Annotated in this window: 44 protein-coding genes and 1 other RNA gene (1 of these 45 running past the window's edge); 23 read left to right on the forward strand and 22 right to left on the reverse strand. The window is 39.8% G+C overall.

From position 1 onward, the window contains the following. The 10 genes from B8983_RS13875 to dnaX form a co-directional block, all read right to left on the reverse strand. Positions 1 to 602 (reverse strand): IS3 family transposase (locus tag B8983_RS13875; RefSeq protein ID WP_143736135.1); only part of this gene is annotated, 602 nt, incomplete at its 3' end. Then, positions 497 to 1,021 carry a helix-turn-helix domain-containing protein gene (locus B8983_RS07485; protein ID WP_159460848.1) on the reverse strand — a complete coding sequence of 175 codons (525 nt, stop codon included), beginning with the start codon at positions 1,019 to 1,021 and terminating at the stop codon, positions 497 to 499. The genes B8983_RS13875 and B8983_RS07485, both read right to left, overlap by 106 nt. Positions 1,022 to 1,091: 70 nt before the next feature. Further along, on the reverse strand, positions 1,092 to 2,492 hold the full coding sequence (rlmD, locus tag B8983_RS07490) for a 23S rRNA (uracil(1939)-C(5))-methyltransferase RlmD (protein ID WP_234986940.1): 1,401 nt from the start codon (positions 2,490 to 2,492) through the stop codon (positions 1,092 to 1,094). Next, positions 2,489 to 3,313: a 3'-5' exonuclease gene (locus B8983_RS07495; protein ID WP_084283530.1), complete on the reverse strand. Its 825-nt coding sequence runs from the start codon at positions 3,311 to 3,313 to the stop codon at positions 2,489 to 2,491. The genes rlmD and B8983_RS07495 overlap by 4 nt, the downstream gene beginning before the upstream one ends. An 8-nt stretch (positions 3,314 to 3,321) precedes the next feature. Continuing rightward, positions 3,322 to 4,029, reverse strand: a complete 708-nt coding sequence (locus B8983_RS07500; protein ID WP_084283531.1) for a murein hydrolase activator EnvC family protein — start codon at positions 4,027 to 4,029, stop codon at positions 3,322 to 3,324. Next, entirely contained in the window at positions 4,029 to 4,709 is a 681-nt protein-coding gene (locus B8983_RS07505; protein ID WP_084283532.1) for a protein-L-isoaspartate(D-aspartate) O-methyltransferase, read from the reverse strand. The genes B8983_RS07500 and B8983_RS07505 overlap by 1 nt, the downstream gene beginning before the upstream one ends. Beyond that, entirely contained in the window at positions 4,694 to 5,470 is a 777-nt protein-coding gene (gene surE, locus B8983_RS07510) for a 5'/3'-nucleotidase SurE (RefSeq protein WP_084283533.1), read from the reverse strand. The genes B8983_RS07505 and surE overlap by 16 nt, the downstream gene beginning before the upstream one ends. A 129-nt stretch (positions 5,471 to 5,599) precedes the next feature. Beyond that, a complete protein-coding gene (gene recR, locus B8983_RS07515; RefSeq protein ID WP_084283534.1) occupies positions 5,600 to 6,241 on the reverse strand; it encodes a recombination mediator RecR in 642 nt (213 codons plus the stop codon). Continuing rightward, positions 6,241 to 6,564 carry a YbaB/EbfC family nucleoid-associated protein gene (locus tag B8983_RS07520; protein ID WP_084283535.1) on the reverse strand — a complete coding sequence of 108 codons (324 nt, stop codon included), beginning with the start codon at positions 6,562 to 6,564 and terminating at the stop codon, positions 6,241 to 6,243. The genes recR and B8983_RS07520 overlap by 1 nt, the downstream gene beginning before the upstream one ends. Before the next feature lie 32 nt (positions 6,565 to 6,596). Then, entirely contained in the window at positions 6,597 to 8,315 is a 1,719-nt protein-coding gene (gene dnaX, locus B8983_RS07525) for a DNA polymerase III subunit gamma/tau (RefSeq protein ID WP_084283536.1), read from the reverse strand. Positions 8,316 to 8,354: 39 nt separating this feature from the next. Here dnaX and ffs point away from each other — a divergent pair. Beyond that, an RNA gene (gene ffs / locus B8983_RS07530) (signal recognition particle sRNA small type) lies at positions 8,355 to 8,452 on the forward strand. Positions 8,453 to 8,495: 43 nt separating this feature from the next. On the opposite strand, the gene B8983_RS07535 is transcribed toward ffs, so the two are convergent. Then, a complete protein-coding gene (locus tag B8983_RS07535; RefSeq protein WP_159460849.1) occupies positions 8,496 to 12,002 on the reverse strand; it encodes a UvrD-helicase domain-containing protein in 3,507 nt (1,168 codons plus the stop codon). Next, positions 11,995 to 14,892, reverse strand: coding sequence for a PD-(D/E)XK nuclease family protein (locus tag B8983_RS07540; protein ID WP_084283538.1), 2,898 nt, complete (start codon positions 14,890 to 14,892; stop codon positions 11,995 to 11,997). The genes B8983_RS07535 and B8983_RS07540 overlap by 8 nt, the downstream gene beginning before the upstream one ends. Before the next feature lie 146 nt (positions 14,893 to 15,038). Between B8983_RS07540 and trxA the strand changes: the two genes are divergently transcribed. From trxA to B8983_RS07565, 5 genes are all read left to right on the forward strand, one after another. Next, positions 15,039 to 15,365, forward strand: coding sequence for a thioredoxin TrxA (gene trxA / locus B8983_RS07545; RefSeq protein WP_084283539.1), 327 nt, complete (start codon positions 15,039 to 15,041; stop codon positions 15,363 to 15,365). 354 nt (positions 15,366 to 15,719) lie between these two features. After that, positions 15,720 to 16,982: a transcription termination factor Rho gene (gene rho / locus B8983_RS07550; RefSeq protein WP_084283540.1), complete on the forward strand. Its 1,263-nt coding sequence runs from the start codon at positions 15,720 to 15,722 to the stop codon at positions 16,980 to 16,982. A gap of 160 nt (positions 16,983 to 17,142) precedes the next feature. Next, positions 17,143 to 17,415, forward strand: a complete 273-nt coding sequence (locus tag B8983_RS07555) for a type B 50S ribosomal protein L31 (RefSeq protein WP_084283541.1) — start codon at positions 17,143 to 17,145, stop codon at positions 17,413 to 17,415. 62 nt (positions 17,416 to 17,477) lie between these two features. Further along, the gene (locus B8983_RS07560; protein WP_084283542.1) at positions 17,478 to 19,205 is read left to right on the forward strand and encodes an ArnT family glycosyltransferase; all 1,728 of its coding nucleotides are present in this window, start codon (positions 17,478 to 17,480) and stop codon (positions 19,203 to 19,205) included. Between the two features lie 7 nt (positions 19,206 to 19,212). Beyond that, on the forward strand, positions 19,213 to 20,592 hold the full coding sequence (locus tag B8983_RS07565; protein ID WP_084283543.1) for an MATE family efflux transporter: 1,380 nt from the start codon (positions 19,213 to 19,215) through the stop codon (positions 20,590 to 20,592). 51 nt (positions 20,593 to 20,643) lie between these two features. On the opposite strand, the gene B8983_RS07570 is transcribed toward B8983_RS07565, so the two are convergent. The 3 genes from B8983_RS07570 to B8983_RS07580 all read right to left on the reverse strand — a co-directional run bounded on the left by B8983_RS07570 (position 20,644) and on the right by B8983_RS07580 (position 22,679). Then, entirely contained in the window at positions 20,644 to 21,636 is a 993-nt protein-coding gene (locus tag B8983_RS07570) for a Bug family tripartite tricarboxylate transporter substrate binding protein (protein ID WP_159460850.1), read from the reverse strand. Between the two features lie 15 nt (positions 21,637 to 21,651). Continuing rightward, positions 21,652 to 22,212 (reverse strand): VOC family protein, encoded by a 561-nt coding sequence (locus tag B8983_RS07575; protein ID WP_084283545.1) that lies wholly within the window; start codon positions 22,210 to 22,212, stop codon positions 21,652 to 21,654. A 113-nt stretch (positions 22,213 to 22,325) separates the two neighbouring features. Further along, positions 22,326 to 22,679, reverse strand: a complete 354-nt coding sequence (locus B8983_RS07580; RefSeq protein WP_159460851.1) for a type 2 periplasmic-binding domain-containing protein — start codon at positions 22,677 to 22,679, stop codon at positions 22,326 to 22,328. Positions 22,680 to 22,827: 148 nt separating this feature from the next. Here B8983_RS07580 and B8983_RS07585 point away from each other — a divergent pair, with 148 nt between their 5' ends. The 3 genes from B8983_RS07585 to B8983_RS07595 are packed head-to-tail and all read left to right on the forward strand — an operon-like array spanning position 22,828 to position 26,058. Next, positions 22,828 to 24,069 carry an LVIVD repeat-containing protein gene (locus tag B8983_RS07585; protein ID WP_200806879.1) on the forward strand — a complete coding sequence of 414 codons (1,242 nt, stop codon included), beginning with the start codon at positions 22,828 to 22,830 and terminating at the stop codon, positions 24,067 to 24,069. 2 nt (positions 24,070 to 24,071) lie between these two features. After that, the gene (locus B8983_RS07590; RefSeq protein WP_084283547.1) at positions 24,072 to 25,109 is read left to right on the forward strand and encodes a CobW family GTP-binding protein; all 1,038 of its coding nucleotides are present in this window, start codon (positions 24,072 to 24,074) and stop codon (positions 25,107 to 25,109) included. A 40-nt stretch (positions 25,110 to 25,149) separates the two neighbouring features. Next, positions 25,150 to 26,058, forward strand: coding sequence for a dienelactone hydrolase family protein (locus B8983_RS07595; protein ID WP_084283548.1), 909 nt, complete (start codon positions 25,150 to 25,152; stop codon positions 26,056 to 26,058). On the opposite strand, the gene B8983_RS07600 is transcribed toward B8983_RS07595, so the two are convergent. Both B8983_RS07600 and B8983_RS07605 read right to left on the reverse strand, forming a co-directional pair. Continuing rightward, the gene (locus tag B8983_RS07600) at positions 26,055 to 27,158 is read right to left on the reverse strand and encodes a YeeE/YedE family protein (RefSeq protein ID WP_234986941.1); all 1,104 of its coding nucleotides are present in this window, start codon (positions 27,156 to 27,158) and stop codon (positions 26,055 to 26,057) included. The two genes, B8983_RS07595 and B8983_RS07600, sit on opposite strands and share 4 nt — an antisense overlap. A gap of 52 nt (positions 27,159 to 27,210) precedes the next feature. Continuing rightward, a complete protein-coding gene (locus tag B8983_RS07605) occupies positions 27,211 to 28,149 on the reverse strand; it encodes a tripartite tricarboxylate transporter substrate binding protein (RefSeq protein WP_234986942.1) in 939 nt (312 codons plus the stop codon). Positions 28,150 to 28,449: 300 nt separating this feature from the next. On the opposite strand from B8983_RS07605, the gene B8983_RS07610 reads away from it, so the two are divergent. The 11 genes from B8983_RS07610 to B8983_RS07660 all read left to right on the forward strand — a co-directional run bounded on the left by B8983_RS07610 (position 28,450) and on the right by B8983_RS07660 (position 48,611). Next, positions 28,450 to 29,157, forward strand: coding sequence for an AzlC family ABC transporter permease (locus B8983_RS07610; protein ID WP_084283550.1), 708 nt, complete (start codon positions 28,450 to 28,452; stop codon positions 29,155 to 29,157). Beyond that, entirely contained in the window at positions 29,150 to 29,488 is a 339-nt protein-coding gene (locus tag B8983_RS07615) for an AzlD domain-containing protein (RefSeq protein WP_084283551.1), read from the forward strand. Before B8983_RS07610 ends, B8983_RS07615 begins: the two co-directional genes overlap by 8 nt. 273 nt (positions 29,489 to 29,761) lie before the next feature. Further along, complete coding sequence (locus tag B8983_RS07620; protein WP_159460852.1) at positions 29,762 to 33,169, forward strand: cellulose biosynthesis protein BcsC; 3,408 nt, start codon at positions 29,762 to 29,764, stop codon at positions 33,167 to 33,169. A gap of 142 nt (positions 33,170 to 33,311) precedes the next feature. Continuing rightward, positions 33,312 to 35,411 (forward strand): UDP-forming cellulose synthase catalytic subunit, encoded by a 2,100-nt coding sequence (gene bcsA / locus B8983_RS07625; RefSeq protein ID WP_143736130.1) that lies wholly within the window; start codon positions 33,312 to 33,314, stop codon positions 35,409 to 35,411. Positions 35,412 to 35,423: 12 nt separating this feature from the next. Further along, positions 35,424 to 37,718, forward strand: a complete 2,295-nt coding sequence (locus B8983_RS07630) for a cellulose biosynthesis cyclic di-GMP-binding regulatory protein BcsB (RefSeq protein WP_084283554.1) — start codon at positions 35,424 to 35,426, stop codon at positions 37,716 to 37,718. A gap of 38 nt (positions 37,719 to 37,756) precedes the next feature. Next, positions 37,757 to 39,016, forward strand: coding sequence for a cellulose synthase complex periplasmic endoglucanase BcsZ (gene bcsZ / locus B8983_RS07635; protein WP_084283555.1), 1,260 nt, complete (start codon positions 37,757 to 37,759; stop codon positions 39,014 to 39,016). Positions 39,017 to 39,150: 134 nt separating this feature from the next. After that, a complete protein-coding gene (locus B8983_RS07640) occupies positions 39,151 to 42,492 on the forward strand; it encodes a cellulose biosynthesis protein BcsC (RefSeq protein WP_084283556.1) in 3,342 nt (1,113 codons plus the stop codon). 85 nt (positions 42,493 to 42,577) lie between these two features. Next, a complete protein-coding gene (locus B8983_RS07645; protein WP_084283557.1) occupies positions 42,578 to 43,357 on the forward strand; it encodes a hypothetical protein in 780 nt (259 codons plus the stop codon). Beyond that, positions 43,354 to 44,115, forward strand: a complete 762-nt coding sequence (gene bcsQ / locus B8983_RS07650; protein ID WP_159460853.1) for a cellulose biosynthesis protein BcsQ — start codon at positions 43,354 to 43,356, stop codon at positions 44,113 to 44,115. The genes B8983_RS07645 and bcsQ overlap by 4 nt, the downstream gene beginning before the upstream one ends. Continuing rightward, entirely contained in the window at positions 44,116 to 46,266 is a 2,151-nt protein-coding gene (gene bcsA, locus B8983_RS07655; protein WP_084283559.1) for a UDP-forming cellulose synthase catalytic subunit, read from the forward strand. It begins immediately after the preceding gene. After that, positions 46,266 to 48,611, forward strand: coding sequence for a cellulose biosynthesis cyclic di-GMP-binding regulatory protein BcsB (locus B8983_RS07660; RefSeq protein ID WP_084283560.1), 2,346 nt, complete (start codon positions 46,266 to 46,268; stop codon positions 48,609 to 48,611). Before bcsA (B8983_RS07655) ends, B8983_RS07660 begins: the two co-directional genes overlap by 1 nt. 108 nt (positions 48,612 to 48,719) lie before the next feature. On the opposite strand, the gene B8983_RS07665 is transcribed toward B8983_RS07660, so the two are convergent. After that, positions 48,720 to 50,141 (reverse strand): mannose-1-phosphate guanylyltransferase/mannose-6-phosphate isomerase, encoded by a 1,422-nt coding sequence (locus B8983_RS07665; RefSeq protein WP_084283561.1) that lies wholly within the window; start codon positions 50,139 to 50,141, stop codon positions 48,720 to 48,722. Between the two features lie 152 nt (positions 50,142 to 50,293). Between B8983_RS07665 and B8983_RS07670 the strand changes: the two genes are divergently transcribed. From B8983_RS07670 to B8983_RS07680, 3 genes are read left to right on the forward strand one after another with little or no spacing between them, the layout of a single operon-like run. Next, entirely contained in the window at positions 50,294 to 51,757 is a 1,464-nt protein-coding gene (locus B8983_RS07670) for an LVIVD repeat-containing protein (RefSeq protein ID WP_084283562.1), read from the forward strand. Positions 51,758 to 51,808: 51 nt separating this feature from the next. After that, complete coding sequence (locus tag B8983_RS07675; protein ID WP_143736131.1) at positions 51,809 to 52,153, forward strand: hypothetical protein; 345 nt, start codon at positions 51,809 to 51,811, stop codon at positions 52,151 to 52,153. Further along, positions 52,134 to 53,576, forward strand: coding sequence for a hypothetical protein (locus B8983_RS07680; protein WP_084283564.1), 1,443 nt, complete (start codon positions 52,134 to 52,136; stop codon positions 53,574 to 53,576). The genes B8983_RS07675 and B8983_RS07680 overlap by 20 nt, the downstream gene beginning before the upstream one ends. Before the next feature lie 62 nt (positions 53,577 to 53,638). Here the strand turns inward: B8983_RS07680 and B8983_RS07685 are convergent, their stop codons facing one another. The 4 genes from B8983_RS07685 to B8983_RS07700 all read right to left on the reverse strand — a co-directional run. Continuing rightward, entirely contained in the window at positions 53,639 to 54,619 is a 981-nt protein-coding gene (locus tag B8983_RS07685; protein WP_084283565.1) for a Bug family tripartite tricarboxylate transporter substrate binding protein, read from the reverse strand. Positions 54,620 to 54,632: 13 nt separating this feature from the next. Then, positions 54,633 to 56,384 carry a CocE/NonD family hydrolase gene (locus B8983_RS07690; RefSeq protein WP_234986943.1) on the reverse strand — a complete coding sequence of 584 codons (1,752 nt, stop codon included), beginning with the start codon at positions 56,382 to 56,384 and terminating at the stop codon, positions 54,633 to 54,635. 181 nt (positions 56,385 to 56,565) lie between these two features. Further along, positions 56,566 to 57,621, reverse strand: coding sequence for an Ldh family oxidoreductase (locus B8983_RS07695; protein ID WP_084283566.1), 1,056 nt, complete (start codon positions 57,619 to 57,621; stop codon positions 56,566 to 56,568). Between the two features lie 41 nt (positions 57,622 to 57,662). After that, positions 57,663 to 57,671 carry the final stretch of an amidohydrolase family protein gene (locus tag B8983_RS07700; protein ID WP_084283567.1) on the reverse strand. The gene runs 885 nt beyond the window's last position, so only the last 9 of its 894 coding nucleotides appear in the window; its start codon lies off the right edge, out of view — the gene reads right to left on this strand; its stop codon occupies positions 57,663 to 57,665.

Raw genomic sequence — 57,671 nt, forward strand, 5'->3', positions numbered from 1 at the left:
ATGTTCATTACCATACTTATATGGGGTTGTTGTGCGATCTCATAGGAGATAATTTCTTGGTTATAAAGGTCGAGGATAGGTGAGAGGTAAACCTTTTCGCCTTTAATATTGAACTCGGTGACGTCCGTCACCCACTTCTGGTGAGGTCTCTTGGCTTCAAAGTCGCGATTGAGCAGGTTTGGCGCTGCTTTACCGACTACTCCCTTGTAGGATTGATAACGCTTCGGTCGAACCAGAGATTTAAGCCCCATCTGTACCATTAATTTTTGTACCGTCTTAGGGTTTAAGTGGCAGTTCTGGTGACCTAGCTCGTCCTTCACACGTCGGTATCCATAGCGCCCCTTATGTTGATCGAAGATGGTCCTGATCTTCTGCTTCGCATCCTGGTAGACCTCGGGATTACTACTGGCTTTAAGCCAGTAGTAATAAACACTCCTAGGTAAATGCGCTACTTCTAATAAGATGGTTAATGGGTAGTCTTGCCTTAGCTCAGTAATTACTTGGACTTGGTCTTGTTTGCCAATACCTTTTGCTGAGCTAAGGCTTCTAGCTTTTTTAGATAGGCGTTCTCCACTTCCACGTAATGAACTCTTTGCAGTAATTCTTCATGGGAGAGTTCATTGATTGGCTTCTTGAGAAGAGTTTGGATATCCTTGGAGGTTCGTTTCACAGGTCGTCGTCCTTTCGGCTTAGGCTCAAGAGTAGTTTCACCACCTTGATTGTAAAGCCGTAGCCAAACTCCTATCAAGCTAGGTGACGGTATATTAAAGTAAGCAGAAGTTTGTTGGTTAGACCAAGAGTTTTCCAAATGCTTTTTAAGAACATTCAACTTCAATTCAACACTGTAATTGGTATGACGCTTGGCTAGACCTTCAGTTCCATGCTGTTCATATAGCTTGACCCAGTTGCCTATATGACGATGATGAACGCCATGTATATGACCTAAAGCCTTATAACCAACTTTTCCCTCTAAATATTGTTGAACAATCTTTAATTTAAACTCAGATGAATACTTTGTCATAAAACTAAACCCCCAGAAGTTAGACATTTCGTCCAACTTTTGGGGGTCAGTTCATTCAAGGCAGTTTTTTTTACGCTCGCTCAAATACAGCGATTGATTCAACGTGTGAGGTATGAGGAAACATATTCATAATTCCAGCCTGCAATAATTGATATCCGGTCTGATGCACCAATACCTCAGCATCTCGTGCCAGCGTGGCTGGATTGCAAGAAACATAAACAATTCTTTTTGGCAAAAATTGATGATCATTTGCATCGAGTGACTTACCCAACTCGGCCAAAGCATTCACTAAAGTAAAAGCGCCATCTCTTGGCGGGTCAATCAACCATTTACTGGCGAGCCCCCAAGACTTTATGGTGTTTGTGGTTACATCAAATAAGTTAGCCTCTAACCAATCTGTATTATGGTCAACCTGGTTTATCAGGGCATTATTTTTAGCTCTTTCAAATAACTGATGACTGCCCTCGATACCCAAAACTTGATGCGCTTTTTTAGCAATCGCTAGGGTGAAATTACCAATCCCACAAAATAGATCTAAGATGCGATCCTTTGGATCAATCACCAAGAGCTCAATGGCCTTTTTTACCATCACCTGATTCATCGCATGATTCACCTGCGTAAAATCGGTGGGATGATAGTGTAATTTCAAGCCAAATTCAGGAATGGTGTAAAACAATTCACCTTCAATTGGATAAAAAGGTTTGGTAGTTTCGACCCCTTGCGCTTGGGTCCAAATCCACAAACCATGCTGATCAGAGAACTTTTTGAGAAGTTCTTCATCAGTTTCCGTGAAAGGCAATAAGTGCCTAATCACCATCACGGATTTACGCGAAATTGATGCATCACCTCGGGATAATTCAATTTGTGGGATTCGGTCACGAATGGACAACTCCATCACTAACTCACGAAGCGGGACAAGTAAATCCGACCATTCGCTTGGTAGGATTTCGCAGGAGGTCATATCAGACACATAGCGATTCTGTGGCTCGTGAAACCCGACAAGTACCGTCCCCTTTTTGATTGAGCGATTCACAACGCTCAGCCGAGTACGATGTCGATAGCCCCAATCAGAACTTACAATCGGACGCATGATTAATTGGGGAGTAACCCGACCGATAAGTCGCAAGTTATCCTCAAGAGCTCTTTGTTTAATTGCAATTTGAGTCCTAGAGTCAATATGCTGCATGGTGCAACCACCACAATTTCCGTACCATTCGCACCGTGGTTTGATTCTAGAAAAAGACTCTGATTGAATGCTGTTAATCTTCCCTTTTTGAAATCGGCTTTTATCCTGAGTAATCGCGTAAGTAACCTTCTCTCCGATCATCGCCCCATTAATAAAAACAACTTTTCCGGGAGCGTGTGGATCATCCTCAGGCAGTCGACCAATCCCATTCGCCTCTAAATCAATCGCATAAATTTCAACGGATTTTTTTTGTCCAAGCAATGGACTAATAGATTTTTTTCTCAAGATACATCATTCATAAAACCAGATAAGTACTCATGCCAATGGCTACCATCTGGTTTATTAGCCTCTTGCAATAAATTTTTCTTCACAAACTCAACTTCTAATTCGTACTCCTCTTTCGAGAAGGCTCCTCTTAAAAGCTGAAATCGACAATACATTAAATAGGTATTTGCAACATCGGTTTCACAATACCTTCGAATATCTAACAGTTTTCCGTCTAAGTAAGCGGGCCAAACCTGTGAGCCATCCATCCCCATCTTGCCAGGGAATCCACAAAGTTTTGCTAAAGAGTCGAGTGGCGCGTTTGCTTTTGATTGATAAAAAGCGAGTAAATCCATCAAATCTAAATGTCGTAAATGGTATCTGGCAATATAGTTATTATATTTAAACTCACGAGCATCATAGTCCTGACTCTCGCCCATTTCCCAAAACCTTGAGGCTGTCACCTGATGAACCAACGCTCTATAGTTCAAAACAGGTAAGTCAAAACCCGAACCATTCCATGAAACTAATTGAGGGGTATGACGATCAATTAATTGATAAAACTCTTGAATAATATCTCCCTCAGTACTATCAATCTTACCAATCGTCCCAACTTTAAATTGCGGAGTGCCATCCTTCCTCGTACGACGAATAACGCAAGAAATAGCGACAATTTTTTGTAGATAAAGCGGGAAAAAGTCATTTTGCCCCTTCTCTAAACGCGCCTGTTTTGCTAATTCAACGACCTGTTCATCTGATATTTGTGAATCATAATCACCCAGTCGACGAAGCCCCGTAGCATCTGGAATCGTTTCGATATCAAAAACAAGAACTGTCTTCATTGCTTTGATTAGTTCTCAGAAAAATAACTACTTGGATCAATCGGCTTGCTGTTTTTTCTTAATTCAAAATGCAGCTTCACTTTATCTGACTCTGAGTTGCCCATTTCTGCGATTTTTTGACCACGCTTGACCGTATCACCCTCTTTCACAAGAAGCGTTTTATTGTTGGCGTAAACGGTTACAAAGCTATTGCTATGGTTCAGAATAATTAAATTACCGTAAGTCCTCAGATTGCTTCCTGAATAAATCACCTTACCATCTGCTGCTGCAAGAATGGGATCGCCGAGCTTACCTGAAAACTCAATGCCTTTATTCGTCACTTCATTAAAGTTCGTGATGATAGGTGCGTTACTCGGCTTTAATAATTTAAAACCACTTTCCAAAGTACTAGCCACTTTTGAAGGCTCTACTTTAGGTTCTGGTTTAGCAATTTCTTTCGGATTGTTTTTCTGAACCATCGGTCTAGGCGTTGGGACCGGATTCACTTTAGCCGTATTTGGATTTGAATTGATTGAATTCGAACGACTAGGAAGCTCTTTGGTACTACTCAAACTACCGTTTCGTTCAGAAATTGGGGCCGGTTTACTGGCAGAGCATCCAACGAGATAAATTGATAAAAATAAAACGACCACCAAGGAGAATGATTCCAACCTTAGGTTGGAAGATATTTTTTGATTGTTGCATGGATAATTTAATAAGGTTTCATCACTTATCATCAGATAGTTCCTGACTGTAAAGGCACAAAAAATACTTCATCCATGGTGGTTCTTTGATAACGCATTGAACTTAATCGCTCAATTAATAGTAATTGCTGCTGAGTATCACTTTTGGCTACAGGAGCAATTAATTTGCCGCCTATGGCTAGCTGCTCAAGAAGAGGATCCGGAATCCCTAAACCAGCAGCTGCAAGAATGATGCCATCAAACGGTGCTGCCTGTGGAATGCCTTTAATGCCATCATCAAAAATCAACCTTAAATTAGAAATTCTAAAAGGTCGTAAATTCGCTCTGGCAATGTCATGCAAGGAACGAATTCTTTCTACCGAATACACTTCTTCAGATAACAAACTGAGAACAGCAGCCTGATAGCCACAACCCGTTCCAACCTCTAAAACTCGTCCCATTTTCTTTTGTTTTTGCATTAAGGCTTGAATCATTTTTGCAACAACTGAAGGCTTTGAAATAGTTTGTTCCCTACCAATCGGTAAAGAGGAGTCCTCGTAAGCTTGCGATTCAAGCGCTGGTTCAACAAAAGCATGCCTTGGAACAGTTGCCATTGCTTGCAACACTTCATGATGGGTAATACCCGACATGGCTAGTCGCTGTGCCATGGATCTTCTTGCTGCATCTAAATCTGTCCAATCTTGTTTCACCACAATTTCTATCCCTGATTCCATGAAGATTGCATCATTTTCAAACGTCTCTCTTCATCCGATAAATTCAATTGAAGCGGTGTAATTGAAACATAACCTTGATTGATAGCATGAAAATCGGTGCCGTCGGATGAATCCTTAGCTTCACCAGCAGCCCCAATCCAATAAATCTTATCGCCACGAGGACTATTTTGCTCAATGACTGGCTGTGAAGGATGACGATTACCTAATTTGGTGACTCTCCAGCCCTTAAATTGTTCATAAGATAGATTAGGGAGATTTACATTCAATAAAGGAGCATGTTGAGTGTGCTCGTTTTTTAAACCGGATGCAATCGCATGTGCAACGATATCGCGAGCTACCTGAGCTGCATCCTCAATTTTTGACCAACCCCGGTCTATTTGAGAAAAGGCAATCCCCGGGACACCAAACATTACTCCTTCAATGGCGGCAGCAACTGTTCCAGAATACAAAACATCTTCGCCCATATTTTCGCCCTGATTGATACCTGAAATAACGAAATCTGGCTTTTCAGGTAAAAACCCCGTTAAAGCAATATGAACGCAATCCGTGGGGGTTCCATTAACGAAGATAAATCCATCACGCTCGCCACCAGCGACCCGATGAACGGACAATGGTCTGGACAGAGTAAGGGAGTTAGAAGCGCCACTGTGATTCTGCTCAGGAGCGATCACTGTTACTTTACCGAGTGAGCGCATAGCTTTCACTAAAGCAAGTAAACCGGGAGCTAGATAGCCGTCATCATTCGAAACTAGTAAGTGCATATGACTATTATCAACTAAAGTTAAGGTTTTATAAATAAAATGAATTATTTTCTTGGGGGTATTTTTTACTGAAATTACAGCTTAATAATCTTTTGATACTTTAAATACAATCTTTGGAGCAAAGTTCCTTTAGCTACCCAAAGGTCGTCTATCCATCATCGCTCTAGCTAAAGTGCCTGCATCAACATACTCAAGTTCACCGCCGACCGGAATTCCCCTGGCTATACGAGAAATAGAGATTCCTTTTGACTTTAAAACCTCACCTAAAAAATGAGCTGTTGCCTCACCTTCACTAGTAAAGTTGGTTGCAAGAATCACTTCTGAAACCGCTTCTCGGCCATCTGTTGGCGTTAAAAATATTCGATTCATTAAGACATCAAAGCCAAGCTCTTTAGGTCCTTGTCCCTCCATTGGCGACAAACGCCCCATCAGAACATAGTAAAGACCTTTAAAAGATAATGTTTGCTCTACCATCAATTGATCGGAGGGGGTTTCTACAATGCACAGAATTTTTGAATCTCTACGATCATCAGAGCAAGTCTTACATAGATCAATTTCAGAAAAAGAATTACACATCCTACAATGGCCAATGTGATTCACTGCAAACTGGAGTGTTTCACCTAGTACCTGAGCACCCGCTCTGTCATGTTGCAATAAATAATAGGCCATTCTTTGTGCAGATTTTGGCCCAATCCCAGGAAGGATTTTTAGGGCAGAAATTAATCGCCCTAAAGCATCTTGCTGAACTTCCTCCTGAAATTTCTTATTCATCAAAATGGTAGTTTGAAACCTGGAGGCATCGGCATGCCAGCAGTTGCGCCAGACATCCTAGTTTCAGCAGCTAGTTCTACATGCTTGTGAGCATCTGTCAAAGCGGTTACTAAGAGGTCTTCTAGCATTTCACGATCATCCATTGCGCTTGGATCAATTTCTACCCGCTTTACTAGATGTTTGCCTGACAAGGTAACTTTCACAAGTCCGCCAGCGGCTTGCCCAACGATTTCTAGATTGCTCAATTCTTCTTGAGCTTTTTTCATTTTTTCTTGCATTTGCTGGGCTTGTTTCATCAATCCAGCAATTTGACCTTTCATCATCGTTTCTTTCCTCAATAAGTTATTTTGAAATCTTAGTTATTTTCTCTCAAAGGTCGGATGGAACCTTCAATGACTTTTACACCAATAATATTTTGCAATTCCTGAATGTAGGGATCTTTTACAACAGAGGCTTCTACCACCAATTGCTCATTAGCTTGCATTTTAGCTTCTAACTTTGCCACTGTGTGCTCTGATTCGCCAACATCGACCTTAATTCTTACCGTTCGATTCAAATGTTGTTCCAAGGCTTCGGTCAACTTCTCAACTGAAAACGGCGTAGCGAGTTGAGGTAACTCGCTAGTTAAATGTAGATTAATGAAGCCACCCTGTTCTACCCATGACTTTAAAGCTGTCTGAAGCGCAAATTGTCCAACTAAACCTTTTAATGGCAATTTTTTCACTAAGTTTTGCCACTCGGCTGGATTCATATTGCCAGAGCTTGATGTTGGAGTAGTTTCCTCAGTTACTTTAGTTTGCGTTAAAGTTTTTTTTTCAGGCTCTGCAATCACAGGCTTGGCAGCACTTGACTGAGCCATTAATGTACTTTTCGCCGTCAATACTCTTGGTGGCACTGATGGTGATGGCGCTGAATTGTTGGATCCTTCATCAATTTTAAAAGCCAACATCCTTAATAAGGCCATTAAAAAGCCAACCTCTTCCTCGGGTGCCATTTGTAGATCTGCTCGACTAGTAATAGCAATTTGATAAAGAAGCTGTACTTCTTCTTTACTAAAACTGCTTGCCATTTTCTCCACTGCCTCTGCCTCCGGCCACTCTTGTAAGATAGAGTTTGGGATTAATTGTGCCATTGCGACTTTTTGTAACAGAGAGGCTAAATCCTGTAAAGCAATCGAAAATGACATGCTCATGGTTGCCATTTCCCTAGAAATATCAACTAATTCCTGTCCGTGATGAGAAGCTAGTGCATCTAATATACGAATTAAATATGCATCATCGAGTGAACCCAGCATATTACGCACTAATTCTTCAGTAATTTCTCCGGAGGTGTAAGCAATTGCCTGATCAGTTAAAGAAAGAGCGTCCCGCATAGAACCTCTTGCTGACTTTGCAATAATGCGCAGTGCCTTAGCATCTGCATTAATTTGTTCTTTACCTAAAATATCTTGTAAATGCTCCACAATAACTGGAGAAGGCATTTGCTTTAAATTAAATTGCAGGCAGCGCGAAAGGACTGTCACTGGAATCTTTTGTGGATCCGTGGTCGCTAAAATAAATTTAAGGTGCGGTGGCGGTTCCTCTAATGTTTTTAGCATTGAGTTAAAAGCATGATTGGTCAGCATGTGCACTTCATCAATCATGAAGACCTTAAAGCGACCACTAGTGGGCCCATAAATGGACCGTTCCAATAATGCCGCCATATCATCAACACCCCGGTTACTTGCGGCATCCATCTCAATGTAGTCAACAAATCGACCAGCATCAATTTCTTGACAGACATAGCATGTTCCACAGGGCTTTGAGGTGGGTGCAAGCACTGGATGTTCTTGTGATCCAACACAGTTCAATGATTTTGCAAGAATTCGTGAAATCGTAGTTTTACCTACGCCCCTTGTTCCTGTAAACAACCAAGCATGATGTAAGCGATTTTGATCCAAGGCATGAGTTAGGGCTTTGACCACATGATCTTGGCCAACTAAGGTGCTAAAGTCACGCGGACGCCATTTTCTGGCGAGTGCTAAACCTGCTGGAGCAGCAGAAGATGGGGTTTCGAATAAATTAAAATCAGACATATCTCTATTCTAACAAGCAACAAGGTATAATTTAATTAAGACGGGCCTCCCCGCATATTGGCATGGCAATCTGGTCAGGTCGGGAACGAAGCAGCCAAACCCATTCACCAGTAGTGCCGGGGGTATGGCTCGTCCCTTTCCACTTCCGTAATACATCATAAAATCACATTTCGGCAGCCTTTATAGTTCGATAAAGAAAATATTCCCTTTTTGATCAATTAAATAAGCTTCCACGTTCTTATCAGGTCGACGTTTACTAATTTGGTCTGCGTAACGTTTTAATTGTGTTTCATATTGATTCATAGAATCCGTACCAGGATCAGGAATATTTAATTTGTAATCAAGAATTACTAATTTTTCATTCAATTCAACAAGTCGGTCAACCTTTAATAAGCTGCCAGTTTCATCAATTAAAGCCAATTCATTCCATGCATTGATATATAGGTTTGGGTCAAAAAAGTTCAACAAATGAGGCTGACTTAACATCGTCTGAGCTATTTCAAACGCATCAAGCATTACCTTTGAATCAATTTGCAACCAATTCTGTAGGGTTTTTATATCTGGTAAGGTTGCAAGTGTTCTTCGTTGGTGAGCTTCATTTAGATGTCTTTCTAAGATCAAATGAATTGCTGTACCAAGTTCTTGCGCATAAGAAACACTTGATTTTTTGCGTTCATCCATCAATTGCGACTGCATTTCAGGAGTAACTCCTGTCAAGATGGTTGGCAATACTGGAAAAGCTACTAAAGTATCCGTCGTTTCAACAACCTCAGCATCATTTACCTTAGGAACATCATGTTCAAGGCAAACTTTACTTTGGTCTAGTGCGTCATCCAGAGACAACTCGCGCATACCCGTTGACATCAAATAACTATACCAAGACCCATCATGCACCAAACTTGGATTAGATACGGTACTTTCTTTTCCTAAACCAGTCACAACTACACATTGCTTTGCACGCGTTAAAGCAACATATAGAAGATTCCAATTTTCTTTCTCCGCAATGCCCTCTTCAATCTTCATCAGATTGGTAACAAAATCAGCAGAAGGTTTCGATTTATAAATACAGACACCCTTTGGTGTGTTTTCACCAAGAGGCCAATCAAATAATATGCCACTACTTTCTGCACTTTTATTCTTCGTGTTCGCATTTGTCAGAAACACAAAGGGAGCTTCTAGACCTTTAGCAGAATGAATCGTCATCACTCTCACAAATCGAGCATCTTCCACTGAGCTACCAGCTTTTGCCTCATCTTGTTCGGATACATCCTCTTGCATTTCTCCTTCATCGGGACTTTCTTGTAAATCGCCCTTTGATAGTATTTCAAGTTCCTCAATAAAGCGACTTAATGAGGGATACCTTCCTGCATTGGTGTCTAGAGCAAGTAATAAAAAAGCTTCTAGATTGGCTAACACTTTGGCTCGAATGAGCTCATGTGAGGTACTTGCATATACCTGCAAAATATGGCCTTCGTGATAAATACGATCTAGTAAATCGTGGACCGGCAAAAATTTTGCTAAATCCTTCCATGCATTTAAGACCTGAAAGGCATTTTTGAGTCGCTCATTCTCAATCAACTGAAGGCCCGTCCACCAGTTTTTTTGGTGATGTTTTGCATACAGGGCTAAGGCTTCTAGATCTTGCTCGGTACAAGAAAAGATAGGGGATCTTAAAACATGCGCCAAAGTAAGATTATTAGCAGGAATCAGTAAGGTTTTGAGCAATGCCAAAATATCGAGGGCCTCTAATGATTGCAGTAAGCCACCAGTTCTTGGGGTGTCACAGAGGATGCCTAATTGATTAAATACTTTTTCAATCACTTGTAAATGCTTCTTGACTCGAACCAAAATCAAAAAATCACCTAGATGAGGCCGTCTATATTTTGGTTCACTTTCAGAACCAGTAGCAACCCATTCTGTTTTACACCAGTGAAGAATTAACCGACCAATTTGCTGAATTTCCTCTTCACTTTGAATAGAGTCCACTTTCATATTGCGGTCTACCATAGGAACTTTTAATGAATTTCGCTCCAGATCATCAGTTGGCAATTGGGCTCGAGCAATCAATGGCAGTCGAAAAACTTTAGGAGTGATGTATCCCTCGTTAGGGTTTTTCCATAATGTCTCATGTTTTTTATAAGGATAATCCGTGATCTCCTCTTTGACCTTATTGAATAAAGCATTGACCACATCGACCACCTCTTGTGGATTTCGTCTGGTAGTAGAGTGATCAAAAGGCTTGGCTCTAAAGTTCTCATTTAGATATTGCGTTGCTAATTCAAACAACCTTGCATCCGCCCTTCTAAAGCGATAAATCGATTGCTTAGGGTCACCTACTAAAAATACGAAAGGTTTTTGGGACGCCCCTTGATAACCATCTAACCATGCTTTTAAAATTTGCCACTGGAGCGGATTCGTATCCTGAAATTCATCAATCAAAATATGTTTATATTTTGCGTCTAAACGCTCTTGCAAATAGATGGCCGTTTTCTCATCTGACATTAAGCGAAATGCGTTATATTCAAAATCGCTAAAATCAAGTAGCCGATTATTTTGCTTGTACCGCAAATAATGTTCTGAGGCCGATTTAGCGAGATCTACCCACCTCAAATTACACTCTATTAATTCAACATCAGTGGACCAACTCATATAAGCCTCTATCTGCTCAACCCACTTTTTATAAATATCTTTAATTTCTGATTCTAAATGCGATTGATTATTCTTATTTAAGTAACTTTTAACAGTGCCACTAACCTTAGTAAAAGCATCTTTAACCTTAGTTTCCTTGTCTTTGGTAAAAAACAAAGATTTAAAAAGGGGTATCAATTCTTTACTAGGAGTATTCGATTGTTTTTTTAAAATAATTTCTTTAATAGAGTTTGCATTTTTTACATCGCTAACGCCACCATTGTTTAAAAAATCTGCAGCCAATTGCAGACCTCCCCAATTAAAGATGGTTTCATCATATAGATGCTCTAAAGGATTCGGTAGACTGGCTAAGGGAAACTGCTCCTTTAGAACATCTTCAATACTTAATTGTTGCTCTAAACAATGATTTTCAAATAAATCCCAAGTCGCCTTTTGTTGCATCAAACTGGATTTACCAACAATCAATTCATTTAGTGCACTGGAAGAAAATATCTTTAATAAATCCAAATATTTCAATTTAAGGTCAGCAAACTCCCCCTCACCTCGTCCTAATTTTTCCCACCAAGATTCCATGGCCTCTTGCATCATACGAGCTTGATCATCGCGAATCACACCCTGGATATTTAACTCCGACGTCAATGGCGCTGCTTGAGAAATTTTGCTAAACCAACCATGAAAAGTATCAATAGAAATTTCTTGAGGATTCGACAAAACTTTTTCAAACAATCCTCGAGCGAGAGGAATGAATGAATCAATCTCAGCTTCTGTAACTCCCCGCATGAGTAATTCTTCGCGAATTTGACAGTCATCAAACTTTGTAAAATCAATGAGAATTTTTTCCAAGCGATCGCGCATTTCCTGCGCTGCTTTACGGGTAAAGGTAATAGCTAGGATTTCATGGGGTGCAATACCACTTAATAACAATCTAAAAATTCTAGAAATTAATAGCCACGTCTTACCACTACCAGCACAAGCTTCTATGACAGCAGATTGCTCAGGATTACAAGCTATAGAAATCAAATTGTTTTTATCACTCATTGATCCACATCCCTTTCCGACAAATTCCTCTAACATCACAATATTGACAAACATGATTAGGGCCACTTGCCCTCATGGGGGAACCCTCCCAGACTGACTGCAGATCATCTCGCATTTGCTGTTCTAGCTTATTTTTGAGTTCAGGTGTTGCATCAATTGCAAGAATAATATCCTTATCAGTTTTATCAGGCTTCAAACTCACCCATTCAATGGTCTGCACTGGTCGATCAATGGAAGCATTTCGATGTTCTAAAGCATTCGCATATATAAAAAGTTGCGGATCGTCATTTAATTGACGCTCTTTTTCTTTCAATTTTTTTAAACTCTGAACTTTATAATCAAGCACCATCGTGGCATCATCACTGATATCAATCCGATCGATTTTTCCACGCATCTTGATGGTGTAAAACTCATTTACTTTAAAGTCATACTCAAACCACTCTTCTGATTGAAAAAATGTCCAACCACTGTTTTCATGGGCAAGTTGCCAATCGATAAATGTTGGAATTTGATTGTTCCATGCTTGCTCATTCGCTAGTAGTTGTCCATTCGATTGGGTAATCGCCAGCCATTCATTAGCAGAAATTTCTGTTAGTTTTTGAATCATCCAGTCACGACGATATTCTTTATTCAATTTCAACTGATGATCTTGTTCGCTAGCAAGTTTTAATGCGCGATAAAAAATTTCTAAAATCTTGTGCAGTAATTGACCAATAGCACCATAAATAGAGTCCTCACGATAAGCATTAGGTGAGTTCAGTTTGAGCGATCTCGTCACATAAAAACGGTATGGGCATTCTCGTAATGTTTTATAAGAGCTTGGGCTTAATTGAGTTGGCAATAATGGGTGCTTAGCGCCTAAATTTGTAACTGATGTGGTCAAATAAGAGCTAACCACTTTATCAGTTATAGGGTTAACTGGCTTTTCATAAAAATCCACAACGTCAATCATGAGCCTAGTTAACCAAGATGATCGTCGATTTTTTTCACCAGCTTTCTGATATTCTTGCCATAAAAAATCGACGTACTGATGAGACTGTAATAATTGCGATAAATCTCTCGCTTGTTGTTGATAATCATCCTCGATCGATAACAGTCCTAATTCGCGCATTAGGCTTTGCGAAAAAATTAACCCTTCATTTCTTTTACTCGGAAAGTGCTCATCGTCACAACCAACAACAATGACCGCATCATATTTTTGCAGACGAATCGCTGAAAGTGGAATAATCGAAATATTCATTGGATAAGGGGAACTTTTTTCAATAAAGGATGATTCCTCAATACTTAAATCCAATAAACTAAACCAGCTATTTGCCTGTAAATTGACATCATTCATTCTTTGCAAATCAACTAACAACTGCAAAAAAGTAAGACCAGCTTCATCCTTCTGCAAATTTTCAGCCATTGCAAATTGCTCTAGTTGATTTTGCAACAACCCAGAAAAATAATCGCCTTTTTGAGATTTTCCATGCCATTCAAGCGTTTTTAATTGTGTAAACTGGACCACCTTGAGGGCGAGATCGTTTAACACTTCCCAATTTAATGTTGTATCAGAGGGTGCCTCTCTCCAAGTGGTCTTATCAAAAACATTGAAAATAGCATCCCATCCGCTACCAATCATCAAATCTAATAGTTGTTGGTCAATAAAATTCATGAACTCATCGGGATCAACAGGAGTTGAACCTTCATCAACTCCCTGGATCAATTTCGGCCAATCAATTAAGGGATTCTTTAAAAACCCCATGATTTGATGTAAATTTGGCCCAGTAGGGGATCGAACGATTTCTATCCAACTATTGACTGCTGCAGCAACCCCCGTGGTAGACAACTTCCATCCAGTAGCGTCTTGAATGGAGATGCCAGGGTAACGACTTAAAAGGGCTCTAACTCGCCTAACCACTAAACGATCTTGAGCAATGATGGCAATATTTTTTCTTGATTCTTGAATATGATGTGCCACTCTTTGCACTGTCGTCCAAGCGAGTTTTTCAAAACTGGGTGGTGAAATAAGTTGCCAATGTGACTTTTCCGCCGACTGCCGATTATTCGTTATTAAATCATTTAGAGATTTGTTCTCTTGAAATTGCTCCCCTACAGGAAAACACTCTGGCCACAAAGCGGCTCTTGACCAATCTGGAGTTAAACGATAAACCACACCATGGATCGCATATTGTTTTAAAAATTCTTCTTGTGCTGTTAATTCAACACCGTTGGCTTGCGTATATTCAAGCCAAATGAGAGGAGGTAAATTAGCCATAGTCTCCAATTCCTGAATCCTAAATTTCCAAGATAACTGCCTTCGGATAGGAGGATCTTGAATTGACGTAATATACTTCCAAAAAGTGAGGAGTATATGGGCTTCAGGCAAAACAAATTGCTCAGAGTTCGGGTAAGCACGCTGTAAAGCTTCTTGAAAAACCATCTCCACATTATCTAAATTTAAGGCTTGACCTCGTTCAGACAACTCTGTTAGGGAGAGGTATGCGCCAGAAAGATAATCACATCCCCGCACAATGGACTGACTCAAAGCCCATTTACTGCCATCACCATGAAGTCCAAGCCGATTAGTAATTTCGTAATGAACTTCTAATTGTTTAAAAACAATTTCCCAACGTTGAAAATCAGAAAACGGGTTGGGATAATTTTTTAAATCATTCGTTAAATTTAACCACTGATCTAGTCCAAATAAAGCCGGTAAAAAGGCTATTTCAGGCGGACATACCGGTGGCCTTTTCGCTTCTAAAGTTTGTCGAAGTTCAAAAATAGGGCCTGAGGTACTTAATATCACCAAAGGGGTTTGCAATTGTCTTTGTGAAATATCCCAAATCGTATTCACAACTTGTTCAAGCGCATTTTGGTTAGGTTCAAATGAAATTTTTTCGATCGGCATTGAAATTAAAGTTTGAGGGAATGCTTCATTAAATCACCATTTAGGATCAAAAAGTGAGCCTTAGAATTTTTTTTAGAACAGATGTAGAATGACATATTAGAAAGATTAATATAATTTTTACTTACTCAGTTAATTAAGGACGCAATATGAGCGAAGGAATTAAATACGTTACAGACAGTTCTTTTGAAGAAGATGTAATGAACTCAACCAAACCTGTACTTTTAGATTTTTGGGCTGAATGGTGTGGCCCCTGCAAGATGATTGCCCCCATTTTAGAAGAAGTTGCCAAAGATTATGGCGATAAAATCCAAATCGCAAAGATTAATGTGGATGAAAATCAAGCAGTCCCTGCAAAATTTGGTATCCGTGGTATTCCAACACTCATCCTATTTAAGAACGGTGAAGTGACCGCGCAAAAAGTTGGTGCCTTAGCTAAATCACAGTTAACTGCATTTATCGACTCTCATCTGTAAAAAAACTGCCCATATTCGTTTTTATGGGCACTTAGTGGTTTGATCTAATCAATTGAGGTGTTGTAAATTCATCAAGAATATAGAACACCTCACAATTAGTGTTAGAATCAGATTTAAAGTTGTTTCGTCACTTTTCCAAGTTAATTGCTCATATCAATTGCATAACTTGAATGTTTAACCAAAGATTGTTTCTTTTCTTTGATTTTTCTTTTTAAAACAAAACTGTCCCCATTTTTCTTTTCTGTAGATTCGAATCTTAATTCCTTCTTACCCTAATCAACCTATCCTAGCCACCCTCTCCCTCAACTCTGACCACTCGCTTCAGACTCCCTACATTTAACTGTTTATATATTTATGCAACTAACCGAATTAAAAATACTGCACGTTTCTCAACTATTAGAAATGGCTGCATCCTTAGAAATTGAAAATACACAAAGAATGCGCAAACAAGAATTAATGTTTGCGATCCTTAAAAATAGGGCGAAAAATGGTGAAACCGTTTTTGGCGATGGTGTTTTAGAGGTTTTGCCTGATGGATTTGGCTTTTTAAGATCCCCAGAATCTTCCTACTTAGCTTCACCCGACGATATTTACATTTCACCTGCTCAGATTCGTCGCTTTAATTTACATACAGGTGATGCTGTAGAAGGTGAAGTAAGAACACCAAAAGAAGGTGAACGTTACTTTGCACTGGTTAAAGTAGATAAAGTAAATGGTATTGCCCCAGAAGCGTTAAAAAATCGAATCATGTTCGAAAACTTAACGCCGTTGCATCCTGATCGCCCAATGTTACTGGAACGCGATATCAAGGCAGAGGAAAATCTAACTGGTCGAATTATTGATATGATTTCACCGATCGGCTTTGGTCAGCGTGGCCTGATTGTGGCTTCTCCTAAATCTGGTAAAACAGTGATGATGCAGCATGTTGCACATGCCATCGCGGCGAATCACCCTGATGCTATTCTAATTGTCCTGTTGGTGGATGAGCGTCCTGAAGAAGTTACAGAAATGCAACGCTCCGTGCGCGGTGAAGTTGTTGCATCTACCTTTGATGAACCAGCAGTTCGTCACGTACAAGTTGCCGAAATGGTGATTGAAAAGGCCAAGCGTTTAGTAGAAATGAAAAAAGATGTGATTATTCTTTTAGATTCGATTACTCGACTAGCTAGAGCTTACAACACTGTCGTTCCCTCCTCTGGTAAGGTTTTATCAGGGGGTGTGGATGCCAATGCACTTCAACGTCCAAAACGTTTCTTCGGTGCTGCTAGAAACATTGAAGAAGGTGGTTCTTTAACAATTATTGCGACTGCCTTGATTGAGACCGGTAGTCGGATGGATGACTTAATTTACGAAGAATTCAAAGGTACTGGTAACCTTGAAGTTCATCTAGAAAGACGATTGGCCGAGAGAAGAGTTTATCCAGCAATCAACTTGAATAAATCTGGCACACGTCGCGAAGAGTTATTGGTTAAGCCTGACATCCTCCAAAAAATCTGGGTACTCAGAAAACTGATTTCAGATATGGATGATGTAGAAGCGATGAACTTTATCGTAGATAAGTTGAAATCCACGAAGAGCAATGCAGAGTTCTTTGATTTAATGCGCCGAGGTGGCTAAATTTAACTAGAATGACGTAATTTAAAGCAGATTCTTTGATTAAAGTATCTGCTTAATTTTAAAATATGTCATAATACTCTTTTTTCTGGAAAGTATTACACCTCTAACATGCTTTTAGATGTGCAATGTGTAATGGCTACCTAAACTATAAGGATCAATCATGAAAGACGGAATTCACCCAAATTACAGAGAAGTTGTTTTTGTCGATGTTTCAAACAACTTCAGTTTTAAAACACGCTCCACGATTAATACACGTGAAACCATTAAATGGGAAGATGGCAACGAATACCCATTAGCTAAAATCGAAACGTCTTCTGAGTCACACCCTTTTTATACGGGCACTCAAAAGATTATGGATACTGCTGGTAGAGTTGAGAAATTCCGTCAGAAGTTTGGTGCTAAAGCAGGTGCGAAGTCAAGCACAAAGAGTTAATCTAAATTCTTATTTAAATTAGGCAGCAAAGGATTACCTTTGCTGCCTTTTTTATTGTTGATATGCAAAATCCAATTAAATTAACCGCCGCTGCAACAACCTCGATCCCACGGTCAGTGATGTTGTTAATCACCCTGATTTACGCGTTCTCAGGTCTATTTGGCCATGATCCATGGAAAAATGATGATGCGGTCGGCTTTGGTGTGATGTGGACTTTAGCGCATGGCTCCATCAATGACTGGATACTTCCCCACCTGCAAGGAAGAGGGGTTTTAGTAGGTCCACCACTCCCTTATTGGTTAGGGGCAACTTCAATAAAAATTCTTGGTGGTCAAATTGGTGAGATTAATGCAGCTCGACTAGTTTCAGCAATCTGCTTTGTTATTAGTTCAATTAGTATTTGGTATGCAACCTACTTGCTTGCAAGAAGAACAGAAGTACAACCCATGCAGTTTGCCTTGGGTGGTCAACCTAGCGCGAAAGAATACGGAAAAACTTTAGCGGATGGCGCACTATTAATCTTTTTGGCTTGTGTAGGTTTGGCACAACGGGTGCATGAAGCATCCCCACTATTAGTCGAGTTACTCGGTGTTACCCTCTTAATTTACGGCATTGTAAGATCCTACGATAAGCCTTGGCAAGGAGGCGTCATTTCTGGCCTAGGGATGGTTGCAATTGGCTTATCGGGCATGTTGTGGACGGCAGTTTTTCTGTGGGTTGCAGCATTCATCGGTTTTTATACTCGGAAGAATATGCGCCTCACTGGGTGGATCGTTGGTTCACTTTTGATCACGACTGTAGGTCTTTCGAGTTGGCCAATCCTTTGGCACCTGATGAGCCTACCTCCTGAACAAATATCCAATGCATGGTTTATTTGGTTAGGTAGAGACCAACTTCAAGCGACTATTTCATTTGGTTCATTGGAGTTTTTATCAGTGAATTTTTGGGCTTACACTTGGCCAGTTTGGCCACTCAGCTTTTGGAGTCTTTATTTATGGAGTACTAGAGGAAAATCTGGGGTGAATGCTGCTCACCTTGTGATCCCCGGCTTGCTATTTGTAGCAGAGATTTTATTGTTTTTGCTATACAAAGATCTTAGCGAGCGTGACTTGATGTTACTTTCACCCCCAATGGCAATACTTGCGGCTTTCGGACTGCCGTTTTTACGACGAGGTCTCATCAGTTTTATTGATTGGTTATCACTGTTAACTTTCACTCTCGCAGGTGGATTTATTTGGGTTGTATGGTTTGCGAAAATGACCGGATATCCAAAATCTACGGCTGATAATATTGCACGTTATTTGCCTGGTTTTGTAGCACGCTTTAATTTTTTAGATTTATTTTTTGCTCTCATTATTACTGGAGTTTGGTTTGCCATTGTTCGTTGGCGAACATCTAGAGCACCTAAAGTAATCTGGCGTTGTTTAATTATTTCTACCAGTGGCACCATCCTATTATGGGTGTTATTAATGAATTTATGGTTACCAACAATTAACTATGCAAAAACCTACCAACCCGTTGCTATAAGGTTTGCAAAGGCACTTCCAGAAGATGCCAAATGTATCGATAGTAGCTTTTTAGGAGATGCGCAACTAGCTTCATTTCACTATTTCACCTCACTCAATTTAAGAGATGATGAAAGCTGTAATTACAAATTAACCCATAACTCTGAAGAAGCCCTGTCGTCAGAAATTCTTAATCTCTACAAGCTTGACCTTGTCTGGGAAGATCGTCGTGACAGCGATCGTGATGAGCGCTTGAGACTATACCGAGTTAGTAAAAACCAATAAAGTTCATATGAATACCCTTACACTCCCCTGGTATGCCCGTTTACGTCGTGACGTACCGCAAATTCTTCAACTAGCGATTCCTATTTTATTAGGTCAACTGGCCATCATCACCTTCGGTGTGATGGATACGGCGATGACAGCTAGGTACTCCACTGATGATTTAGCGGCGTTAGGCATGGCAGCTTCAATTTTCATTAGTATTTATGTTGGACTTACCGGTATTTTATCGGCCCTCAACCCAATCGGTGGACAATTATTTGGTGCAAAAAAATATCAGGCGATTGGTGAAGAAACGCGTCAAACACTATGGCTATCATTAATCTTAGCTGGGGTTGGGATGTTTGTATTAAACCACCCTGACCTCTTTATTGCAATTGGTGAAGTATCTCCGGAAATTGCCGAAAAAGCAAAGTTCTATTTGATGATCTTGTCTTTTTCCACCCCCGCAAATATGATCATGCGAACTTACATAGCACTTCACAATGCTATCTCCATGCCTAAAATGATTACCACTCTCCAAGTGATTGGCTTAATGTTAAAGATCCCTTTAAATTACCTATTTATTTTTGGTGGACTTGGCATACCAGCGATGGGCGGTCCTGGATGTGCCATTGCCACCTCCATTGTTCAGTGGTTTTGGGTCATTACTCTAACACTCATTATTTGGAATGGTTCATCGTATAAGCAGTTTCATATTTTTACAACTTTTAGTAAACCAAATCTTCGAAGAATTTGGGAGATTCTGAAGCTTGGCGCTCCGATTGGATTTAGTTACCTGATTGAGGTAACCTCATTTGCTTTCATGGCTTTATTTATTGCTAGATTTGGCACATCCGTATTAGCAGGACATCAAATTATTGCCAATATGGGTACAGTTATTTATATGGTCCCCTTATCTTTATCGATTGCGACCATGACCGTGGTTGCGCAGCATCTTGGCGCAAAAGATGATGTTAGATCTGAAGAGGTAGGTTGGTCTGCAGTTATTTTTAATGTGTTTGTCAGTGTTGTCATTGGCGCAATGGTTTGGATTTTTCAAGATACTCTTCTCAGCTTTTATGCGCCGAGAGAAGAGGCCAGATTGATTGCGAAACAACTGATCTTTTTTATTGCCCTCTACCAAGTCTGTGATGCCATGCAAGTGACTGCGGCATTTATTTTGAGAGGCTATAAAGTAGCATTTTGGCCAATGGTAATTTACGCTGGATCACTTTGGGGTATTGGTTTACTTGGAGGTTATTTAATGGCCTTTAACAAGCTTCCCCATGTACCTGAGATACTTCAAGGAGCAAAAGGGTTTTGGGCGGGTAATAGCATCAGCTTAGGCATTGCCGCCTTTTTCTTACTCATGCTATTCAAAATCACTGCGCGTAAAAAGCTGCATTGAAGTAGCAATCGAGCACCAAGCTCCTCTCGATGAAGATCGCGAGGAGCTCACTTAGTTAGCTGTTATGCCGCGAGCATCAACGACTTTACTTAAACTATCGATATCTTTTTGAACTCTATTTTTAAACTCGACAGATGTACTTGTTTGAGGTTTTCCCCCAAAGTCGATTAATCTTTGTCGCACATCGGCTTGATTCACTACCGCTAAAATTTCTTTATTCAGACGATTTGTTATATCACTTGATAAATTAGCGGGAGCCGCAACTCCTAACCAAGACTCAAATTGCACTCCAGGTAAGGAGTCTGCAACAGTAGAAGCACCTGCAATCGGACTCATGCCCTTTGGAGAAGTTACCGCTAATAATCTCACCCGCTTATCTTTTAACAAATTGGCGGTTAAGGTCATGGTGTCAATCATCAAATCAACTCTACCAGCAAGTAGTTCTTGAAATGGCTGAGTTCCCCCTTTGAATGGAACATGCACCACATCAACTTTTGCTTCTGAAAAAATCCACTCTGCCATGATATGCATAGCAGTTCCGACACCAACGGAAGAGTAAGTATATTTACCGGGCTCTTTTTTTGCAGCTGATAAAAATTCATCCAGAGTCTTAAATGGCGAATCTGGTGCGACTGTCAAAGCTAATGGGTAGGTTGTCACTGTACTGATCCAAGTGAAGTCATTGACAGCATCATAAGGGGAATTTTTACGCTTTAATGCAGCAATACTTGCATGACCACTCGGCACAAAAAACAGCGTGTAACCATCGGGTGTAGATTTAGCGGCTAAATCAGCTGCGATGATGCCACCCGCACCCGGATGATTTTCTACAATCACATTATGGCCAAGTCGGTCGCCTAAATTTTTGGCAATCAGCCTAGCGACGATATCTGAACCGCCACCTGGGGGATAACCCAGTAACATTTTGATGGGTTTATTTGGCCAAGTAGTTTGGGCACTGACCGCATTTGCCAGCAACAAACTTAGCAATAAGAGAAGTGATCCAAAGACTGTTACGCCATACCTTGTTTTAGAGGGATTCAAGAGCTTCTCCATAGTTTAAAGACCCATTAACTGATTCATTTTTTTTAACCAATCTTCTCGAGAACAAAACCCAGGTCTGGACTGAGCACTTGCTAAAGCCTTTGCCATGACTTCATCATCCGGCAAATTTAAATCAATCGGCTCGCGCACGGGTTGTTCACAATACCAAGGAGTATCGATGAAAATTTCTACACGGTTATTTTCGGGATCACGTAAATAGATCGACAAGGCATTGCCGTGACAAATACTTACACAATCTTTCGTGTCGGGATGACTCATTGCCCGTGCTTGAAAAAGTCGCAAATACTCTAAATTCGGTACCCGAAAAGAAATTTGATTTACCACACAGAAATCAATGGTTGCAGGACGACCCGTGGCCATCACGATCTGATGATGCTCTAGGGGGTTTCTACTCAAAAAGACTAACTGCACATCTGCTAATTGTCCTTTATCAGTAATACGAAAATCCAAAACCTCCTGATAGTAATTGGACATTACGGCAATATTATTCACAAAGATACCCATGTGACTTAGTTGAATCGCCTCTGGAGGCAGATGGGTTTGGATTTTTGTCATTCCGATTTACTCAGCTTTGATGTTGTTATCTTTAATCTATTTAGCATACTTCACTTTTTCTAATTCTAAGAATTTTTTTGCTTCTTCGGGTTGAATGATCATTGGCTCGATATCTAAACTTGCCAACCTTTCCTTGTCATCATTAGATTAACGCCAGCGGGACCCAAGTTACCAATCGTTAAAACAGACCCATCTTTTAGCTGATTCGCAGCATGTTGCATACCAATTGCCTCTGCTATACCTAGACGATTTTCAAGCACGACAGGTTGAGACCAAATATCGCTTAGTTGTTGGCCAACAATGCGGGTAATTAAATCTGAACTACCACCAGTTGAATCGGTTACAACTACTTTGATGGGCGCATTTGGAAAGTTATTCGTATGGGCTGTGGCTAAATTTGAGATCGCCAAAACACAAGCAACTAAAGTCACACCACTTAAATAAAATTGAAAACGCTTTAAAAGCATCCAAAACAAAATTAATCCCCAATTATTTATGTATTTATATTTATTCCTAATTTTTATTAGGATGATAATTTTCAAGTCAAAATATCTTATCATGTCGTATGATATTGCTAAATTGATTATTCACTAACTACTTGAGAGACGCCTTGCTATGCAATCCCCTAACCCTTTAGGTAAATCTGATCAAACTTTGTCTAGAAATATGACTTTACTCGCCCACCATGAACTGAATGGGTTCGGTGGTCTTGGCGAAGGAATCAGTTTACAAATCACCAATGATGGACGACGTATTTTGTGGGTGGCTCATGAGTCAGCTCCCAAGAACTTTAGTGGTATTGAAGTTACTGACCCCAAAAACCCAAAATTGATTGTGCAAACGGACTTGCCGCACATGCAAGTTCGATCAAATTCATTAGATGTTTTTGGCAATATTTTGGCTGTCGCTTACCAAACACAGGTCGTTGGTTTAAAACCTGCCGGCGTAGACCTATTTGATATTAGTAACCCTGAAGAGCCTAAACTTTTATCTCATTTTGATTGCTCCGGTCCTCACTCTAGAGGAGTGCATGCCCTATGGTTTGTGGATGGTAAATACATTCACATGTCATCCGGTTCAGAAGATTTTGAACCAACGCATCCTTTAGATGACCAGTTTTATAGAATTCTGGATGTTTCTGACCCAACCCAACCATTTGAGGCAGGTCGTTGGTGGTATCCAGGTACACGTAAAGGTGATAGCAGCCCGCCGCCACCAAGAATGCCAAAACTAGATACTGGTTATCGGGTTCATAATACGAACGTATTTCCAAGAGAGCCAAACCGTGCTTATGTTGGTTATATCGACGGTGGCGCATTTGTCTTAGATATTTCAGATATGAAAAACATCAAAGTGATTTCACACTGGAATCACTCACCTCCTCTCAATGGCTTTATTCACACTGTTTTGCCATTGTTTGATCGTGGCCTGTGGATTGTCAGCGATGAGTGTGTGATGGATGATGGTGCCGATTGGCCTAAATTAGTTTGGGTAGTTGATGCTAGAAATGAAGAAAATCCAGTTTCGATTGGTACTTTCCCCATGCCAAACCCTGAGGTCTTTACAAAACGAGGTGGTCGCTTTGGCGCCCACAACTTGCATGAAAATCTGCCTATTCCAGGATCATTCTATTCAGACACCATCATTATTGGTACCTTCTTCAATGGTGGTGTAAGAGTCTTTGATACCACCAATCCTTATCGCGTTGAAGAAATTGCTTACTACGTTCCTGGTGCTCCAAAAATGTCCCCCGCTGGAGCGATTCAAATAAACGATGTTTTTGTGGATGAAAATGCCATTGTTTATGCGATTGATCGTTTTGGTGGAGGGGTCTACATCTTAGAAATGAATATTTAATTGTGAATTTCAAGAGAGATGTCATTTCTGGCAAGATCCCGGTAACGATAATTACTGGATTTTTAGGCAGCGGTAAAACCACTCTGATTCGACAACTGCTGGTTCATCCTTCGATGAATAAAGTAGCAGTTGTCATCAATGAAATTGGCGAAATTGGGATTGATCAAGACTTAGTGACCTTAAGTTCAGAGAGTATTTCACTGTTAGCCAATGGTTGCATTTGCTGTTCAGTAAGAACGGACATGCAAGAGACTCTCAGAGATTTGTTTACTCGCAGGACCATTGGTGATATTTTCGATTTTGATCGGATTATTATTGAAACGACTGGCCTAGCAGATCCTGCACCGATATTACAAACATTGGTCAGTGATACCTTGTTAGAAGCACAGTTTAGATTCGACGGATTAGTGACGTTAGTGGATGGGGTGAATCTTCCTGATCAGCTCAACACTTTAAAAGAGCCTGAAAAACAATTAGCCATTGCTGATCGAATTTATATTACTAAAACAGACTTAATCGATCCGCCTCAAATGGATGAGGTCATTCAATTGATTCGAACCATCAATCCCTCGAGTCCAATCAGAAACATTGTCCATGGCAACATTGATCCTAATGAATTAATGGGGATTGGCTTGAGTTCCACGAAGGCAAGTGAAAAAACCTTGACCTTTTTGGGTGAAAATCAAAGCCAACTGAATGAAAAGTATCTGGGGGATTTTGCAAACCGCCACTCCAGCAATATCAAAACAGAAACACTTCGTTTTAAAACACCTTTCACTTGGGAAGCTTTCTCTTCTGCGCTTGACTTATTAACTACCCTTCGAGGTGTTGACTTGCTCCGCGTCAAAGGGATCATCAATGTTGAGGATAAGCCCATTGTGATACAAGGGGTTCAACATATTTTTCACCCACCCGTCACTCTTGATCGGTGGCCTAGTGAGGATCATGATTCGCGGATTGTTTTTATTACAAGGAATATCCCCAAGGAAGTCTTAAAAAATTTATTTGAGATCGTCACACAAGTTGTCAAACCTGCTTAACTTTGTCCCATTAACACCAGCGAACAAAATAGGATATAACATGTTAAAAAATACTACCCAAGATATTGAAGCACTACAAGGGAAAAAATTTGATGAGCAACTCAGTAGAAGAGACTTTATTAAAACGACCTCATTAGGAACCCTTGGGGTTGGATTTGCCACTTGTTCTGATGCCATCAAAGCGCAAGCGATTAAAACTGATTTTGAAGGCATTGAAGCGAAAGAAGATACGGTAAGCTATCAAGATTCAAAGCTACCGATTTATGTTGCATATCCCAAAAATGCTAAGGGACCACTACCGCTAATCATCGTTATTAGTGAAATTTTTGGTGTACATGAATATATTGCCGATGTAACGCGTCGCTTCGCGAAGTTAGGTTATTTCGCGGTTGCCCCTGAGTTTTTTTATCGTGCTGGCGATCCCTCAAGCATGGGAACAATGGCTGAACTTTATAGCAATATCATTTCTAAGACTCCTGATATCCAAGTTTTAAGAGATATTGAGGCGGTCATTGAATGGTCTAAAGGTAAAAACATTAATCCTAACAAGATTGCAGTAAACGGCTTTTGTTGGGGTGGTCGAATTGTTTGGTTAGCATGTGAACGAGTAGAAAAAATAACTACCGGTATTGCTTGGTATGGTCGACTGAGCGGTGAAAAATCCCTGAATAATCCAACCCATCCAATCGATGGAGCAAATCAATTAAGTGCTCCCGTACTCGGTTTATATGGTGGCAAAGATACGGGAATTCCAACTCAGCAAGTTGAAAAAATGTCTGATTTATTAAAAGTACAAAATAATAATATAGCTGCTAAAAACTCAAAGTTTGTAATTTATCCAAATTCAGGCCATGCATTTCATGCCGACTACCGACCAAGTTATAACCCCACTGATGCCAAGCTTGGCTGGGACGAAGCGACTAAATGGTTGAAACTGCAAGGTTTTTAATTTTTGCTTTCTAAATATTTTAGAGCAACATAAGCACCGCCAATAAAACCGGTAATGGCAATCAGGGAGCTGATGGATAGAGTCGAAATACCACTCAGCCCCTGCCCAAAAGTACAACCAAGAGCTGTAACGCCCCCCACTCCCATCAGCGCGGCTCCAACCAAGTGGCGACTCAGATCAGAAAAACTGGTAAACCCCTGCCAGCGCCAAGTCTGATGAAAGTTCACAGCAAGAAATGAGCCACCCATCATGCCAAAAATACTCACAATACCCAAAGTTACTTTCTTCGAGGCATCACTAAATAAGGTGAGATAGTCGAGCAAATAAGCTATCGGTGCCACAAATGAAACCATTTCAAGACGATTCGTATTCGTTGCTAAATAAGCTTTCTCTAAAGTATTAGGATCCTCTTCAAGAAAACCGAAATAACCTACTAACAGCCAAAAACAAATAATACATATCCCAACAAACAAACCAATCAGGCAGTTTTCCAAGGTCCAAAACTTCTTATCCACAAAAACCCAGAGTATTAGACTTAGGCCGATCAGGATAGTCATCACTAAAGTAACAAAGGGGCTGAAATGCAAAAGCTGTTGGAAAATACTCATTAGATCTTGATTGGATGGCAGAGTAAAAAAAACTTGATCAACGGTATTGACGCGGATGACCGCAAAAATTCCCCGCAGGGTCATCTGAGCAAATAAGCCCGTAAAAATGACCACAACTAAAGCACGAATACTACCGCTCCCAATGCGCATTAGATTACGTCCTGCGCATCCGGAAGCAAAAACCATCCCAAAGCCAAACATGAGACTACCCAGTAAGACGGATAACCACAGTACCTTAGGGGCAACATAAATAGAGTCATCCAGAATAATCAATTGAAAATATTTTAAGAAACCAACGCCTAGAATGGATACTGCAATTGCCAATACCCACTGACGCGCGCGAGTAAGGCTGCCCATCAGAAAAAAATCACTTATAGCACCCATCGTACAAAAATTAGTTCTCTGCATGATGTAACCAAGCATTAAAGTGGTACAAAAAGAACCACCTAAGACTAAGTAATAGATTATTTCTGGATTAGTTACATTCATCATTGATTAGTACCAATATTTTTAAGGTTTAATTTTAGCCTTTTATTGAACTCGATTAATCAATGCTGATTTTCTTTTCTTTGATAACTTTGGACCATTCATTAATTTGAGATTTAACAAACTCTTGAGACTGCTGTGGACCGCCGGTAAAAATCTCACCTCCTAAGCTGAGAATTTTTGCTTTTACTTCAGGGGTTTGTAGTACTTTAGCGAGTGCTTCCGAGATCTTTAGAGAAAGCTCATCAGAAATCCCACTGGGAGCAAATACTGCGTTCCATTCATACACTTCATATTCTGGCACGCCAGCTTCTACCATCGTTGGAACATGGGGCATAGAGGATGCTCTTTTTTTACTAGTCACAGCTAGTGCCATTAACTTTCCTGTATCAACATATTGCTTGGTAGACGCAACACTACCGAAAAATACGGGAACCTGTCCCCCCAGCACATCATTTAATGCTAATCCAGCTCCTTTATAGGGAATATGCTGCATTTGTACCCCAGATCTCAACTCAAACAGTACTCCCGACAAATGTTGAGCTGAGCCATTGCCGGAAGATGCATAAGAAATACTATCAGGTGCTTTTTTGGCAAGGTTTACTAAATCTTTTGCAGAACGAGCAGGAAAACCAGGATTGACGAGCAATACGTTAGGATATTGAGCAATTACACCCAAAATCTTGAAATCTTTCAACGTATCGTAAGGGAGTTTATTGAAAAGACTCGGATTCACTGCAAAGGAAGACGCATCAAGCATCAGCGTGTAACCATCTGGATTTGATTTAGACACATAATTTGCTGCAATCTGCCCACTTGCACCAGGCTTATTTTCCACAATGATGCTTGTCCCTAAAAACTTTCCTAAAGGCTCTGCAATCGTTCGCGCCATAATGTCAGCCGTTCCTGCTGGCGGATAGGTTACCACTAAAGAAATCGGTCGATTAGGCCATTGCTTAGTTTGAGCAAAAATAGGTGCCGCAGAAAGTAAGCTCAAGCAAACAAAAAACGTTGAATAAGGTTTCAAGCTGCATATTTTCAAACAGTTAAACGCGTGCATGATAGTTTTTATAAAAGTTAGAAAAACTAATTTAAACAGTTATCGCAATGAAAGCAAGTAATGTTTAGTATGAACCGTCTGAATGTTGAAAGGCCACTCTAGTTAACATTTTCAAGAAAATCATACAATAGGGAGATTGAACGTAAACAGGTAAAATTAAATTAGCTAAAATCAAGCAACATTAAGTTTTCATTTCTTATCCTATTCATCACTTCCATATCTAGATTACATCAATTAATGAAAATTTTTAAAACGGCCGAGATACAGCAAGGAATCAATGATATGTTAGGTCCCTCGCTAGGGATTTTTACTTGGTCTATCGTCTTAAATCTGGCAATTATCAAAACTGGCTTTGCCATATTCCATACCATCGTAATGTCTTTCACTGTCTATGCAGGTTCGGCACAACTTGCATCGATCCCCTTAATTAATGGTCATTTTCCGATTTGGATCATTTTATTAACCACGATTGTTATTAATTCACGCTTTATTGTTTATAGTGCGGCGATTGCCCCCCACTTTCAACACCTGTCCTTCCCGCACCGATGTCTGATTGGTTTTTTAAATGGCGATATCTCTTTTGCTGTATTTTCAAAAAAATATCCCACGGCAGATACGAATGACTCAAAAAAAAGTATCTATCAGTATTTTTTAGGCTCAGCCATGATGAACTGGCTAGTATGGCAACTTGGGCTCGGGGTGGCCTTATTCTTTGGGATGCAGATTCCTGATGAATGGAATTTTGCCTTTGCGGGTACTTTAGTATTAATTTGTTTGATTACGCCCAACATTAAAACCCCGAAAGAAATTACGATCGGATTAGTATCCGTTTTAGTCGCTATTTTAACGATTAACTTACCCTATCGACTCGGCATTCTAAGTACCGTTTTAGCGGCAATGTGCTCAGGATTTTTAATTGAACAACTTCAGAGGAAAAATGCCTGATATCTATTTTTGGTCTTGCATGATCACCTTAAGTCTTGTAACTATTTTTACAAGAAGCTTTTTTCTCACTATTGGTGCAAATCTCAAACTCTCACCCAAGATCAGAAATTTGATTCAATACGCCCCTACGGGTGCCTTAATAGCGATTGTGATTCCAGAATTATTTTTTGAAAAAGATATTGTGACTAAGAGCTATCAATTTGCCATGCATTCAGCCCAAATTTACGCAAGTATCGCAACGATTGTGAGCTATTACCTATCAAAAAGTATGTTATTAAGCCTTTCAATTGGTATGTTAATTTTGACTTTAGTTACTAACTACCTCAGCTGAACAACGAAAAATAATCCACCTGCCAAGGTAGATTATGCTGAATTTAAGTTTAATTTTTATAACAGTCTCACATTAAACAACTCATACTCCCTAAGCTTTGATTCATTTGAGTTTTTTTATATTTTTGTACTTTATAATTCTAATAGTTTAAAAAAATATAGTTATCATTAATGAATGTGGCAAAGTTTAAAGAAGAACTTGATAAACTTTGCAAGATTAAGTAATTGAGAGTACGAGGAATATAAATAAACAATGTTAATTCGTTTGAAAACAATGAACCCACCTGTTCGTTTACAGCAATTTCTATTTCTATTTTTGCTGATCTCCGTCTCTCCAACTAAAGCACAAGATATAGAGGCTGAAAAATTATTAACGAATCAAGGCTATTACTTTTTATCAATAAAAGATGATTATCATGCCACTCAGGTTTGGAATAAATTAATTTTGCTCAATGCTAAAGATGAAAATGCATTGTATGGGCTTGGCGTCATTGCGGTTAACCAAAAAAAAATAAACATTGCTAATCAGTATTTAAACCAAATTAAAGCAGTTAATCCGAAAAGTCTATTAGCAACTCAATTACAACAAGAAATTCAACTCAGCTCACCCGCTTCACAAAAATTAATTACAAGTGCACGCGCAGCAAGTGAGTCTGAAAACCCAGAAAAAGCCGTCGGATTATTTAAACAAGCGCTCGGAGAAAACGAACCCCAAGGTCAAATTGCGCTTGAATATTACAACCTATTAGCTAGAACACAAAATGGCAAAGATGCTGCAATTGAAGGTCTAAGTCGGCTTAGCAAGGAGTCACCAAGTGACACGCGTATGCAACTGCAATACGCCAAACTTCTTATTACCAGAGAAAGCTCAAGAGCCGCTGGTTTAGAGATTTTATTTAAGCTGAGTAAAGATAAGTTGTATGGCGTTGAGGTGAACGAATTAATTCGCAGTGCCCTCGTGTGGGCGACCGTCGCTCCTGCAACCCTATTCACCTATTATCAACAATTCTTAAAAACCAATCCTGATGATGCTGAGGTCAAAGCTGCTTATACTGCGGGTTTAAATAATCAAAGAAGATCTGGTGGTTACACTGATATTCGTCAAACTCCTGAATATTTAGAAGCAAGCAAAAATCTACAAACGGCGAAGACACTGAGAGATCCAATTGCAATAGATCAAACATTAAGAGCGATGTTGCAATTAATGCCGAATGACCCATGGCTTCGACTAGATTTAGCAAAAAATTACCTCACACTGAGAAAAACTGCAGAAGCAAATGCAATTATTGAAGAATTAATCGCCGCACAACCTAAAAATCCAGAAGCAATTTTTGCCTATTCGCTTTTTCAATCGTCCACTGGTAACTGGCGTAAAGCTTTATCAGTTGTAGAAGAAATTCCTAATAAATCTAGAACAGCTGAAATGGCAGTATTTCAAAAATCAGCTTGGATACATGCGCAAGCTCAACTATCTAAAGAATTATTTGACTCGAATAAAGTGGCCCAAGCAAATAGCTTACTTTTAAAAGTTGAGCAGCATCTTGATAAAGATGAATCCGGTATCGTTACATTGGTGAATGCTTATAACGAAATTGGGGATACCAAGCGTGCATTAAATCTAATTCGTAAAAAAATTGCTGATAACAAAGCGGCCTCAAATGACCTTTTAATTTCTTATGCAAATATCCTTTTAGCAACCAACCAAAGCATTGAATCTTTTGGTGTATTGCAACAGTTAAAGACACGCTCACTCACTCAAGAACAAAAAATTGCATTTGATGAAACGAGTTTTAACTATACGATTAAGCAAGCTGAATTGATGAGCAAAATACCTAGTAAAAGTAAAAATGCCGTCATCCTACTTGAGCAATTAAAAGCCAACAATGCAGACAGCGTTTTTTTGCAAGAAACCCTAGCTAGAGCCTATTCCAATATAGATAACTTCCAAAAGTCGCAAGCAATCTTCGAACTGTTAATCGAGAACGACCCACAAAGAAGCTCTCTTTATCCAGAGTTAGCCTCAGTTGCTATTCAAAACAAGAATCTAACTCTAGCCAACCAAACGATTGAAACCTATTTAAGATTGGAAAAAGATAATCCCGAAGCTTACTACAATGTGGCAAAACTTTATCGCATGATGGGTAAAGGCTATCGCGCCCAATACTACGCCGAAAAATCAGTCCAGTTGTCGAACAATCTGCCAGATTATACAAAGCCGTCAACAAGTTTCACTAGTTCAGTCTCACCAATGACGCTCGGAACTTTGCCGGAGAAGTATTTAAAGGATTTTGCAACGGCAAGACCAGCCTTGGCAAAAGCGAAACCTAAGCCGAATCAAACAGTGGTGGAAGAAGCCGTTTTAGTCGGTACCACCAGTTACGATGTTCAACTCCCTGCTCCAACAAAGTTAACAGGTAATGACTTGTCTAGCCAACCGATAACATATAGTAAGCGTGTTTCACAAAATGAACTCAACGATATTCGTCAAGAACGTACTCCAGAAGTATTAGTTGGAACCATTTTCAGAGGACGAAATGGTGACCCTGGTAAAGCAGCTATTAAAGACTCCCAGATGCCAATTGAGGTGAGGTTTCCAATCGATGATGCCAAGGTTAGCATCAGAGTTTCACCAGTCAACATTAATGTAGGAACATTACAAAACAATGCTTATAGTCAGTCCACTTTTGGTGGTGGGCCTGATGCTCTAGTTGCCCAATTGAATGGTCAAGCCGCCCCTTTGGGCGATCAAACAGCAACTGGTGTTGGGTTATCGGCTAGTGCAACTCAAAACGGTATTACCGTGGATGCGGGTGTAACGCCACTCGGCTTTTTATTCTCCAAGTTTACTGGTGGCATCAAATATGAAGGTAGTTTGGATGCTCAAAATTCAAATTTTATCGCCGTAAATGCATCGATTCGACCTGTTACCGATAGCATCCTTTCTTTTGGTGGCATGACCGACTCTCGGACCGGAGAAACTTGGGGTGGGGTTACTTCCACCGGTGGTAGAGTTGGTTTCACCCATTTGTTTGGAGATCAAAAACAATATGGCTATTTTATTTCTGGTGCGTATCATCAACTCGAAGGTACCAATGTTGACTCCAACTCTCGCAAAGAAATAGTCACTGGTGTCTTTAAAACGATTTCACAAACTGCAAACTCCTCATTTAAGCTCGGTGTTAGTGGCAGTGCTGTAGGATTTGATAAGGATTTAAGCTATTACACGATTGGTAATGGCGGCTACTTCAGTCCACAAAAATTTATTACCCTATCTGTGCCCTTTACTTTCGAGAAACAGGGCTATGACTTCAGATACTCATTGCAAGGAGCATTTGGCTGGCATCAATTTACGCAAGATGGTAATGTATTTTTCCCAACAGATGCAGCTAGGCAAAGTCAAGCGGTTGACACCATGGCAAATAACCCCTTGGTATTTGGAAATAATACGGCGGTTTATCCAGGTTCAACCCAATCCGGTTTTTCTTACAACCTGTATGCAGCGTCTGAATATCAGTTAGCCCCTCAGTTTTTCCTAGGCGGCATTTTATTATTAGATAACTCAGGTAACTACCGTCAATGGAGTGCAGGCTTATCACTGAAATACACGTTTGAAAATATGAACAGGGCTTTGACATTGCCGGTAAATCCATTACTTTCGCCATACTCTCCACTAGCCCAGTAGTTTAGCGATCAAACTCATTGAACTTCATATTTAGCAAATTATTTGTAATGTAAGTTTTTAAGATAAACGAATTTGAGAACTTTTAAAAATAGGTACTTCCTTGAAAATATTAAAACACTCATTCAGCTCTACTTTAAGAAGGTTGGAACTATTCCTAATCGAAAGGATTAATTGGAACAACAATCTAGTTATTTTTTTGATGCTGGCAGCGGTACTACCTTTCTTATTTTTAATCATCGCAATTCCTTTAGAAGAAAATGATCAAATTGCTTTTGGTATAGCTATTTGTCTGGTAAGTCTGATTGTTGGACGAGTTTTTAATAGTCGCTTAATTGTTATTATTCTCATTTTGTCTTCTGTCACGATGACAGCTCGTTATTTTTACTGGCGAGTCACTTCCACTCTCGGTTTTACGCAACCGATAGAATACGTTTTAGGTTTCTTATTATTGTCGGCAGAGATTTACGGGGTAACCATTATGAGTTTAGGTTACTTCCAAAGTATTTGGCCGGTTAAAAGAACATTGGTAAAACTGCCAGATAATGAGGCGTTATGGCCAACCGTTGATATTTTTATACCAACTTACAATGAGCCACTCAGTATTGTGAGTACCACTATTCTTGCAGCACAGTCCATTGATTGGCCGCTCAATAAGTTAAATATTTATCTGTTAGATGACGGCAACCGAGAGAGTTTTAAAAAATTTGCCCAAGATGCCGGCGTTCATTATTTAACCAGGACTGAAAATACGCATGCTAAAGCGGGCAATTTAAATGCTGCTTTAAAAAGGTCTAAAGGCGACTACGTTGCTATTTTTGATTGCGACCACATTCCTACTCGGTCTTTTTTACAAATGACGATGGGGTGGTTTTTAAAGGATCATAAATTAGCGGTAATGCAAACCCCCCATTACTTTTTCTCTCCAGATCCGATCGAAAGAAACTTAAAAGTTCATGGTCATATTCCAAATGAAGGTGAGTTGTTTTATGGTGTCGTTCAAGAAGGTAACGATTACTGGAATGCTTCCTTCTTTTGTGGATCATGCGCTGTTTTAAAACGCTCTGCCCTTAACGACATTGGGGGTATAGCAGTCGAAACGGTGACAGAAGATGCACATACCGCCTTAAAGTTGAGTAGAAAAGGCTACAACCTTGGCTACATTTCTGTGCCACAAGCGGCCGGACTTGCTACAGAAAGTTTAAATGCACACGTTAACCAAAGAATTCGTTGGGCTCGCGGGATGGCGCAAATTTTTAGAATTGATAACCCATTTTTTGGCAGGGGTTTAAAGCTGGGACAGCGGCTTTGTTATGCGACGGCCATGCTGGGCTTCTTCTACAGTGTACCAAGGTTAATTTTCCTGATTGCCCCAATGGCCTATCTTATTTTTGGTTGGGAAATTTACCAAACCTCAGCCATGTCCGTCTTTATTTATGCCTTACCGCATTTATTTATGGCTCAAGTTGCTGGACATAAAATTCAAAATCAGTTCAGACATTCATTTTGGGGAGAAATTTACGATACTCTACTTGCCCCCTATTTGCTCTTACCTGTCCTAGTAGCAATGATTAATCCCAAGGCAGGAAACTTTGGGGTTACTAGGAAAGGTGTCACTAGATTCGAAAAAAATCATTTTGACTTCCCAATTGCAGCCCCTACCCTAGCGCTATTAGGGTTTAATTTAATCGGTCTTGGCTTCGGTATATTTCATAATGTTTATTTAGAGCATGGCAATCTTCAAACGACTTTTTTAAATCTATTTTGGGTAATATTTAATATCGTTATTCTCCTAACGTGTTTATATATCGCCTATGAATCCAAAGAATTGAGATCAACACCTAGGGTAGAGATGGAACTACCCGCCGCTATTTATCTCCCAAACGGAAAAACCCTGTATGCTTCAACCCGTGATTTTTCTAGCAAAGGCTTTTCTCTTCAACTGCCGCCAGGTTATGAATTAAAGGCAGGAAAAACGATTGAAATCGGAATCTTTCGTGGCGTAGAAGAAATTCGTCTGCCATTCGAAGTTAAAACAGGTGGCAACATATTAGGGTTGCAAATCGGTGATTTAAGTGTTCAGGACCAACGTAAATTAGTTGAAGTCACTTTTAGTCGTGCAGATAATTGGGCGCAAAACTGGGGGATTAACCGTCAAGTAAACCCACTCACCTCTTTTAAAGAGTTAATGGGACATGCTCTCCTTAATCACAGAAGACTTAGTCCCTCTAAAAAATTAAAATAAATATAACTCATTATGTCTGCCAAATTTATCCGGATTGTATCTTTCATTCAGTTAATTGCATTTTGTCAATTAAGTTTATTTCCCTTGCTTAGTTTGGCAAAAGATGAACCGCTTAACGCCAACCCTGATCAATATATATCGGTGAAGTCACCATCCCTAAAAGACTACAACATTCCACTTCGATTATTAGGTGCTCCTACTCCGATTAGTTTAAAAGGTAGTGATGATCAATTTGAGATTGGCTTTAACTTTCATATTGATGAACTTGTTACAAAAGCAGAGTTAAACCTTGCTTATTCGTACTCAAAAGCACTTTTAAATGAGTTGTCTCAAATCGATATTTTGGTGAATGGGCAACTCATTGAATCCTTATCTGTCGATAGCTCTCAGGGCGATAAGGTTCTGACCAAGGTCATTACGATTCCAGCCCAATTAATCGCCGATAAAAATACCATTAAATTTCAATTTAATGGTCACTATGCCTCGGAATGTGAAGACCCTAAAGATTCAAGACTATGGGCAATTATTGATAATGCAAGCACGCTAAAACTAGCTGTGAATCGTTTCCATCTTAAAAATAATTTAAACCATTTCCCTCACCCCTACGTCGATGATCAAAGTTTAAGAAAAGGAAAATTACCATTCTCTTTTATTGGTAATGTGGATCGTAATACTTTAGAAGCAGCTGGAGTATTAGCGTCCTATTTCGGCACATCTGAGTACGGCACTCACCGATACGAAGCTTTATTTAATGATATTCCAAAGTCTGGGCATGGCGTTTTGTTCGTGTCCGATGTGAACCAACTTTCACTCCTAGGCATCAATTTTCCAGAGGAGGTGGGCATTTTAGAAGTAACAAATCCTAGAGATCCCTATGGTAAATTATTAATTTTCAACGCAAAGAATGGCTCATTCACAAAAATCAATGTAACGAACTTGATTAATAATGTTGGCAAGTTAGACGGCGATAGAATCAATTTCACCAAAGCTCCGACCATTGCCAAGCGTGAACCTTATGATTCATCTGCTTGGATCTCTGGCAAAAGACCTTTAAAGTTTAGTGAGATCATTCCTAGTAGTGACAACCTGGGTTCCTCAGGTTACGGCGATAGCCGTATTCCTCTTGCGTTTGAGTTGCCGCCTGACTTGTTCGGTTTAACTTACAAGGATGGTGTGGACTTTCATTTAAAGTACCAATACACCGTTCTTGAAAAAAATCCGAATGCACAGTTAATTATTTATGATGAGAAAAAATTCATTAAACAGTTACCCTTGTTTCCTCAGGTAAAGAACGATTCCTATAAATTTTTACAACCACTGTTAGGTTCAAGGGCTAACCAACCGACAACCATTGATAACAATACCTTTTTCAACCAAGTAAGCTTTAGCACCCCTGTAACCAATCAAGTCAATAATGTTCAACTGAGAAGTTATTTCAATTACGATACCCAACCCGTATTGAATTGTAATGTTGCCCCAGAGCAGACCTCGCTCTACAAGCAAAATATTGATCCAAACTCTACTGTAGATATTTCAAAGCTCTCACATTTCATCAAAATGCCGAACTTGTACTCTTTTAGTCAAAAGGGCTTTCCTTATTCTGTAATGGCTGACTTATCAGATACAGCAATTATCATTCCTTCGTCGCCGAATCAAAGCGAAGTCACTAGTTATTTAAATGTCCTTGGTTTTTTAGGTTCTACGGTTAAAAACCCCGCCTACAATATGAGCCTTAGGTTAGATAATGATTTCAAAGATATTGAGCAAAAAAATCTTATTTATCTTGGCATGAATAATGAGTCAATGCTTTACAAAACATGGAAAATTGAACGCTATTTAAGTCGCTTTTACTCCGGTAGTACTCAAGATGGTTTTACAGCCAAAATTAAAAACTTCTTTAATTTTTTTCAAGCTGATGATGGTATCCACTCTTTAAAAAACCATAGTAAAGCTGCTTTTCTGGTCAGTTTTAAGTCGCCCTATAACAGCAATAAAAGCGTAGTTGTATTTGCTAGTCAAGACCCAGCCAATTTAACTGCAATCACAGATGCCCTTCAAGAAAAGGCCAGTAAAGGAATTTATATTAAGGGCTCAATTTCTGAGTTCACCAATAAATCGATTAATGCGGCTGATGTGGCTGAAACCTACTATGTGGGCAAACTCAAACCGTTTGAAAGTATTTTTTGGTATTTTAAAAACCACCCATTGACATTAACCGGTCTTACTTTTTTTGCATTATTTATCATTAGCTTGATACTTTATTTTGCACTGAGGATGAACGTTAAAAAACGAGTATCACACCATTAAATACTCGCCAATTGAATCACCTAATCCAAAGAGAAGAAATGTCAGAAAAAAAAATTAATTCTTTACTACATACTTTCTGTACGGTATGCATTAGTCTGACTTTATCTTTTTTTTTGAATACAGAACAGGTTGTTGCAGCTGAAACCTTGACGAATCATCTCGGGTGTCAAGCGAACCAATGGGAGCTTTGGGAACATTACAAAAAACAATTTCTACAAGAAGATGGGCGAATCATCGACTATGCCACACCAATTGAACACTCTACTTCTGAAGGCCAATCTTATGGCATGATGTTTTCCCTCATCCATAATGACCCAGAAAATTTTCAAAGAATTTGGAACTGGACGCTTGCCAATTTATTCGATAACGATCTAAATAACAATTTACCTGCTTGGCAGTGGGGGAAAAAAGCCGATAATACCTGGGGAGTAGTTGACTTTAACTCAGCCTCAGATGCTGATTTATGGTTTGCTTATGCTCTTCTTGAAGCTGGTCGTATCTGGAAGAATAAAACCTATACAACTCAAGGACTCCAAATGATTAACCTCATTGAAAAAAGAGAGTTTATAGATCTTCCTGGCTTTGGAAAAATGATTTCTACAGGATATATTAAAAAAGCCAGTTTAAATAAGACAAAATGGTCACTGAATCCAAGTTATTACCCTTTACCTCTGTTAAGAAGAATTGCAGCAGAAAGGAATAACTTGCAATGGGACGAAATCGTTGCCAATGTTCCTAGAGTGATTCGAGAAGGCAGTCCTAAAAAATTTCCCGCTGACTGGATTTACTACAAACTTAATGATGGAGATATTCCTGAATTCTACTTTGACCAAACCCGAGGACAAAAAAGTAGCTTTGATGCTATCAGGGTCTATTTATGGGCTGGAGTGACTCATCCGGATGACCCCCTCCGGAAAGATATTCTGTTGTCAATTTCAGGAATTATTAATGCAATTACGATTAAAGGATACGTTCCTGAAAAAATTGACGCCTTTACCGGGGAGATTATTAATAATGCTTACTCTCCCTTTGGGTTTTCTGCAGCTGTAGCACCCTATTTTTACGCGATTGGTCGCAAAGAAACGGCTCAAAGCCAAGTATCAAGAGCTAATTGGATGATTAAGAAAAGTCAATCGCCTGAAAATGCGAATACGAATAGGTTACGTTATTACGATTACTCTTTGAGTTTGTTTGGCCTAGGATTTACCGAAGGTTTTTACCGCTTCAATCTCAATGGCTTCTTAGAAACGAGTTGGATGCACAATAATTGTGCAAAATTTAATGTAACTTATCAATAAATGTTGTTTTTTTAAGATTCTTTTTATAATATTTATTTCACAATCAATGATTTGTCCAAATTTAACATCGTTATAATAAAATTTATTTATATTTAATTAGTGCTTTTCACTTTAAATCATTATTTGGAGTTTTTTTGAAATTTTCCCCTTTAAAATTAACAGCTTGTACTTTACTGCTGGCAAGCTCTCCAGTCGCCTTTTCTCAGGCTGATAGTGCCTTTAAAGTATTATCCGATCAAGCCCAGTTTTGGCAGTCCAAGGGTGATTATGCAAAGGCTGCACAATCTTGGAAAAAAATCTTATTAATTGATCCTGCAGATGACAAGGCATTGTACGGACTTGCTATTAGTGAGTTAAATAGTAAAAATCCTGAGAACGCTAAAAGTTACCTTGCGAAGTTGAAATCCGTATCGCCAAATAGTAAATATATTATTTCTCTGGAGCAAGAAATCGTTCTTCGTAGCACGAACTCTGGTACCTTGATTGAGTCAGCAAGAAAAGCAAGTCAACGCGGTGACGTTGAGAAATCTAAACAATTATTTGAACAAGCCCTTGGCAACATCAAACCTCAAGGCCCTTTGGGGCTTGAGTACTACAGTGTTTTAGATCGCAACAAAGAGTCTAAAAAAGAAGCGATTGAAGGTTTCGCACGGATGGCTAAAGAATCCCCTGAGGATCCTCTTATCCAACTAGAATATGCCAAAAGATTGATTACGGTGGAGTCTAGTAGAACCGAAGGTATTAATCGTTTAGCAGGTTTGGCAAGTGATCCGACTTTAAAAGAGGCTGCGGTTGAAAATTGGCGACAAGCATTAATTTGGGGGGGGCCTCCAAATAGTCGTGCCACTGCCCAATTCGATCGTTATCTAAAAGTAGTACCAGATGATGCTGAAATCAGAGCACTCTTAGCAGAGGGCAAGTCTGGTGCTGTCAGAGCGAATGTAAGTAGTGAACCATACCATAATCCTAAAATATTAAGAGATGCTAAAGCGGCTCTTGCTGCTGGCGATGATCAAATGGCTTTCCAAATTTTGCAAGATGGGATAGCCGGAGATCCAACTGACCCTTGGACGAGGTTTGAATTAGCCAAACTTTATCTAAAAGAGGGGCAAAAACAAGAAGCCATTGGCCTCGTAAATGGCTTGCTTTCAAGTCAGCCGAACGATCCAAACACCATTTATGCAACGGCGATGCTTTACTCCCAGATGGATGATTGGCCAAACGCTTTAAAATTTATCGAAAAAGTTAACCCACGCTTAAGAAGCCCTTCAATTGCAGAGTTTCAACGGGCAGCATGGATGGAAGTGCAACTGATTTATGCTGTTGAATTTGCCAGAAAGGGTTCTACGACCCAAAGTATGTCAGTTTTCAATCGTGCAGAGATCATTGCTGGTCAAGACCCTGCCCTACTAGGAAAACTTTCTCGTGCTTATATTGACGCTGGTATGACCGATAAAGGTGTCAATTTATTACGCCAAAAAGTTACTCTTAGTGCTGGAAAATCAACGGATTTATTGATTGAATACGGCAACGTTTTATTAAAAACGAATCAATCCGTAGAAAGTTCAAATATCCTCAGGCAGTTGCAGTTAAAAAGCTTGTCTGCTGAGCAAAAACAAAATTTCGATCAATTAGTCTATGCTTACTCCGTTAAGCAAGCTGAGTCCTTAGTTCAGTTGGGTAAGCCAAGAGAAGCGATTAGAATTTTGGTAGATTTGCAGAACCAACGCCCGACCGATAGCGGTACTTTAATTGCCTTAAGTAATGCGTATGCTGCGAATGGACAAGGTCCCAAGGCCATTGAATTATTGCAAAACTTGGAAGAAAAATACCCAAATAATCCAGATATTATTTATAGCCTAGTACTTGCTAATATTCAGTCAAGAAACTTTCCCAAAGCATTAGGTCACCTAGAACGTTACATAACTTTTGACCCGAATAATCCAGACATATTAGATAAAGCTGGCCGTGCTTATAGAAGCATGAACAAGCTGACAACTGCTCAAGAGTACTTTAATGCGTCGATAGAAAATAAGGAACGGAATGCTGTTTCGAGTGGAAGTTCAAGTTCTAGCCTTGCAAATATTACAAGTTTAGGAACCATTCCGACCGATTTCTATAAGGGTAAAATTCCTCCTAAACCTGAACCTTCAAGGCTAATGGCAGCAAGAGGTAAAAATCCTCTGAGTGATCCTTTTGCAATGGATACTGAAATTCCTAATCCAGTTGCATTACCAAAATACCTGGCAAACAACATCAATGTAAAACCTACTTCAACTGAAGAAGCTTTGCAAGAAATTAAAGAAACGCAAAGCCCACAAGTCCTCGCAGGTTTATCATTTAGAAGTCGGACAGGAGATTCTGGCTCATCAAGACTGACAGATACCCAAACACCTGTTGAGATTAGAATGCCGCTTGGCGATGGCAAGGTGGCGGCTCGTGTCACACCAGTGAATCTCAACTCTGGCTCAGTAGCACAAAACACTTATAGTTCTTTAACATACGGCTCAGGTCCTCTCGCAACCGGCACCGTGAATACACCACAGGTTAGTGGTTTAGGCCTATCCCTTGCCTATGATGTGAATAACTTAGGTTTAGATATTGGCATGACGCCTCAAGGCTTTCAGTACTCAACCATTACCGGTGGCATTCGCTACGGTACTTATATAAATTCGGCGAACACGATCAGAGTGACTGGTGCTCTCTCTTCTAGACCCGTCACTGATAGCGTACTTTCATTTGGTGGCGTGACCGACAATAGAACCAACTTATCGTGGGGTGGCGTAACGGCTACTGGTGGACGCATTGGGGTCAGTAAATCTTTCGGCATCGATAATACGAATGCGCTTTATGCAAATGCGTCCTACCATGCGATTGAAGGAAACAATGTAGACTCCAACACGAGAACTGAGTTTAGTGGTGGTGTGTACAAAGAGTTTAGACAAACCGGTAGTGAGAGATTTCGTATTGGTTTAAATATGACCAACTTTGGCTTTAACAAAGACTTGAGTTATTACACCTACGGTCAAGGTGGTTACTTCAGTCCACAACAGTATCTTGCGGTCAGTATTCCTTTATCGGTTGAAGGACAACAGGAAGATTTAATTTACTCTGTTACAGGCTCCTTAGGATGGCAATCATTTAATCAAGATGGTTCTAACTTTTTCCCAACCAACATTGGCATGCAAAATGCGGCGAATGCAAGTCTTGCGGCGAATCCACAATTTGGTAAATCAGCTGCCATTTACCCAAGTAATTCTGTGTCTAACTTATCCTATAGCCTCAATGCATCGACGCTTTACAAGTTAGAGCCTCAACTCTTTTTAGGTGGTGTGTTGCAGTTTGAGAACTCCGGCAATTACAACCAATGGGCGGCAAGCTTGTTCTTAAGATACAGTTTTGAGGAAATTACTCAGTCATTAAAACTACCGATTTCTCCTCTTTTATCGCCTTATTCACAGTTTCCTGCATATTAATTTGAAAATCCATGTGTCCCATTCTTTCACTTAAATATCTTCAAAACTCTCTTCAATTTATTTTTTTAAATAGGTTCTAAACATTATGGCAAACATCAACGATATAGAAAGTTTGTTTAGTCTAATCGGTCAATCTCCCAATGACTACAAGGAGTTTTATCACGAGAAAAATGGCCTCCATGCCCTAGATAAGTGGAGTTATTTAAAGAATATTCAACTCGAAAACCCAAATGAAGAGGGAATTTCTATTTTTGAAAATGGCCCTGTGAATCCTAGTGGGAACAATGCAGCGAACAGTATGACAAATACTCCAATTACGCAGGTTCCGATTAGTGAAGCAATCCCAGTTCAAAAGGTGGCTGCATTTACCCCCCCAGATGTGGTTATCACTGCGCCTAAAGTCGAAAGATATACCTCTCCAGTGATCGAATCGAAACAAACCATCACCCCGGTCGAAAATAGCGATGCTCCACAAACTAGCACGTTTTCCGAACCCATTGTTGAGTTGAAAGAACCTGAACCTTTAGTAGCTTTAGAGCCATTAACTCCCCCTGTTTATAAGCCGGCGAATGCTCCCCAGTCTATGCCCCCAGCCCCAAAAGTTTATAGTACAACGGCCATTCCTTCTGTACCTACATTCGCAACGAGTTTTAATAGCCCAGTGAACTCTTCGACTTCGACAACTTTTACGTCAAGCTTCATTAAACCAACTACTTCAGCAAACTCGAATTTGCAATCGACTTTTACTCCTGCACCAGTTGAGCCAACTCCTGTTACGAAAAGTGCCAACGCACCTGAAACAAAACCGAATACACAAACTGCAAGTCCATTGAACTCAATTTTCTCAAGATTGGAACAAAAGTGAAAATAGTAACCATTTTTTCAACCAAAGGTGGAGTAGGCAAGTCTACAATTAGCGCGAACTTTAGCTCAGTTTCATTACTTGAAGGTCGTGATGTGATCACGCTCGACTTTGATCCTAATAATTCGCTGAGATATCACTTCGGTTTTGCCCAATCAAGTATTGATGGCCATGCGCTTGCAACTTTAAGCAAAACGTCTTTAAAGAACCAAATTAAAGTAAGTCCTGATCGTTCAAAGATATTACCTTTTGGTAATTTAGATGATGATCAATTGAATGCTTACGAAGAACTATTACTGCAAGACCCTATGATGCTCAGAAAAGAAATTGAGAGCATGAATCTAAATGCGTCTGATATCGTGATTATTGATGCTCCTGCTGGGTCAACGATTTATTCTCAACAAGCATTAAATGCCAGTGATGTTGTGGTAGTTCCATTGTTAGCTGATGCAAGCTCCTACTTAACCTTGCCGCAAAGTATTACGATGTTAAAACGACACTGTTTAAATCGTCCAAACTTTGATGGTTTTATGGTTATCCTCAACCAGGTGAACCGTAGTTTTGAGTTGAATACAAACATTACAGAAATCATAAAAACAAAATTTGTGAATCATGTTTTTGCAGAAATTCATCAAGACCAAGCAATTCCAGAAGCATTAGCATGTGGCACGAATGTTTTGTCTTATGCCCCAGAAAGCCTTGGTGCACAAGATATGATTGATGCTGCTCAAATTCTTGAAACCTATTTCTTAGGAAAGTAATTGAATACTAAACTTCCCTTACCAGGACATTCAATCCCACATAATGCTCTTTTTGAGCTGATGGAAAAGATTGACTGGAGCGCACCCCTACCAAAAATAGTAACGTCCCTATTTTTTCTGCCGTTCCTTATTGTTATTATTAGTTTCCCATTGGACTATAAATACCAATTTGCCTTTGGGATTATCGTTTTAATTAGCGGTTCTCTGATTTCGAAATATTTCCATAATCGATTTGTATCTTTATTGCTCATGATTTTTTCTTCAATCATGACGCTGAGATATTTATATTGGCGCTTCACGACCACTTTGGACTTTAACTCTCCGGCGGAAAGCTTTTTAGGCTACTGCCTTTTAATTGCTGAATTATATGGCGTGTCCATTATGTTCTTGAGTTACTTCCAAAGTGCTTGGCCCCTCAATAGAAAGTACGTCCCCCTGCCTAAAGATACAAATCTTTGGCCAACCATGGATGTTTTTATTCCAACCTTCAACGAACCTTTGGATATTGTTCGATGTTCCGTGTTGGCAGCTCAGTCAATTGATTGGCCTTCCCATAAAATCAAAGTCCATATTCTAGATGACGGTGGTAGACCAACATTTAAAGAGTTCGCAAGGCAAGCAGGAGTGAACTATATTGCTAGACTAGATCACCGGCATGCCAAGGCTGGCAATTTGAATCACGCTTTAAATCAAACCAATGGTGAATATGTAACCATTTTCGATTGTGACCATATTCCTTCACGCTCATTTTTGCAAATGACGATGGGATGGTTTTTCAAAGATCCAAAATTAGCACTTATTCAAACTCCCCACCACTTCTTCTCACCTGATCCAATTGAACGTAACTTGGATGTTCATGGTCATGTGCCCAACGAAGGTGAGTTATTTTATGGGCTAGTACAAGAAGGTAATGACTTTTGGAATGCTTCTTTCTTCTGTGGATCTTGTGCAATTCTAAAAAGAACGGCGCTCGAAAAGATTGGTGGCATTGCGACGGATACTGTAACTGAAGATGCGCACACGGCTCTTAAACTGAGTCGTAAGGGCTATAACTTAGCCTATTTGTCAATTCCGCAAGCATCTGGACTTGCTACGGACAGCTTTCCTGCGCATATTAGACAGCGTACTCGTTGGGCTCGTGGTATGGCACAAATTTTTAGAATCGATAACCCATTACTTGGACGGGGTCTCACAATAGGTCAACGGTTATGCTATATCACTGCGATGATGGGCTTTTTCTATGGTTTTCCAAGATTAGTTTTTTTACTTGCACCTTTGGCTTATCTCCTATTCGGTTTTGAAATTTATCATGCTTTTGCCTTAACTGTTTTCTCATTCGCAATTCCTCACGTCTTTATGGCTCAAATTGCAAACCATAAAGTTCAATCTCAATATAGGCATTCCTTCTGGGGGGAAATTTACGATACATTGCTAGCCCCATATGTTCTTTTACCAGTCATTTTGGCGATTATTAATCCTAAGCTAGGTAGTTTTAACGTAACCGTTAAGGGCCAGACAAAGTTTACGAAAGACCAATTCGATGCCAAAATTGCCATGCCTAGTATCATTTTATTTGCCTTAAATGTGATTGGTGCAGCGTACGGTATCTTTAATAATATTTTGGGTGGATACGGCGAATATTGGACAGCAGTTTTAAATTTAGTATGGGTAGCTTTTAATTTAGTAATTCTTGGCGCTTGTATTTTCGTTGCTAAAGAAGCAAAAGAATTAAGAAGGACCCCAAGGGTCGATATGGAATTACCTGCTACGATTTTTCTGCCAAATGGAAGAACAATTTTTTGCTCAACAGTCGATTTCTCCAACCGGGGTATGTCATTGAAATTACCAGATGGCATCAATCTCGGGCCAAATAAAATATTAGATATTGGTATTTTTAGAGAAACAGAAGAAGTTAGGTTCAAGGGGGTTGTCAGAAAAGGTGGCAATTTACTTGGCGTTGAATTCTCCCCAATGGATTTAGATAATTACAGAAAACTTGTGCAAGTAACCTTCTCTAGAGCTGACAATTGGGCTGTGGACTGGGGTAATAACCGTAAAGCATCTCCGCTTAAATCACTCTCGGAATTAATTGGCCATGGTCCATTGAGTCCGCGTAAAGTGATGACGAATAATAAAGTGAGGAAAGTTTAATGTCTTTCCCACTACCTTTACCGAATAGTATGCATAAGAAAATCCTTTACCTTGCCTGTATGGGGGCTTTCCTACTCAATGGGCCAACTATATTTGCTCAAAGTAGCCCTAACTTTTTATCGAAGACGAAGTCTAATACATACACCCTTAAGGAAATCGGGACGATAGATCCGGTTTTAATGAAGGGCTTAGATGCGCGCTATGATCATTTACTCAATGTTCGATCAGATGAAGTTGCTTTGGGCGTTAAACTAAAACTGCAGTTTTACTTTTCAAAATATTTACAAGACAACTCCGAACTTGAAGTGTTAGTAAATGACCAAGTCATCAAGAAAATCAAACTAGATGGTGCGAAAGGGAATCAACTAACGACCGAAGAGATTGAGATTCCTCATCAAATCTTAACCGCGAACAATTTAATTACTTATAAATTTCGTGGTCACTACTCCAATAATTGTGAAGATCCGAGAGATTCTCGCTTATGGTTTGTATTGGGTAACAAGAGCCAAGTGGAAATCACGACTAGTCAGTTTGCCACCGCAAATGACTTATCTGCTTTCCCAATCCCTTTTATAGATCCTGATCAACAATTTCCTTCGACGATTCCATTTGTATTTGCCGGTTCGCCTGATAAAAGTACTTTGGAGGCTGCGGGTATTCTCAGCTCTTACCTAGGCGCTTCAGCCTATCAACAAAAAATTAAATTCAAAAGTGTCTTTAATAAAATTCCAACGTCTGGTAATGCGGTAATTTTTGTTTCAGATCCAGAGTATCTCCTGAATTTAAATGTTAAAAGAATTAATCCTGAGCCGTCCTTAGCAATTATCGAGAATCCCTTTGATAATTTAGGCAAATTGTTGCTCGTAATGGGAGCAAATGGTAATGCCCATAAAACGAGTGTTCTTAATTTAATTGATAAAAAGCGACTATTAAGTGGTAACTTTGTGCAATTGAATGATGAACTGCCTAAGTTTCCGAAACGATTACCCTATGATGCTCCGGCCTGGGTGCAAACGAATAAACCAATCAAAATTTCTGATATTTCTGGTGCACCAACTAGCGATAATTTAAAAGTAATTAGCTACGGCAGTACAGTTGTGCCAATCGATATTCCCTTGCCCCCAGACTTGTATCACATCAAAGGTAGCAGTGGGATTAAGGTCGACTTAAAGTTTGCATTCTCATTACCTGATGCTTCTAAAGGGGAGTCTGCCTCTTTAGCCATCTCAGATGATCAACGCTTTGTTAGAGACTTTACTTTAACTAGTCAAGAAAATAGCCCTTTTGGTAAATTAAAAAGTTATTTCAATAACAAGGTAGCCTACTACATTAATTTTGCTAAATCGTTAGCTGATTCTGAAGAAAGTGATATTGCAAGAATTGATCAGGTGAAAGAAAACCACGTTAAATTTGAAGTTCCTCTGTTTCCGAACCAGTCAGATTTAAAACTGCGCGCTTACTTTAACTATAAATATCCTAGAGACTTAGAGTGTGTTGCTAGTACTCCCATTCCTTTGACACAAAAAATGTTATATACGAACTCATCCATTGATGTTTCGCATGTGTCGCACTTCATTGAGTTACCTAATTTAAGTGTCTTTGCCCAAAAAGGTTTCCCGTTTACTCGCCTGGCCGATTTATCAGATACTGGAGTGATTTTAAATAAAAACTTCAATGAACAATCGATTTCAACCTACTTAACGATGTTGGGCTTTTTGGGTAGTAAGACTCACTATCCAGCGATTAAAGTTCAAGTCGCTTTAGATGATCAGATTAACGATCTAAGAAATAAAGATTTATTGATTATTGATGAAAATAACTCTTCTAAAGTATTAAAAAATTGGAGTATCCCAGAAGAACACAATAGTTTAGCTCTCACGTTGAATAAAGCGGCAACAAAACTATTTGGTAAGCTCATTAGTATGATTGATAACTCACCCGTTGAGGAAGATGAGCCTGTCCAAGTCAATGATACCAACGCAGGATTAGGGAAGATTATTGGTTTCGAGTCACCCCTGAAGAGTCATAAAAGTGTCATTTTATTGAAAGGTACTTCTGAGTTTGATTTTGATAATATTCAGAATGCTCTTCTTCAACCGGCAGATTTCAAACATCCGATTGAAGGTACCAATGCACTTATTTATGATGACAAGGTAAGTTCTTTCGATAATGGTAATTATTATGATGTTGGTAGTTTAAATATCATCGAGTTCATTTACTGGACCTTAGTAAAATTCCCGATTTTATTTATCCTATTTGGCCTAATTTCTATTATTTCTTTGACGATGATTATGTTCACAAGTTTGAAGTCAAAGACCTCTCGTAGAATTTCTAGGTCTGATTAGGCATTTAGGGTCTCTACCTTCCAGTTGAGACCCTAAAGTTTATTTACCAGTAAATGGTTGGGCGTTGCGCAGTAGAACCTTTACTGCTGAGGCTCCAAGTTTCCCCCCTTAACCTCTACCGTAGCGATCTTCCAAGCGTACGATATCATCTTCACCCAAATACGAGCCTGATTGCACTTCGATTAATTCGAGGGGTAATTTACCCGGATTTTCGAGACAATGAACAGCACCGATCGGAATATACACTGACTGGTTTTCACTAATCAGTTGTTCTGTTTCACCAATTAACACTTTCGCAGTTCCAGAAACAACAATCCAGTGTTCTGCTCGATGATGATGCATTTGTACTGAAAGTCTAGCCCCTGGTTTTACAGTAATTCTTTTTACCTGATATCGCTGACCATGATCGATGGAATCATAAGCCCCCCATGGGCGATGTACCTCACGATGTAACTCTGTCAAAGAACTTTTTTTCGCTTTGAGTTCTTCCACAATTTTTTTAACATCTTGGACCTTATCCTTATTCGCGACTAATATGGCGTCGGATGTTTCAACCACGACAATGTTATCAACCCCTAATAAAGCCACAAAGCGGTGATCTGCATGTACAAAACTATTTGAACAGTCCATCATCAAGGTATTACCTCTTTGCACATTACCTTTTTCGTCCTGGGGTAATGCTTGCCAAACCGAAGACCAGGAACCAACATCATTCCAACCTGCGTCTAATGGCACAACCAAAGCATTACTTGTTTTTTCCATAACAGCGTAATCGATCGAATCTGAGCGACACTTCCCAAAACTTTCTAAATCCAAACGAATGAAATCTAAATCTTTTTTAGCACCTTCCCAGGCATTTTTAGCTGCATCATAAATATCGGGTTGAAACTTCTTTAATTCGGTTAAAAAGACGGAAGCTTTAAACATGAACATACCACTATTCCAGGTATAACTACCTTCTTGAATATACTGTTTAGCTGTCTCAAGATTGGGTTTCTCAACAAATTTCTCAACGGGCACGGCTTTAGTCGGGTCCAGTGGAACGGATGACTTAACATACCCGTAGCCCGTCTCAGGAGCAGTAGGAACAATCCCAAAAGTCACTAATCCAGACATTTTTGCGGCTTGTGCACCAATTTTCACTGTTTCTAAAAAGGCTTGGTCATTGGCAAAAATATGGTCTGAAGGAAGAACTAATAAAATGGGGTCTTCCTCGAGCAAGGAGAACGCAGCTACAGCAATGGCTGGTGCAGTATTTCTGCCGATAGGTTCTAAGATTAATGATTTTGGCTTTACCGCAATATCTAAACATTGCTGAGCCACTAAAAAACGATGGTCATCGTTCGCAACAATGACTGGTGCATCGATGAACAAATCCTTCGAATCCATTTTTAAGCGGCTTAGGGTCAACTGAAATAATGACCGATCTTCAGTCACCCCGAGAAACTGCTTTGGACGTAAAGCTCTAGATAATGGCCATAGCCTGGATCCTGAACCACCAGATAGAATGACAGGGGTAATATTCATCATAAAAAATTCTTTTCGAGTTAGATAATCAATTTTACCTATTATCTCATTGTATTTTTTACAAACCAAACCCCAAAATTGCGATTCAACCGAAAAAAATAGAATAGAATTGAAAAAACAAAAATATATTTTTTCATAACCAATGGAGACACGTAATGCGAAATTGCTTTAAGCATCCCCTTTTCAAATCGATTCTGATTTCTTCGTTAGCTGTTGCCTCATTTCAACCTTTTGCTCAAGGTGTATCTGAAGCAAAAAATATGGCTTTAACGGGTTACAATGACTTACAAGGCAGAACGGCTTATCAACCAACTATTCAAAAACAAGGTAATCGTTGGATTGCTTATGTCGGCCATCATGGTGATTACAAGTTAAATCCTTTAAACGGGCAAATGGAAAATAATGGCACATCGATCATTGATGTGACTGATCCGAAAAAACCAAAATATTTGAAGCATCTCCCTGGAGAAGAAGGTAAAGCTGAACAAGGTGGTGCACAAATGGTTCGGGTTTGCTCCGGTGCCACTTTACCAAAGGCAGATAAGAGTAAGTTTTATATGTTGCGTGTTTTTGGAAATCAATCACACGAAATTTGGGATGTAACTCAGCCAGAAAATCCTAGCCTGCTGACAACAGTGGTGAAGGGGCTCAAAGGAACCCATAAAAGTTTCTGGGAGTGTGACACTGGTATTGCCTATTTAGTTTCAGGCAACCCACAATGGCGTACAAATCGTATGACGCAAATTTATGATTTATCAGATCCTACGAAGCCTGTATTTATTAGAGACTATGGTTTGGTTGGACAAAATCCAGGCTCTAGTGGCGCAGTCCCTATTGCCCTCCACGGTCCTATTTCAACAGGCCCTAAAGGCAACAGAGTATATTTTGGTTACGGCACAAATACCGAAGGAATTATCCAAATTGTTGATCGTGAAAAATTACTCAACGGCCCCAAAGAACCAACTCCAGAGAATTTACTGTATCCACAAATTTCTAGAGTAGAACTACCGCCAATGCATGGCGCCCACACTACTTTCCCGATGTTGGATATGGAGTTTCCACAGTTCAAAAATAGCTTATCAGGCAACAAAGGTGACATCCTAGTGATCACTGATGAAGCTATTCAAAAGGAATGCTTGGAAGGTCGTCAAATGGTTTGGTTTATGGATATCTCCACTGAGACAAAACCTTATGGTGTGTCAAACTGGGCATTACCAGATATGCCAGGTAATTTATGTAAAAAAGGTGGTCGACATGGTGCGCACTCTTCCAATGAGAACATGACAGATGTTTTCTACAAGAAAATTATGTTCTTCGCTTACTTTAACTCTGGCGTAAGAGCACTAGATGTTAGAGACCCATTTGCACCAAAAGAAATTGCCTCTTTTGTACCTGCGATTAACAAAAACACGGTAGCCCTTGAAACACCAGCAAGTTCAGCCGGTGCGAAGCTCCCATATACTGAAGCAGCAACTAAAGTAGCTATCCAAACCAATAACGTAGAAGTAGATGAACGAGGATATATTTATATCGTTGATCGTGCAAATACTGGTATGCATATTCTTGAGTTAACTGGTCCAGCTAAGAAAATTGCAAATTGGAATGCTGCAATCAAGTAATTCAAATTTTCAATGAAGAAAGTCTTCTGTTTGATCCTCTTCAGTTGGGTGATGCTTCACCCAACTGAAGGTTTTAGTGAAGCTACGCAAAGAGTTTTGCAGTTCCAATTAACAGATGACCAATTCATCCATTCTGCCCCCCTCCCCATTCGTTTTAAAGTGAAGCAACACGACCAAATTGAGTGGCAAATAACTAGTAATAAGCCTGGCGAGTTGCACATGCATGCCTATGGCATCGAAGTGAGAGTACCTAAAAATCAATTAGTGGTTTACAAATTTCAGGCCAAAGCTACCGGTAAATTTCAAATCGAGTGGCATCCTCAAATCAATCCCGTAAATACAAACCCCAAATCAACTCATTCACCCTCGGTATATCTTGAAGTTTATCCTCAGTAAATTTGTTTTTTTTCTAGCCTTTTTTTCAACGCAAGTCTTTGCACATGCATTTGATGAAAAATACGATCTGCCATTACCGATGGACTATTTTTTATGGGGTGCAGCAGCAACGGTTGGACTGACTTATTTAATAGCGTTTTTTTTCTTAAAATCTCCAACTGAGATACCCAGTAAAAATAAGCCTCCTCCTGGTAAAACACTAATTTTTACCAGTACTAAATTTCGTTATGTTGTAAAACTCCTGCAACTATGCTTTTTAATGACGGTTGGAGGCTTACTGATCGTGGGGCTAACTGGCCCACAAAATCCATTGATGAATTTACTTCCCCATGTTTTATGGGTCAATTGGTGGATTGGTATGCCCCTTTTATTTATGTTATTTGGCAATGTTTTACAGGTACTAAGTCCTATCGATACGGCTTTTAATGGGATTACCCGATTATTTAGAAACTCTTTAAAGCCCTTACTCCGATATCCATATTGGTTGGGGTGTTGGCCAGCCACCTTTTTATTATTATTATGGTGTTGGATAGAAGTCATTTATCCCAATGCAGCGTTGCCTCATTACATTAGTACCTTTGTGATCATTTGGTTTGGTGCCTCTATCGTTTTAAAAATTGTATTTACTAAAGACTACGTTCGACACCATATCGATTTTTTCGCCATTTATTTTTCTTACTTTGGGATGATGTCACCGTTCCAATACAAGGAAAAAGAGGCTCAAAAAATTACGATAGTATTCCCTTTCAAATCCTTATTAAGTGCTGATCAAGCCTCTATTCCAGGATCGGTTGGCTTCATTATTGCGATGTTGGCTACGGTCTTATTTGATGGCTTGCATGGGAGTGATGCTTGGCAATACTATGCGCAGTTTTTATCCAAACATTTACCAAAGCTATTAGATATCAATGGCTATATTCCAGGGGCATTGGGGATCTTCCTTGTTTGGTTCGTGCTGTATGGGATTTTTCTTTTGAGTTGTTCTCTCAACCTCATTGTTAGCCGTCATTTTTTCCCCCAAATACAGATTGATTTTCAGTCTATGGTGAAAAATTTTGCGCCAACACTTGTCCCAATTGCAATGGCCTACCTAATAGCTCATAATTTTTCAAGCCTGATATTACAAGGTCAAAATTTCCTAGCCTTACTCTCAGACCCCTATCAATTGGGTTGGGATATTTGTGGAACAGCGAACTTTAGACCTGATATCACCTTAATTGATGCTAAGGTAACCTGGTACATTGCGATTACGGCAATTTTAATCGGTCATGTCATCTCGATTTGGCTCTGTCATTTGAGCGCCTTAAAGCTTTTTAAATCACCCAGAGCGGCTGGAGCTTCGACCCTACCATTGAGTTTGGTAATGATTATTTATACTGTGATTAGTTTGATTGTTTTGGCCGAGCCATTAACTAATGGTTAATGCTAACTTCCCATTCGCTCTCAGGAAGTTAGCACCAAGATAAATCTAAGCAACCCAATCAATCAATGGGCTTGATAACCAATATCTTTAACTAATTTCCCATACTTGTTATAGTCTTTTAATAACTCTTGAGCAAAATACTCAGGTGACTCGGTAACCACCGTTAAACCATATTGCGCCATTTGCTCAACAATTTCAGGTGACCTCATTGCCTTATTAATTTCTGTATTTAATCTCTGAACGATCTCTTTAGGAGTGCCGGCAGGAGCTGAGTATCCAAACCAACCATTAGAATCCCATCCAGTCAATGTTTCTGCAACTGCAGGAGTATTTGGCCAATCTTTGACTCGAACTTTGTTTGTCACCGCTAATAACTTGATTAAACCAGATCGAATATGAGGAGTTGGACCACTAACCCCGTCAATGCCTAACATCACTTGACCACCAGCCATGTCGGTAATCACTGCAGCTGAACCTTTATAGGGTACATGAGTAAAAGTAAAGTCACCCGCTTTTGCCAAATGTTCAAAGGTTAAATGAGGGAAGCCCCCCTCACCATTTGAGCCAACAGTCAATTTGCCAGGATTTGCCTTGGCCCATGCAATCATTTCCCCAACCGTTTTAAATGGTACATCCTTATTACTAATGACCACTAGGTAATTCGCTGTAGATAAAGAGATTGGTGCAAAATCCTTGATCGGGTTGTAGGGGATTGTTTTACTAGTATGGGGTAAAACGACCATGTTACCGCCCTGTGATGCAACGATGGTGTAACCATCTGGCTTGGATTTAGCCACAAAATCCATACCAATCGTACCAGACGCACCAGCTCTATTTTCAACAACAATAGCCTGCCCCATTGCTTCTTGAAGTTTAGGAGCAATCATCCTAGTCATAATGTCAGTCGTATTTCCTGGAGGAAATGGAATGACAATTTTAATGGGTCGATTCGGATAACTATTACCTTGAGCAACTCCCAAACTACTGGTAATTGCACAAAAGATGCCGATTGCCACACGGAACTTCCAATGAGAGTTGTTCATCAATATCTCCTAATTAAGTTGATTGTTTTTTGGGTATTACTGGAATAAGTAAATTCGATGGGTAATTTGGACCTGTGAGGATTTTGACTTCCCCACCAAATATTGCTGGCGGTCTATCGGTCTCATCATCGTGCATGAATGGTCCACATCCCGTCATCGGGTTCTTCATATTCGATAACACTGCTGCTTCACCGTCATACTCATAATCTTTACCACGAATTGTTAACGCAATCCGATAACCCTTTGGTACCACAATGCAAGTCGGCCAAATTTCAACATCTAACTCATAAACTTCACCTGCTACTAAGGGTTGTTTTTCATCATGGCTGTGCCAAGGACGATAAGGCAGACTTTTGCTAGGATCCAGTTTTCGATGGGACGCTCTTAACCAACCCTGTGCAATAGGGGTATGAGGATCTAAAGCACCATGGAAGGTTAGCTCTTTATTGTTTTCATCGAACACTCGCACAATAGCGAAAATATCTGCATCAACTGTACTAGACGAAATAAAGAGTTTTAATGCCATCGGTCCGGTAAGTTCCACCTCTTCCGCTTGCACGGGTAAAGAGAAGGTAACACCATCACCCATCATTTCATAGCTCAACTCCGAATTGGAGCCAGGGACTGCATTTTCAAGTTGCATAGAGCCGGCATTCAAAAAGCAGGAAGTCCACTGTGTCCGAGCTAAGGGCCACTCATGTTCATCACGTTGGACGAATTTTTCACCGGGACTTCTCACCAATAAGGAAATAGGTGGTGTTTTATCCCAACCGTTATCAATTCCTTTTAAGAAATGATCAAAGAACCTTTTCTGAATATCAATACCATAATCAGTATAAAAAGGTGCCCAATGTGAACCGCCATGAACTTCTAACCATTTTTGGTTGGAGGCTGATCGAACATAGCCTTCAAAATTTCCTCTGCCATGGAGACCTTGACCACCCCAGTTTGCTGAGGATAAAACTGGTACGGTAACTTTATTTAAATCAGCAGTCCGTTCAACATACCAATCTGTCAACATTTCTTGATCGAGCACCTTTTGCCATACATTCTCTATGTTTTGAATGAGTTCTTCGGGTGACAAGGTCTCAGGTCCACAAACCGTGTCTCCAGTAATTGGATTACGCTTACCGCGATCACCAACGCCATGTTGCACGGTTTTAACCTGCATTTCCATCCAATTTTTACGGAACGTACAAGCAATGCCACCATGTCGATGTGACTCACGATACCCATCATTCCAACCTTCCCAAACGCAAATGGCAGCTAAATGTGGTGGTTGTACTGCAGCTGCTCGCCATTGATTACTAGCGAAATAAGAAATCCCATTCATACCAACTTTAGTGTTTGACCATTCTTGAGAAGCAGCCCACTCGATACACTGAGCAATATCTTTAGTTTCTCGAGCATTATTGTTCGCCATAAAACCAGGGGAACGGCCAGCACCTCTTGAATCAACTCGAATACAAACATATTCATTTGGGACCCATTTTTCAGGGTCTACAACTTCCCAATTCTGATATTTATTGGTAGTCCCACGCATTACATCAGGATTCTCTTTTTCCATAATTTCCCAAGCCGTCTTATAACCTTCTTGGAATGACAGTCCCTTACCATAGGGTCCATAAGTTAACAGTGTTGGAAATTTTCCTTCGTGAATTGGGCGAAAAATATCTGCTCTCAGAATAAGGCCATCATCCATCTGAATGGGCATATCCCAATCGATTCTCATCCCATCACGAATTTCTGATTTCAAAGCTTGCATGGTTATCTCCTTTATTTATTTATTATTTATTGACTACTCTTTTTAATCATTTGATTAATTATTTACCTAAGTATAAATTGCAAGCTCAAACTAAAAAAGGTTTTAGAACTCTTTTCCGGTAAATCGTTAAATTTTATGGATTTTTGCACTACATTAATGAATATTTACCAAAAATTCGAATCTACCACTTCACTCCAGTCTCTTTTGATAGGTTCAACAGACTTTGGAGTGTTTCTTCTGGTAACAAAATTCCTTCTGAACGGTTTTTTTGATCTGCGATTGACTCCATTTCACCTGGATAAAAAACTTGATCAAAACCTTGAGCGAGTGGCACATCTTTTAAGGAAGTTACATATGCTTCAATTTTCTCTTCAAATTCTGCCAGGGGTTGAAAAGCATCAACATTCATACAAATCATTAAATGACCCGCACCGCTCCGGTTCGTGGGATCGTAGGGACCATGCACTTGATCTAAAAATGAACTCCCGGAAAGAACTCCAGACAAAATATCAATCATGACACCAAAAACATATCCTTTGTGGCCAGCCATCGGCAAGATCAGCCCTTCAATGGCGGCAGCAGGATCATTAGTTGGTCGACCCTCTTTATCTATAGCCCAATCATTTGGGATTGATTCGCCCCGATTCTTCGCTAAATAAATTTTGCCTCTGGCAACGCCCGAGTTCGCCATATCCATGACGATGGCATCGTGTTTGCCGCCAGGAACAGCAATCGACCATGGATTGGTACCAATCTTTTTCTTACGCCCTCCCCAAGGGGCCATATTGGGTCCGGCATTACTCATTAACATCCCAATACAACCCTGCTTAGCAGCCATGCGCGTGTAATACATACAAGTACCAAAATGATTTGAGTTTCTGACAGAAACCACTCCAATACCATGTAACTTGGCACGCTCACAGGCTTGTATCACTGCCGCCTTCGCAATTGCTGGCCCCATCCCATCATTGCCATCTATGACGCCAACAGCGCCCGCATTGATTACCGTATCTACCTTCGTATTAGCTTTCATCGCACCTGATTTGAGGCGTGCATAATACCAGGCAAGTCGTAACACGCCATGTGATTGATGCCCCCATAAGTCAGCTTGTACTAGGGTATCTGCTGCAAATTGAGCATCCTCAAGGGGAACCCCGATGGATTGATAAACTCGAGAACAAAAGTCAATGAGTTGCTCAGCTTTAATTAAATTTTTGTTAGTTAAATTAGATGTCATTCAAATCCTCAGATCGAACCCTTCAAAAAATTGAAGGGTCATTAAAATTG

Origin of the sequence: Polynucleobacter kasalickyi (assembly GCF_900176405.1) — a bacterium.
GTDB classification, from domain to species: Bacteria; Pseudomonadota; Gammaproteobacteria; order Burkholderiales; family Burkholderiaceae; genus Polynucleobacter; species Polynucleobacter kasalickyi.

What these genes read in the sequence shown, in the direction of transcription:
- B8983_RS07535 (WP_159460849.1), bottom strand. Translation starts at nt 12,002, where the DNA reads ATGAGTGATAAAAACAATTTGATTTCTATAGCTTGTAATCCTGAGCAA.
- rho (WP_084283540.1), top strand. Translation starts at nt 15,720, where the DNA reads ATGCAACTAACCGAATTAAAAATACTGCACGTTTCTCAACTATTAGAA.
- B8983_RS07495 (WP_084283530.1), bottom strand. Translation starts at nt 3,313, where the DNA reads ATGAAGACAGTTCTTGTTTTTGATATCGAAACGATTCCAGATGCTACG.
- B8983_RS07595 (WP_084283548.1), top strand. Translation starts at nt 25,150, where the DNA reads ATGTTAAAAAATACTACCCAAGATATTGAAGCACTACAAGGGAAAAAA.
- B8983_RS07630 (WP_084283554.1), top strand. Translation starts at nt 35,424, where the DNA reads ATGTCTGCCAAATTTATCCGGATTGTATCTTTCATTCAGTTAATTGCA.
- B8983_RS07540 (WP_084283538.1), bottom strand. Translation starts at nt 14,892, where the DNA reads ATGCCGATCGAAAAAATTTCATTTGAACCTAACCAAAATGCGCTTGAA.
- B8983_RS07685 (WP_084283565.1), bottom strand. Translation starts at nt 54,619, where the DNA reads ATGAACAACTCTCATTGGAAGTTCCGTGTGGCAATCGGCATCTTTTGT.
- B8983_RS07600 (WP_234986941.1), bottom strand. Translation starts at nt 27,158, where the DNA reads ATGATGAATGTAACTAATCCAGAAATAATCTATTACTTAGTCTTAGGT.
- B8983_RS07695 (WP_084283566.1), bottom strand. Translation starts at nt 57,621, where the DNA reads ATGACATCTAATTTAACTAACAAAAATTTAATTAAAGCTGAGCAACTC.
- dnaX (WP_084283536.1), bottom strand. Translation starts at nt 8,315, where the DNA reads ATGTCTGATTTTAATTTATTCGAAACCCCATCTTCTGCTGCTCCAGCA.
- B8983_RS07585 (WP_200806879.1), top strand. Translation starts at nt 22,828, where the DNA reads ATGCAATCCCCTAACCCTTTAGGTAAATCTGATCAAACTTTGTCTAGA.
- B8983_RS07690 (WP_234986943.1), bottom strand. Translation starts at nt 56,384, where the DNA reads ATGCAAGCTTTGAAATCAGAAATTCGTGATGGGATGAGAATCGATTGG.
- B8983_RS07615 (WP_084283551.1), top strand. Translation starts at nt 29,150, where the DNA reads ATGCCTGATATCTATTTTTGGTCTTGCATGATCACCTTAAGTCTTGTA.
- bcsZ (WP_084283555.1), top strand. Translation starts at nt 37,757, where the DNA reads ATGTCAGAAAAAAAAATTAATTCTTTACTACATACTTTCTGTACGGTA.
- B8983_RS07620 (WP_159460852.1), top strand. Translation starts at nt 29,762, where the DNA reads ATGAACCCACCTGTTCGTTTACAGCAATTTCTATTTCTATTTTTGCTG.
- B8983_RS07500 (WP_084283531.1), bottom strand. Translation starts at nt 4,029, where the DNA reads ATGATAAGTGATGAAACCTTATTAAATTATCCATGCAACAATCAAAAA.
- B8983_RS07660 (WP_084283560.1), top strand. Translation starts at nt 46,266, where the DNA reads ATGTCTTTCCCACTACCTTTACCGAATAGTATGCATAAGAAAATCCTT.
- B8983_RS07505 (WP_084283532.1), bottom strand. Translation starts at nt 4,709, where the DNA reads ATGGAATCAGGGATAGAAATTGTGGTGAAACAAGATTGGACAGATTTA.
- B8983_RS07610 (WP_084283550.1), top strand. Translation starts at nt 28,450, where the DNA reads ATGAAAATTTTTAAAACGGCCGAGATACAGCAAGGAATCAATGATATG.
- B8983_RS07565 (WP_084283543.1), top strand. Translation starts at nt 19,213, where the DNA reads ATGAATACCCTTACACTCCCCTGGTATGCCCGTTTACGTCGTGACGTA.
- B8983_RS07485 (WP_159460848.1), bottom strand. Translation starts at nt 1,021, where the DNA reads ATGACAAAGTATTCATCTGAGTTTAAATTAAAGATTGTTCAACAATAT.
- trxA (WP_084283539.1), top strand. Translation starts at nt 15,039, where the DNA reads ATGAGCGAAGGAATTAAATACGTTACAGACAGTTCTTTTGAAGAAGAT.
- surE (WP_084283533.1), bottom strand. Translation starts at nt 5,470, where the DNA reads ATGCACTTACTAGTTTCGAATGATGACGGCTATCTAGCTCCCGGTTTA.
- B8983_RS07560 (WP_084283542.1), top strand. Translation starts at nt 17,478, where the DNA reads ATGCAAAATCCAATTAAATTAACCGCCGCTGCAACAACCTCGATCCCA.
- B8983_RS07675 (WP_143736131.1), top strand. Translation starts at nt 51,809, where the DNA reads ATGCTTCACCCAACTGAAGGTTTTAGTGAAGCTACGCAAAGAGTTTTG.
- B8983_RS07645 (WP_084283557.1), top strand. Translation starts at nt 42,578, where the DNA reads ATGGCAAACATCAACGATATAGAAAGTTTGTTTAGTCTAATCGGTCAA.
- B8983_RS07665 (WP_084283561.1), bottom strand. Translation starts at nt 50,141, where the DNA reads ATGATGAATATTACCCCTGTCATTCTATCTGGTGGTTCAGGATCCAGG.
- B8983_RS07555 (WP_084283541.1), top strand. Translation starts at nt 17,143, where the DNA reads ATGAAAGACGGAATTCACCCAAATTACAGAGAAGTTGTTTTTGTCGAT.
- B8983_RS07575 (WP_084283545.1), bottom strand. Translation starts at nt 22,212, where the DNA reads ATGACAAAAATCCAAACCCATCTGCCTCCAGAGGCGATTCAACTAAGT.
- B8983_RS07580 (WP_159460851.1), bottom strand. Translation starts at nt 22,679, where the DNA reads ATGCTTTTAAAGCGTTTTCAATTTTATTTAAGTGGTGTGACTTTAGTT.
- B8983_RS07670 (WP_084283562.1), top strand. Translation starts at nt 50,294, where the DNA reads ATGCGAAATTGCTTTAAGCATCCCCTTTTCAAATCGATTCTGATTTCT.
- B8983_RS07520 (WP_084283535.1), bottom strand. Translation starts at nt 6,564, where the DNA reads ATGATGAAAGGTCAAATTGCTGGATTGATGAAACAAGCCCAGCAAATG.
- recR (WP_084283534.1), bottom strand. Translation starts at nt 6,241, where the DNA reads ATGAATAAGAAATTTCAGGAGGAAGTTCAGCAAGATGCTTTAGGGCGA.